The 41048-nt window shown below is 72.2% G+C and carries 41 protein-coding genes; 19 read left to right on the top strand and 22 right to left on the bottom strand.

Translation table 11 applies throughout. From position 1 onward, the window contains the following. The 9 genes from ABUW04_RS28945 to ABUW04_RS28905 form a co-directional block, all read left to right on the top strand. A partial coding sequence (locus ABUW04_RS28945; protein ID WP_380567330.1) for a transketolase family protein occupies positions 1-1435 on the top strand: 1435 nt, incomplete at its 5' end. A 54-nt stretch (positions 1436-1489) separates the two neighbouring features. Continuing rightward, positions 1490-2623: a transaldolase gene (gene tal / locus ABUW04_RS28940; RefSeq protein WP_380567329.1), complete on the top strand. Its 1134-nt coding sequence runs from the start codon at positions 1490-1492 to the stop codon at positions 2621-2623. Between the two features lie 41 nt (positions 2624-2664). Then, positions 2665-4191 carry a glucose-6-phosphate dehydrogenase gene (gene zwf / locus ABUW04_RS28935; RefSeq protein WP_380567340.1) on the top strand — a complete coding sequence of 509 codons (1527 nt, stop codon included), beginning with the start codon at positions 2665-2667 and terminating at the stop codon, positions 4189-4191. Continuing rightward, a complete protein-coding gene (gene opcA, locus ABUW04_RS28930) occupies positions 4188-5276 on the top strand; it encodes a glucose-6-phosphate dehydrogenase assembly protein OpcA (protein ID WP_380567326.1) in 1089 nt (362 codons plus the stop codon). The genes zwf and opcA overlap by 4 nt, the downstream gene beginning before the upstream one ends. Then, complete coding sequence (gene pgl, locus ABUW04_RS28925; RefSeq protein WP_030258683.1) at positions 5273-6055, top strand: 6-phosphogluconolactonase; 783 nt, start codon at positions 5273-5275, stop codon at positions 6053-6055. Before opcA ends, pgl begins: the two co-directional genes overlap by 4 nt. A 114-nt stretch (positions 6056-6169) precedes the next feature. Beyond that, complete coding sequence (locus ABUW04_RS28920; RefSeq protein ID WP_380567324.1) at positions 6170-6796, top strand: GNAT family N-acetyltransferase; 627 nt, start codon at positions 6170-6172, stop codon at positions 6794-6796. Positions 6797-6835: 39 nt separating this feature from the next. After that, a complete protein-coding gene (locus ABUW04_RS28915) occupies positions 6836-7108 on the top strand; it encodes a ribbon-helix-helix domain-containing protein (RefSeq protein ID WP_380567322.1) in 273 nt (90 codons plus the stop codon). Continuing rightward, entirely contained in the window at positions 7105-7542 is a 438-nt protein-coding gene (locus ABUW04_RS28910; protein WP_380567319.1) for a type II toxin-antitoxin system VapC family toxin, read from the top strand. Before ABUW04_RS28915 ends, ABUW04_RS28910 begins: the two co-directional genes overlap by 4 nt. 138 nt (positions 7543-7680) lie before the next feature. Then, the gene (locus ABUW04_RS28905) at positions 7681-8262 is read left to right on the top strand and encodes a TIGR03086 family metal-binding protein (protein ID WP_380567317.1); all 582 of its coding nucleotides are present in this window, start codon (positions 7681-7683) and stop codon (positions 8260-8262) included. A 10-nt stretch (positions 8263-8272) separates the two neighbouring features. Here ABUW04_RS28905 and ABUW04_RS28900 read toward each other — a convergent pair whose 3' ends face one another. Continuing rightward, positions 8273-9154, bottom strand: a complete 882-nt coding sequence (locus ABUW04_RS28900) for an SDR family oxidoreductase (protein WP_380567315.1) — start codon at positions 9152-9154, stop codon at positions 8273-8275. Positions 9155-9185: 31 nt separating this feature from the next. Continuing rightward, positions 9186-9962 (bottom strand): SDR family oxidoreductase, encoded by a 777-nt coding sequence (locus tag ABUW04_RS28895; RefSeq protein ID WP_380567313.1) that lies wholly within the window; start codon positions 9960-9962, stop codon positions 9186-9188. A gap of 87 nt (positions 9963-10049) precedes the next feature. Here ABUW04_RS28895 and ABUW04_RS28890 point away from each other — a divergent pair, with 87 nt between their 5' ends. From ABUW04_RS28890 to ABUW04_RS28875, 4 genes are read left to right on the top strand one after another with little or no spacing between them, the layout of a single operon-like run. Then, positions 10050-10814 (top strand): enoyl-CoA hydratase family protein, encoded by a 765-nt coding sequence (locus ABUW04_RS28890; protein ID WP_380567311.1) that lies wholly within the window; start codon positions 10050-10052, stop codon positions 10812-10814. A gap of 4 nt (positions 10815-10818) precedes the next feature. Next, entirely contained in the window at positions 10819-11685 is an 867-nt protein-coding gene (locus tag ABUW04_RS28885) for a CoA transferase subunit A (RefSeq protein ID WP_380567309.1), read from the top strand. Next, a complete protein-coding gene (locus ABUW04_RS28880; protein ID WP_380567307.1) occupies positions 11682-12455 on the top strand; it encodes a CoA-transferase subunit beta in 774 nt (257 codons plus the stop codon). The genes ABUW04_RS28885 and ABUW04_RS28880 overlap by 4 nt, the downstream gene beginning before the upstream one ends. Positions 12456-12475: 20 nt before the next feature. Further along, positions 12476-13528 carry an NAD(P)H-dependent flavin oxidoreductase gene (locus tag ABUW04_RS28875; protein ID WP_380567339.1) on the top strand — a complete coding sequence of 351 codons (1053 nt, stop codon included), beginning with the start codon at positions 12476-12478 and terminating at the stop codon, positions 13526-13528. A gap of 81 nt (positions 13529-13609) precedes the next feature. On the opposite strand, the gene ABUW04_RS28870 is transcribed toward ABUW04_RS28875, so the two are convergent. After that, positions 13610-14584 (bottom strand): helix-turn-helix domain-containing protein, encoded by a 975-nt coding sequence (locus ABUW04_RS28870; RefSeq protein ID WP_380567306.1) that lies wholly within the window; start codon positions 14582-14584, stop codon positions 13610-13612. Positions 14585-14643: 59 nt separating this feature from the next. Here ABUW04_RS28870 and ABUW04_RS28865 point away from each other — a divergent pair, with 59 nt between their 5' ends. Further along, positions 14644-15915: an MFS transporter gene (locus ABUW04_RS28865; protein WP_380567304.1), complete on the top strand. Its 1272-nt coding sequence runs from the start codon at positions 14644-14646 to the stop codon at positions 15913-15915. Here the strand turns inward: ABUW04_RS28865 and ABUW04_RS28860 are convergent. From ABUW04_RS28860 to ABUW04_RS28850, 3 genes are all read right to left on the bottom strand, one after another. Continuing rightward, positions 15899-17056: an acetyl-CoA C-acetyltransferase gene (locus tag ABUW04_RS28860; protein ID WP_030258720.1), complete on the bottom strand. Its 1158-nt coding sequence runs from the start codon at positions 17054-17056 to the stop codon at positions 15899-15901. The genes ABUW04_RS28865 and ABUW04_RS28860 overlap by 17 nt on opposite strands. Positions 17057-17100: 44 nt before the next feature. Further along, the gene (locus ABUW04_RS28855) at positions 17101-17703 is read right to left on the bottom strand and encodes a TetR/AcrR family transcriptional regulator (protein WP_030258723.1); all 603 of its coding nucleotides are present in this window, start codon (positions 17701-17703) and stop codon (positions 17101-17103) included. Between the two features lie 62 nt (positions 17704-17765). Then, on the bottom strand, positions 17766-18551 hold the full coding sequence (locus tag ABUW04_RS28850; RefSeq protein ID WP_380567302.1) for an SDR family oxidoreductase: 786 nt from the start codon (positions 18549-18551) through the stop codon (positions 17766-17768). 76 nt (positions 18552-18627) lie between these two features. On the opposite strand from ABUW04_RS28850, the gene ABUW04_RS28845 reads away from it, so the two are divergent. Genes ABUW04_RS28845 through ABUW04_RS28835 form a run of 3 tightly spaced genes read left to right on the top strand, consistent with a single transcriptional unit; the run spans position 18628 to position 21598 of the window. Next, positions 18628-19488, top strand: a complete 861-nt coding sequence (locus ABUW04_RS28845) for an enoyl-CoA hydratase (RefSeq protein ID WP_380567300.1) — start codon at positions 18628-18630, stop codon at positions 19486-19488. Next, positions 19488-20639: an acyl-CoA dehydrogenase family protein gene (locus ABUW04_RS28840; protein ID WP_380567298.1), complete on the top strand. Its 1152-nt coding sequence runs from the start codon at positions 19488-19490 to the stop codon at positions 20637-20639. The genes ABUW04_RS28845 and ABUW04_RS28840 overlap by 1 nt, the downstream gene beginning before the upstream one ends. After that, the gene (locus ABUW04_RS28835; protein ID WP_380567296.1) at positions 20636-21598 is read left to right on the top strand and encodes an acyl-CoA dehydrogenase family protein; all 963 of its coding nucleotides are present in this window, start codon (positions 20636-20638) and stop codon (positions 21596-21598) included. The genes ABUW04_RS28840 and ABUW04_RS28835 overlap by 4 nt, the downstream gene beginning before the upstream one ends. 104 nt (positions 21599-21702) lie before the next feature. Here ABUW04_RS28835 and ABUW04_RS28830 read toward each other — a convergent pair whose 3' ends face one another. The 10 genes from ABUW04_RS28830 to ABUW04_RS28785 all read right to left on the bottom strand — a co-directional run bounded on the left by ABUW04_RS28830 (position 21703) and on the right by ABUW04_RS28785 (position 31755). Continuing rightward, a complete protein-coding gene (locus tag ABUW04_RS28830) occupies positions 21703-22038 on the bottom strand; it encodes an RNA polymerase-binding protein RbpA (protein WP_084714863.1) in 336 nt (111 codons plus the stop codon). A gap of 248 nt (positions 22039-22286) precedes the next feature. Then, entirely contained in the window at positions 22287-22526 is a 240-nt protein-coding gene (secG, locus tag ABUW04_RS28825; RefSeq protein ID WP_030258736.1) for a preprotein translocase subunit SecG, read from the bottom strand. Positions 22527-22626: 100 nt separating this feature from the next. Next, positions 22627-23415 carry a triose-phosphate isomerase gene (gene tpiA / locus ABUW04_RS28820; protein WP_030258739.1) on the bottom strand — a complete coding sequence of 263 codons (789 nt, stop codon included), beginning with the start codon at positions 23413-23415 and terminating at the stop codon, positions 22627-22629. 5 nt (positions 23416-23420) lie between these two features. After that, positions 23421-24626, bottom strand: coding sequence for a phosphoglycerate kinase (locus ABUW04_RS28815; protein ID WP_380567294.1), 1206 nt, complete (start codon positions 24624-24626; stop codon positions 23421-23423). 116 nt (positions 24627-24742) lie between these two features. After that, positions 24743-25747: a type I glyceraldehyde-3-phosphate dehydrogenase gene (gene gap / locus ABUW04_RS28810; RefSeq protein WP_030258751.1), complete on the bottom strand. Its 1005-nt coding sequence runs from the start codon at positions 25745-25747 to the stop codon at positions 24743-24745. A gap of 249 nt (positions 25748-25996) precedes the next feature. Continuing rightward, a complete protein-coding gene (gene whiA, locus ABUW04_RS28805; protein ID WP_232242418.1) occupies positions 25997-27058 on the bottom strand; it encodes a DNA-binding protein WhiA in 1062 nt (353 codons plus the stop codon). After that, the gene (locus tag ABUW04_RS28800; protein WP_030258755.1) at positions 27049-28059 is read right to left on the bottom strand and encodes a gluconeogenesis factor YvcK family protein; all 1011 of its coding nucleotides are present in this window, start codon (positions 28057-28059) and stop codon (positions 27049-27051) included. The genes whiA and ABUW04_RS28800 overlap by 10 nt, the downstream gene beginning before the upstream one ends. A gap of 23 nt (positions 28060-28082) precedes the next feature. Then, positions 28083-28913 (bottom strand): RNase adapter RapZ, encoded by an 831-nt coding sequence (gene rapZ, locus ABUW04_RS28795; RefSeq protein ID WP_084717915.1) that lies wholly within the window; start codon positions 28911-28913, stop codon positions 28083-28085. Between the two features lie 47 nt (positions 28914-28960). Then, entirely contained in the window at positions 28961-30991 is a 2031-nt protein-coding gene (gene uvrC / locus ABUW04_RS28790) for an excinuclease ABC subunit UvrC (RefSeq protein ID WP_380567292.1), read from the bottom strand. Positions 30992-31149: 158 nt separating this feature from the next. Next, on the bottom strand, positions 31150-31755 hold the full coding sequence (locus ABUW04_RS28785) for a TetR/AcrR family transcriptional regulator (RefSeq protein ID WP_380567290.1): 606 nt from the start codon (positions 31753-31755) through the stop codon (positions 31150-31152). Positions 31756-31898: 143 nt separating this feature from the next. Between ABUW04_RS28785 and ABUW04_RS28780 the strand changes: the two genes are divergently transcribed. After that, entirely contained in the window at positions 31899-33413 is a 1515-nt protein-coding gene (locus ABUW04_RS28780) for an MFS transporter (RefSeq protein WP_380567288.1), read from the top strand. Between the two features lie 13 nt (positions 33414-33426). Here the strand turns inward: ABUW04_RS28780 and ABUW04_RS28775 are convergent, their stop codons facing one another. From ABUW04_RS28775 to ABUW04_RS28750, 6 genes are read right to left on the bottom strand one after another with little or no spacing between them, the layout of a single operon-like run. Continuing rightward, complete coding sequence (locus ABUW04_RS28775; RefSeq protein ID WP_380567286.1) at positions 33427-34431, bottom strand: LysR family transcriptional regulator; 1005 nt, start codon at positions 34429-34431, stop codon at positions 33427-33429. After that, positions 34428-35501 (bottom strand): (Fe-S)-binding protein, encoded by a 1074-nt coding sequence (locus ABUW04_RS28770; protein ID WP_380567284.1) that lies wholly within the window; start codon positions 35499-35501, stop codon positions 34428-34430. The genes ABUW04_RS28775 and ABUW04_RS28770 overlap by 4 nt, the downstream gene beginning before the upstream one ends. Next, positions 35498-36892 (bottom strand): FAD-binding oxidoreductase, encoded by a 1395-nt coding sequence (locus ABUW04_RS28765; protein WP_380567282.1) that lies wholly within the window; start codon positions 36890-36892, stop codon positions 35498-35500. Before ABUW04_RS28765 ends, ABUW04_RS28770 begins: the two co-directional genes overlap by 4 nt. Next, positions 36889-37641, bottom strand: a complete 753-nt coding sequence (locus ABUW04_RS28760) for an SDR family NAD(P)-dependent oxidoreductase (RefSeq protein ID WP_380567280.1) — start codon at positions 37639-37641, stop codon at positions 36889-36891. Before ABUW04_RS28760 ends, ABUW04_RS28765 begins: the two co-directional genes overlap by 4 nt. Beyond that, entirely contained in the window at positions 37638-38399 is a 762-nt protein-coding gene (locus ABUW04_RS28755; protein WP_380567278.1) for an SDR family NAD(P)-dependent oxidoreductase, read from the bottom strand. Before ABUW04_RS28755 ends, ABUW04_RS28760 begins: the two co-directional genes overlap by 4 nt. A gap of 59 nt (positions 38400-38458) precedes the next feature. Further along, positions 38459-39991 carry a UxaA family hydrolase gene (locus tag ABUW04_RS28750; protein WP_380567276.1) on the bottom strand — a complete coding sequence of 511 codons (1533 nt, stop codon included), beginning with the start codon at positions 39989-39991 and terminating at the stop codon, positions 38459-38461. 186 nt (positions 39992-40177) lie between these two features. Between ABUW04_RS28750 and ABUW04_RS28745 the strand changes: the two genes are divergently transcribed. After that, positions 40178-41014: a fumarylacetoacetate hydrolase family protein gene (locus tag ABUW04_RS28745; protein WP_380567274.1), complete on the top strand. Its 837-nt coding sequence runs from the start codon at positions 40178-40180 to the stop codon at positions 41012-41014. The last annotated feature ends 34 nt before the right edge of the window (positions 41015-41048 follow it).

The following is a 41048-nucleotide window of genomic DNA, read 5'->3' as shown; positions in this document are numbered from 1 at the left end:
GGGGCGCTACGAGGCGTACGGCTGGCACATCCAGCGGGTGGCCCCGGCCGAAAGCGGCGACATCGACCCCAAGGCCCTGCACGACGCCATGGTCATCGCCCAGGCCGAGACCGAGCGCCCCTCCATCATCGCCATGCGCACCGTCATCGCCTGGCCGGCCCCCAACGCCAAGGGCACCGAGGAGTCGCACGGCTCCGCCCTGGGCGCCGCCGAGGTCGCTGCGACCAAGCGGGTGTTGGGCTTCGACCCGGAGCAGTCCTTCGAGGTCGCCGACACGGTGCTGGCCCACGCCCGCGAGGTCGGCGACCGCGGCCGCGAGGCCCACGCCGCCTGGTCCAAGCGGTTCGAGGACTGGCGCACCGCCAACCCTCAGCGCGCCGCCGAATTCGACCGGATCACCGCGGGCCGCCTGCCCGACGGCTGGGAGCAGGCCATCCCGACCTTCGAGCCCGGCAAGGAGGTGGCCACCCGTAAGGCGTCGGGCGAGTTCCTCAAGGCCGTCGGCAAGGTCGTGCCGGAGCTGTGGGGCGGGTCGGCGGACCTGGCCGGCTCCAACCTGACCACCATCGACGCCAACTCCTCGTTCCTGCCCGAGGGCAACCCGCTGGCGTCGGCCAGTCCGTACGGGCGCACGATCCACTTCGGGATCCGCGAGCACGCCATGGGCTCGGCCATGAACGGCATCGCCCTGCACGGCAACACCCGCATCTACGGCGGCACGTTCCTGACCTTCTCGGACTACATGCGCGGCGCGGTCCGCCTGGCCGCGCTGATGAAGCTGCCGGTCACCTACGTGTGGACGCACGACTCCATCGGCCTGGGCGAGGACGGCCCCACCCACCAGCCGGTCGAACACATGGCGGCGCTGCGCGCCATCCCGGGCCTGAACATGGTCCGCCCGGCGGACGCCAACGAGACCGCGATCACCTGGGCCGAGGTGTTCCGCCGTCACGACGCGAACCCGGCTCCGCACGGCCTGGCGCTGACCCGCCAGGGCGTGCCGACCTACCCGGCCAACCCGGACGCGGCCAAGGGCGGCTATGTGCTGTTCGAGGCCGAGGGCGGCGCCGCGCAGGTGATCCTGATCGGCACCGGCTCCGAGGTCCAGATCGCCGTCGCCGCCCGCGAGCGGCTGCAGGCCGAGGGCATCCCCACCCGCGTGGTCTCCATGCCCTGCGTGGAGTGGTTCCAGGAGCAGGACCTGGCCTACCGCGACACCGTGCTGCCCCCGGCCGTCCGCGCCCGCGTCGCCGTCGAGGCCGGCATCGCGCTGACCTGGTACCGCTACGTCGGCGACGCCGGACGGGTCGTCAGCCTGGAGCACTTCGGCGCCTCCGCCGACTACAAGGTGCTCTACAAGGAGTTCGGTCTCACCGACGACGCCGTGGTCACCGCCGCCCACGAGTCGCTGGCCGACCTGGCCGCAGGCCGCTGAGCAGTCCAGCCATCGAACAGCCAGTACGAACCAGAGAAAGAAGTGACGAGGATCATGACTGACGCTCTGAAGCGCCTCAGCGACGAAGGCGTGGCGATCTGGCTGGACGACCTCAGCCGCACCCGCCTGACCTCCGGCAACCTGGCCGAGCTGGTCCGCGACAAGCACGTGGTCGGGGTCACCACCAACCCGACCATCTTCCAGAAGGCCATCGGCGGCAGCTCCGACGCCTACGACGCCCAGCTGCGCGACCTCGCGGTCCGCGGCGTCACCGTCGACGAGGCCGTCCGCATGATGACCGCCGCCGACGTCCGCGAGGCCGCTGACGTGCTGCGCCCGGTCTACGACGCCAGCAACGGCCGCGACGGCCGGGTCTCCATTGAGGTCGACCCCCGCCTGGCGCACAACACCCCGGCGACCATCGCCGAGGCCAAGCAGCTGGCCTGGCTGGTGGACCGCCCCAACACCCTGATCAAGATCCCGGCCACCAAGGCCGGCCTGCCCGCCATCGCCGAGGTCATCGGCGAGGGAATCAGCGTCAACGTCACGCTGATCTTCTCGCTGGAGCGCTACCGCGGCGTCATGGACGCCTTCCTGACCGGCCTGGAGACCGCCAAGGCCAACGGCCACGACCTGTCCCAGATCGAGTCCGTCGCCTCCTTCTTCGTCTCCCGCGTGGACACCGAGATCGACAAGCGCCTCGACAAGCTGGCCACCCCCGAGGCCAAGGCCGCCAAGAGCAAGGCCGCCGTGGCCAACGCCCAACTGGCCTACCAGGCCTACGAAGAGGTCTTCAGCTCGGACCGCTGGAAGGCTCTGGCCGAGGCCGGTGCCAAGCCGCAGCGTCCGCTGTGGGCCTCCACCGGCGTCAAGGACCCGTCCCTGGACGACACCCTGTACGTGGTCGAGCTGGTCGCACCGGGCACCGTCAACACCATGCCCGAGGCGACGCTGAACGCGGTCGCCGACCACGGCGTGATCCGCGGCGACAGCATCATCACCGGCAACTACGCCGCCGCGCAGGCCGTCATCGACGAGCTGGCCACCTTCGGCATCTCCTACGACGACGTGGTCCAGGTCCTCGAGGACGAGGGCGTGGAGAAGTTCGAGGCGTCCTGGAAGGAACTGCTGGACACCGTCACCGCCTCGCTCGCGAAGTTCGCCCCGAAGGGGGGCACCGAGAAGTGAGTGAAGAAGCCTCAGCAGTACTAGAGGAGGAGACCGGCGTCATCGACGCCTGGATCAATCCGTTGCGTGATCCGGCGGATCGTCGGTTGCCGCGGATCGCGGGTCCGTCGGGTCTGGTGATCTTCGGGGTCACCGGTGACCTGTCCCGCAAGAAGCTGATGCCGGCCGTCTACGACCTGGCCAACCGCGGACTGCTGCCGCCGGGCTTCTCCCTGATCGGCTTCGCCCGCCGTGACTGGGAGGACGAGGACTTCGCCCAGGTGGTGCACGACTCCGTCAAGGAGCACGCGCGCACCCCCTTCCGCGAGGAGGTCTGGCAGCAGCTGGCCAAGGGCATGCGCTTCGTCCAGGGCGAGTTCGTGGACAACGACGCCTTCGAGAAGCTGCGCGCCACCATCGAGGAGCTCGACAAGGCCCAGGGCACGGGCGGGAACTTCGCGTTCTACCTGTCGGTGCCGCCGAAGTTCTTCCCGCAGGTGGTCCAGCAGCTCAAGGCGCACGGCCTGGCCGACCCGCCCAAGGGCTCCTGGCGCCGGGCGGTGATCGAGAAGCCCTTCGGACACGACCTGAAGAGCGCCCAGGAACTCAACCAGGTCGTGCACTCGGTCTTCCCGCGCGACGAGGTCTTCCGCATCGACCACTACCTGGGCAAGGAGACCGTCCAGAACATCCTGGCCCTGCGGTTCGCCAACTCGATGTTCGAACCGATCTGGAACCGCTCCTATGTGGACCACGTACAGATCACCATGGCCGAGGACATCGGCATCGGCGGCCGCGCCGGCTACTACGACGGCATCGGCTCGGCCCGCGACGTCATCCAGAACCACCTGCTGCAACTCCTGGCGCTGACCGCGATCGAGGAACCGGCCTCCTTCCACCCCAAGGCCCTGGTCGCCGAGAAGCTCAAGGTCCTCTCAGCGGTGCGGATCCCCAAGGACCTGGGCCGGCACACCGTGCGCGGCCAGTACACCCACGGCTGGCAGGGCGGCGAGGAGGTGCTGGGGTACCTGGAGGAGGAGGGCATCGACCCCAAGTCCACCACCGACACCTACGCCGCGGTGAAACTGGAGATCAACAACCGGCGCTGGGCCGGGGTCCCGTTCTACCTGCGCACCGGCAAGCGGCTGGGGCGGCGGGTGACCGAGATCGCGGTGGTCTTCCAACGCGCCCCCTACCTGCCCTTCGACTCCTCGGCGACCGAGGAGCTGGGACAGAACGCCCTGGTCATCCGGGTCCAGCCGGACGAGGGGGTGACCATGCGGTTCGGCTCCAAGGTCCCCGGGACCTCGATGGAGGTCCGCGACGTGAGCATGGACTTCGCCTACGGCGAGTCGTTCACCGAGTCCAGCCCCGAGGCCTACGAACGGCTGATCCTGGACGTGCTGCTGGGCGACGCCAACCTGTTCCCGCGCCACCAGGAGGTCGAGGAGTCCTGGCGGATCCTGGACCCGATCGAGGCCTACTGGGACAAGCACGGCCGCCCCGCCGGGTACGAGTCGGGTACCTGGGGCCCGGCCGAGGCGGACGAGATGCTCGCACGAGACGGTAGGAGCTGGCGCCGGCCATGAAAATCGACCTCACGGACACCACCTCCAGCAAAATCAACTCCGGACTCGTCGAAGCCCGCAGAGCCATCGGCACCGGTGCCATCGGCATGGTGCTGACCCTGGTCATCGTCACCGACGAGGGCAGCGCCTACGACGCCCTCAAGGCGGCCGGCGAGGCCTCCCGCGAGCACCCCTCGCGGATCCTCGCGGTCATCCGCCGGCCCGGGCGTTCGCCCCGGGCCCGGGCGGAGGCCCGGCTGGACGCCGAGATCCGGGTCGGCTCGGACGCCGGCACCGGCGAGACCGTCCTGCTCCGCCTGCACGGCGAACTCGCCTCCCAGGCCCAGTCGGTGGTCCTGCCACTGCTGCTGCCCGACGCCCCCGTGGTCGTCTGGTGGCCCGAGAACGCCCCCGAGAACGCCGCCAAGGACCCCCTCGGCGCACTCGCCCAGCGGCGGATCACCGACGCGGTGTCGGCCGAGTCCCCGGTCGAGCAGCTCGGCGTCCGCGCCGCCTCCTACACCCCCGGCGACACCGACCTCGCCTGGACCCGGATCACCCCCTGGCGCTCCATGCTGGCGGCGGCCCTGGACCAGCGACGGGTCAAGGTCGCCTCGGCGGTGGTCGAGGGCGAGTCCTACAACCCCAGTGCGGAACTGCTGGCGCTGTGGCTCGCCGACCGGCTGAACATCAAGGTGGACCGGGTCGTCTCCGAGGGCCCGGGCCTGACCGCCGTACGCCTGCACACCGCGGGCGGCGACGTCACCCTGGAGCGTTCGGACGGCCTGCTGGCCAAGCTCTCCATGCCCGACCAGCCGGACCGGATGGTGGCGCTCAAGCGCCGCGAGACGGCCGAACTGATCGCCGAGGAGCTGCGTCGGCTCGACCCGGACGACATCTACGCGGCCGCTGTGCGCTACGGCGTGGAGAAGCTGCACCAGGACGGTCCGCCGGCCGGGCACGAGGTCGTCGACGCCAGGACCGCGGCCGGGCAGGCCCGGTCGGAGGCGGCGGAGGAGGAGGCGGCCGGTAAGGCCGCCACCAAGTCCGCGGCCAAGGCCCCGGCGAAGAAGTCCGCCGCCTCGGCCAACCGGACCCAGCGGTGACCGCGCCGCAACTCGTGGTCCACCGCGACAAGGAGCTGATGGCCCTTGCCGCGGCGGCCCGGCTGATCACCCGGATCGTCGACGCCCAGTCCGCCCGCGGCACCGCCTCGGTGGTGCTGACGGGCGGGCGCAACGGCAACGCGCTGCTCGCCGCGCTGGCGTCCTCGCCGGCCCGGGACGCGGTGGACTGGTCCAGGCTCGACCTGTGGTGGGGCGACGAACGCTTCCTGCCGGAGGGCGACCCGGAGCGCAATGTCACCCAGGCCCGCGACGAGCTGCTGGACGCCGTACCGCTCGACCCGGCGCGGGTGCACGCCATGCCCGCCTCGGACGGGGTGGACGGCGACAACGCGGAGGCGGCGGCGGAACGCTACGCCGCCGAGCTCGCCAAGGCCGCGGGGCCCGGCGACCACGCCGGCGTGCCCAGCTTCGACGTGCTGCTGCTGGGGGTCGGCCCCGACACCCACGTGGCCTCGCTGTTCCCCGAGCTCCCCGGCGTGCGGGAGACCTCCCGCACCGTCGTGGGGGTCAGGGGCGCGCCGAAGCCGCCGCCGGTCCGGGTCTCGCTGACCCTCCCGGCGATCCGGGCGGCGCGCGAGGTCTGGCTGCTCGCCGCGGGCGAGGACAAGGCCGAGGCGGTCGCCCTGGCCCTGAGCGGCCCGGGTGAGATCCAGGCGCCGGCCTCCGGCGCGTACGGGCAGCAGCGCACGCTCTGGCTGCTGGACCGCGCGGCGGCGTCCAAGATCCCGCCGGAGATGTACCCCCCGTCGTCGTCCTGACCGACGCGACGACCGCGACGGCCCCGGGCCCGCTGCCTCCCGCAGCGGGCCCGGGGCCGTCGGCGTTGATCTGACCCGTCGACAGTTCCCGCGCACCGCGCCTACGATCGGCCCATGGGGGCTACAGGTATCACCGTCCGGCCGGCCACCGACGCGGACGTCGACGAGACCGCAGGCACGCTCGCGCTGGCCTTCCACGACGACCCGCAGTGGCTCTGGTCGCTGCCGGTCGAGCGGACCAGGCCGAAGCGGCTGCGGGGGATCTTCACCACGATGCTGCGGCACGAGGTGCTGCGGCACGGCGGCGTGGAAGTGGCCTGCGACGAGGAGGGCCGGATCGTCGGCGCCGCGCTCTGGCTGCCGCCGGGCAGGGCCAGGCCGACCCTGCGCGAACAGGCCGCCGCCGGCCCCGGCTACCTGCGCGCCTACGGGCGCCGGATCGGGTACGGCAACACCCTGCAGAGCGCCTGCTTCAAGGCCCACCCGAGCAGCGAACCGCACTGGTACCTCTTCATCCTCGGCGTCGACCCCGACCTGCACGGCCAGGGCGTCGGCGCCGCACTGCTGCGCTCCCGGCTGGACCGGGTGGACGCCGAGGGCCTGGCCGCCTACCTGGAGTCCAGCAACCCGACGAACGTCCCGCTCTACGAACACTTCGGCTTCGAGGTCACCGGCGCCCTCAAACTGCCGAAGCACGCCCCCCGCATGGACACCATGTGGCGGCCCCGGCACCGTCCCTGACCGGAGCAGCGGCACATATGCGTGCGGTACCATACACATATGTCCCTGAAGCGCACCACGGTCTACGCCGACGCGGAGGACCTCGCCATCATCAAGGAGGCGGCTGCACGCGAGGGGATCGCCGAGGCGGAGATAATCCGCGAGGCAATCCACCTGGCCGCCCTGGCCAAACGAGCCTGGGCCGAACCGCTCGGCTGGCCGTCCTTCGCGAGCGGCAGCCCGCAACCCGGCGAGGACGTCGATCAGGCTCTCGACCAGATGTGGGACGAGAAGGCGGCGGCCTACGAGGCGGGCAAGCGCCGAACGCCATGATCCTCGTCGTTGCGGACACCTCCGCCCTCCTGGCAGCCGCAGACAGCGACCACCCCGAGCAGGCAGCCAGCCTCAAGGCGCTGGAGAACGCCGGCCTGGTCGTCATCTCCCCGCTGATCATCGCCGAAGCCGACCATCTGATGCGCCGAATCGGTGGCCCGGTCCTGCGCGATGCCCTGCTCGACGGCATCATCGAGCAGGGACGACGCGGCCGCTTCCTCGTGCCCGACGTCACCGTCGATCTGCTGGCCACCGCCCGCACCGTCATGCGCCGCTACGCTTCGCTCGACCTGGACCTCGCTGACGCGGTCAACGTCGCTCTCGCCGCCGAGTACCGAACCGACGCGGTACTGACGTTGGACCGCCGCGACTTCCGAGCCATGCGCCCCCTGACCGCCCACACCTGCTTCCGCCTGCTGCCCGACGATGCCTAGAGCGAGAGTCGGTGCCCTCGCTGCTGGGGGTGAGCGGGCATCTGCTGACCGTTGGTACGGTCAACTGATGGGCAATCAACTGTCCAGCCCGGCAAGCAAGATCACCCATATCTGGAGTGTCTGGGATACGATCCGGGCATGACTACGACGTGGGACCTCCTCACCGAGGCGCACCAGGCACTGCGTACCGCTGTCATGGGCATCCCGGCCGACGGCTGGGGGCGGCCCACCCCGGCCGAGGCGTGGAACGTCACCCAGGTGCTGCAGCACGCGGCCGGTGACCAGCGGGCCTACGCCTCGGCGCTGACCGGTGGGCCGAAGCCGACCGAGGATCCCTTCGCCCCCTCCGGGGAGCTCGGGGCCACCCCGGCCGAGGTGCTGGAACCCGCGCTGGCCGCCACCGTCGCAGCCTTCGGCACGGTGGACTCCCCCGACACCGAGGTGGCCGTACCGCTGCCGCCGTTCAAGCTGCCCGCCGGGGTCGCCGTGGCCGCGGCCGCGCTGGACGCGGCGGTGCACGCCTGGGACATCGCCGTCGCCACCGGCCAGCTGTCACCGCTCAGCCCGGGACTCGCCCTGGCCCTGCGGCCGGCCGCCGACGCCCTGGTGGAGCCCCTGCGCGGGTTCGCCTTCGGCCCGGCCATCGAGCCCGCCATCGACGCCGACGAGGCCGACTCGCTGCTCAACTTCCTCGGCCGCAGGGCGGACTGGAAGGCCTGAGGCCGCGCGGTCAGCGCGCCCCGTAGACCGGCAGCGGCGGTTCGGCCTGCGCGAGCAGCTTCCGGGCCGCCTCCCCGGCCTCGGCCGGGCTCCAGCGGGTGGCGCTGTGCGCGGCGGGGCCCGGACGCCAGCCCTCCATCACGGTGATCCTGCCCCCCTCCGCCTCGAACACCCGCCCGGTGACCCCCGCGCTGGCGTCGCTGCCGAGCCACACCACCAGCGGGGAGACGTCCTCGGGCTCGGGCAGCGCGGCCGCGATCGCCCCCTCGGTCATCCTGGTCCGGGCCGACGGTGCGATCGCGTTGACCTGCACGCCGTAGGACGCGAACTCCGCCGCCGCGACGAAGGTCAGGCCGAGGATCCCGGCCTTGGCCGCCGAGTAGTTGCCCTGCCCGACGCTGCCCAGCAGGCCGGCCCCGGAACTGGTGTTGACGATCCGTCCGGCCACCGGCCGCCCCGCCTTGGCCTCGGCCCGCCAGTGCGCGGCGGCCTGACGCAGCGGAAGGAAGTGCCCGCGCAGATGGACCCGCATCACCGCGTCCCAGTCGTCCGCGTCCAGGTTCACCAGCATCCGGTCGCGCAGGAATCCGGCGTTGTTGACCAGGGTGTCCAGCCGGCCGTAACTGTCCAGGGCGAGCGCGACCAGGTCGGCCGCGCCCTCCTCGGTGGTGATGTCGCCGAGGTGGGCGACGGCCCGTCCGCCGAGTGCCAGGATCTCGGCGACCACGGCGGCGGCCGGACTGTCGGCGGCGGGCCGCCCGTCCCGGCCGACCCCGAGGTCGTTGACGACGACGGCCGCGCCCTCGGCGGCGAAGGCGAGGGCATGGGCGCGGCCGAGCCCGCGCCCGGCGCCGGTGACGATGACGGTGCGGCCTTCGGCCAGTCCTGACATGGTCGTTGCTCCTTCAGCGGCCCAGTGGGGCTCAGCGGTTGGCGGTGGCGGCGTCGAGGAAGGCGGGGCGCTCCCCGCCCCCGTGCAGCAGCAGTGAGGCGCCGCTGATGTAGCCGGCCCGGGGCGATGCCAGGAAGACCACGGCCGCGCCGACCTCCTCCGGCTCGGCGAGGCGGCCGAGCGGGACGGTGCGGCCGACGGCCGCGACCCCCTCCTCGTCCCCGTAGTGCAGCGCGGACGCCTCGGTCCGCACCATGCCGAGGACCAGGGTGTTCACCCGCACCCTCGGCGCCCACTCCACCGCGAGGCTGCGGGCCAGGTGGTCCAGGCCCGCCTTGGCCGCGCCGTAGGCGGCGCTGCCGGGCGAGGGCCGCGAACCGCTGACGCTGCCGATCATGACGATCGACCCGCCGTCGGGCTGCTCCCGCATCACCGCGTGTGCGGCCCGGGACAGCAGCAGCGGCGCGACCAGGTTCAACTCCAGGATCCGGCGGTGCCGTTCGGCATCGCCCTCGGCCAGCGGCAGGTACGGCGTCCCGCCCGCGTTGTTGACCAGCAGGTCCAACCGGCCGTGGTCGGCGGCGACCTGAGCCAGCAGGGCGGCTCCGGCCTCCGGGTCGCGTACGTCCACGGCGCGGAACTCCGCCTTCCCGCCCGCGGATTGGACGGGTTCGGCGGGAGGTCTGCGCGCCGCCGCGACCACCACCGCGCCGGCCGCGAGCAGCGCCCGGACGATCCCGGAACCCACCCCCCGGGTCCCCCCGGTGACCACCGCGACGCGGCCGGACAGTTCTTGACGGTGTGTCATCCGAGGCTCCCCTGCGGCTGGTTGCACTGCTACCGTCGACCCTGACGTACCTAACTAACGTTTGGTGGAAAGGTAGCCGAGAATCCCATGGGTGTCTCCACCTCGATCGCCGCCGACGAAGGAACGGACGCCGGCATTGCCGTCGTCACCGTCGCCTATCCACCCGTCAACGCCCTGCCGGTGGCGGGCTGGTACGAGCTCGCCCAAGCGCTGCGGGAGGTCGGGCAGGACCCCCGGGTCCGGGTGGTGGTGCTGGCGGCCCCCGGCCGCGGCTTCAACGCGGGCGTCGACATCAAGGAGATCCAGCGCGACCCCGGGCCGCAGTCGCTGATCGGCGCCAACCGGGGCTGCGCCGAGGCCTTCGCCGCCGTCTACGAGTGCCAGGTGCCGGTCATCGCCGCGGTACAGGGCTTCTGCCTGGGCGGCGGCATCGGCCTGGTCGGCAACGCCGACGCGATCGTCGCCGCCGACGACGCCGTCTTCGGCCTGCCCGAGCTGGACCGGGGCGCGCTGGGTGCGGCGACCCACCTGGCCCGGCTGGTGCCCCCGCATCTGATGCGTCCGCTCTACTACACCGGACGGACCGTCTCCGCGGCCGAGCTGCAACGCTTCGGGACGGTCTGGGAGGTCGTCCCGCGCGAGCGGCTCACCGAGGCCGCGATGGCGCTGGCCCGGCAGATCGCGGCCAAGGACGGCTATCTGCTGCGGCTGGCCAAGGAGGCCATCAACGGCATCGACCCGGTCGACGTCCGGCGCAGCTACCGCTTCGAGCAGGGCTTCACCTTCGAGGCCAACCTCGCCGGGGCCTCCGACGCCCACCGTGAGGCCTTCATCGCGACAGGGGGCAAGTAGAGCCATGGACAAGGCAATGAGCGCCGACGAGGTGGTCGGCCGGCTGTCCGACGGGATGACCCTGGGGATCGGCGGCTGGGGGTCGAGGCGCAAGCCGATGGCGCTGGTCAGGGCCATCCTGCGGTCCGGCCTGCGGGATCTGACCGTGGTCTCCTACGGGGGCCCGGACATCGGGCTGCTGGCCGCGGCCGGGCGGATCCGGCACCTGGTCACCGCCTTCGTCACGCTGGACTCGATCCCGCTGGAACCGCACTTCCGGGCGGCCCGGGAGAGCGGCACGCTGGAGCGGCTGACCGAGTACGACGAGGGCATGCTGCTGCTGGGACTGACCGCCGCCGCCCACCGCCTGCCCTTCCTGCCGACCCGGGCCGGCCTCGGCTCGGACGTGCTGCGGGTCAATCCGGAGCTGCGGACCGTGGTCTCCCCCTACCCCGACGGCGAGGAACTGGTCGCGGTGCCGGCCCTGCGGCTGGACGCCGCCCTGGTCCACCTCAACCGCGCGGACCGACAGGGCAACGGGCAGTACCTGGGCCCCGACCCCTACATGGACGACCTGTTCTGCGCCGCCGCCGACGCCGCGTACCTCAGCTGTGAGCGCCTGGTCGACACCGCCGACCTGCAGAAGGAGGGCTCCCCCGGCTCGGTGCTGGTCCCCCGCTGGTCCGTCACCGGCGTGGTGGAGGCCCCCGGCGGCGCCCACTTCACCTCCTGCGTCCCCGACTACGACCGCGACGAGCCGTTCCAGCGCGCCTACGCCCAGGCCGCGGCGGACCCCTCGGCCTGGCCCGCCTTCGAGCAGCGCTTCCTCTCGGGCGACGAGCAGGACTACCGGGCCGCGGTGGCGGACCTCCGGGCGGAGGCGACCCGATGACCACGACCACCACCGGTGCGGACCTGGCCGTCTCCAGGGCGGAGTACTGCGTGATCGCCTGCGCGGAGGCCTGGCGCGGGGACGGCGAGGTGCTGGCCGCCGCGATGGGGACCGTCCCGACCCTGGGGGCGCGGCTGGCCAAGCTCACCTTCGAACCCGACCTGCTGATCACCGACGGCGAGGCACGGCTCGCCGCCGACGTCCCCGCCCTGGGCGCGGCCCCCGCGGCGGTCGAGGGCGCGCTGCCGTACCGGAAGCACCTGGAGCTGGTGGCCATGGGCCACCGCCATGTGATGATGGGCGCCAGCCAGCTGGACCGGCACGGCAACCAGAACATCTCCGCCATCGGCGAGTGGTCCCGACCTTCCCGCCAGCTGCTCGGGATGCGCGGAGCGCCCGGCAACACCGTCAACAACCCCACCAGCTACTGGATCCCGCGCCACAGCACCCGGGTCTTCGTCCCCGGGCAGGTCGACGTCGTCAGCGGCGTCGGGTACGGACGGCTGCACGGCCCGGCCGGGCGGTTCCACGATCTCCGACGGATCGTCACCGACCTCGCGGTGCTGGACTTCGGCGGTGAAGGACACGCCGTCCGGCTGCTCTCGGTGCATCCCGGCGTGACGGTCGACCAGGTGGTCGCCGCCACCGGCTTCCCTCTGGTGCTGCCCGGCGACATCGCCTCCACCCGGGACCCGTCCGCCGAGGAACTGCGCCTGATCCGGGAGGTCCTGGACCCGCGTGGCGCCCGCGATCGCGAGGTGCGCGGATGACGACCGCCGCCCCGGTGCGGCTGGACACCGCGCTCACCCGCCTGGTCGGCGTCCGCCACCCCATCGTCCAGACCGGCATGGGCTGGGTCGCCGGCCCCCGTCTGGTCACCGCGACGGCCCGGGCCGGCGGCCTCGGCATCCTCGCCTCGGCGACCATGACGCCCACTCAACTACTGGCTGCTATACGCGAGGTGAAGGAGCGCACGGACGCGCCCTTCGGGGTGAACCTGCGCGCGGACGCCGGGGATGCGGCCGAACGCGCCGAGATCATCGCCAAGGAGGGCGTCCGGGTCGCCTCCTTCGCGCTGGCCCCCTCGCGCGAGCTGATCGCCAGGCTCAAGGACGCCGGCGTGGTCGTCATCCCCAGCATCGGCGCGCGGCGGCACGCGGAGAAGGTCGCCACCTGGGGCGCGGACGCCGTCCTGGTCCAGGGCGGCGAGGGCGGCGGACACACCGGCGCGGTGGCGACCACCGTACTGCTCCCCCAGGTTGTGGACGCCGTGGACATCCCGGTCATCGCCGCCGGCGGCTTCCGCGACGGCCGGGGCCTGGTCGCCGCGCTGGCCTTCGGGGCGGCCGGCATCGCCATGGGCACCCGCTTCCTGCTCAGCTCCGACAGCACCGTTCCGGACGCGGTCAAGGCCCGCTACCTCGCCGCCGGGGTGAACGACATCACCGTCACCACCAAGGTCGACGGCCTGCCGCACCGGATGCTCCGCAGTGAGCTGGTCGCCACCCTCGAACAGGCGGGACGCACCCGCTCGCTGGTCCGGGCGCTGCGTCACGCGGCCGCCTTCCGCTCCGTCTCCGGGCTCTCCTGGCCCACGATGATCCGCGACGGCCTGGCCATGAAGCACGGCCAGGACCTGACCTGGAGCCAGGTGCTGCTGGCCGCCAACACCCCGATGCTGCTGAAGGCCGCGATGGTGGACGGCCGCACCGACCTCGGGGTGATGGCCTCCGGCCAGGTCGCCGGACTGATCGAGGACCTGCCCTCGGTGCGGGAGCTGATCGACCGGATCATGGCTGAGGCGGGGGTGGCGTTGGCGGGGGTGGCGGGGGCGGTGGTGTAGGCCTTCGGGTGCGGGTTGTGCATGGTTTGTCGCGCAGTTCCCCGCGCCCCTGGGGGCGTAGGGGCGCGGGGAACTGCGCGATCAACCCCCCACCAGCGAATCCCCAACCTCCGTACGCCGGTACACCACCCGCCGTCCCACCCTGGTCCCCGCGACGAGTTCCGCCTCGCGCAGCACCGCCAGGTGCCCGCCGATCGTGCCGAGGGACTGCCCGAGGTGCGCGGCGAGCTCGCTGCTGGTGGCCGGACGGTCCAGCTCCCGCAGGATCGCCGCGCGGCCGGTGCCGATTAGCCGGTCCAGGGCCCGCCGGGGGCGTCCCTCCGCGGGGCCCGAGGCCGCCCCGCGGGCCGGGTAGACCAGGGCGTAGCGGTCCCCCGGGCCCTCGCAGAGCCAGGTGCCCCGGGACAGGGCGCTCACCGGGACGAACAGCATGCCGTCGTCGCCGATCCGCCGGTCCGGGAAGTCCTGGTCGCTGAAGCGGATCGCGTCCGCGCCGACCCAGGCGCTGCGGCGGCTCATCCGCTCCAGCGCACGGGGCCAGCCGTAGGCGGCCAGCAGTCCGGCCCGGTAGGTGACGTCCCGTTCCAGCAGTGCTCGGCGTCGCGGCCAGTCCGGTTCCACGGAGCCGGTCCAGACCGAGCGGAACAGCTCGACGGTGCGCGCGAACCAGTCCCGGCCGGTGAGCCAGGACAGGTCGTGCTGCTCCCAGCTGTGCTGCACCGACAGCTCCAGTTCGGCGCGCACCTCCTGGTCGGAGAACGGCCGGAGGGCCGCCAGCTCCTCGGTGAGGGTGGTGCGCATCCCGCCCGGCGGCGGTGCGGTGACGAACAGCGGCAGCCACTTGGTCGAGCTGATCAGCCGGACCAGTCCCGCGGCGAAGGGGTCGGCGTCGAGGACCGCCCGGAACGCGCCGTGGTGCCGGGCGTACCAGGACTCCATCCAGGGGTCGCAGTGGTCCGCCTGCAGCACCTTGATCGACCCCAGCGTCTCGGCCAGCGGGGACAGCGCGAACCGGGACCGCGACAGGGCCAGCGGGGTGAGCCGCAGCAGGGTCATCTTTCGCCTCCTGCCGAAAGAATAGTGCGCGTCCCACCGGGGCCCGCAGACTGCCGCCCATGCCCTCCCTCTCGCTCCAGCGCTTCGCCCTGCTCGGGCTGCCGAACTTCCGCTGGTTCTTCACCGGCCAGCTGGTGTCCCTGCTGGGCTCGTCGATGGCCCCGGTGGCGCTCGCGTTCGCGGTGCTCAACGCCTCCGGGAGCACCGGCGACCTCGGCATCGTGGTCACCGCGCGGATGGTGCCGCTGCTGGGCTTCCTGCTGCTGGGCGGCGCCGTCGCGGACCGGTTCCCGCGCCGGACGGTGCTGCTGCTGGCCAACCTCGGTTCGGGGGTCACCCAGGGCGGGGTGGCCGCGCTGCTGCTGACGGGGAGCTACTCGCTGGGGCCGATCGCCGCGCTGAGCCTGCTCAACGGCGTCCTGGACGCCTTCACCACCCCGGCGCTGCGCGGCGTGCTGCCGCAGCTCGTGGACCGGGAGCGGCTGCGGCAGGCCAATGCGCTGCTGGGCTCGATGCGCAATGCCACCAAGATCCTCGGCCCCAGCCTGTCCGGCGTCCTGGTGGTGGCCTTCGGCGGCGGGCCCGCCATCGCCTTCGACGCGCTCACCTTCCTGCTGGCGGCGCTGTGCCTGGCCCGGCTCAGCCTCACCGACCGGATGCCGGCCGCGCGGGGCACCGGCATGCTGACCTCCCTGCGCGAGGGCTGGACCGAGTTCCGCCGCATCCGCTGGGTCTGGACGGTGGCGCTGTCCTTCTGCGTGATCAACCTGGTGCAGGTCGGCACCTGGCAGATCCTCGGCCCCTCGCTCACCAAGCAGGTCAGCGGTGAGGCCGCCTGGGGCTTCGTGCTCAGCGCCCGGGGCGTCGGGCTGCTGCTGACCAGTGCGCTGATGTACCGGGTGACGGTCCGTCACCTGTTGCGGCTGGGACAGTCGGTGACGGCTCTCGGGGCGCTGCCGCTGCTGGCGCTGGGCGCCGGACTGCACGCCCCCTGGCTGATCGCGGCCGCCTTCGTCGCGGGTCTGGGCTCCTCGGTGGTGGGCATCGGCTGGGACACCTCGCTGCAGGAGCACGTCCCGGCCGGGGTGCTGTCCCGGGTCTCCTCCTTCGACGACCTGCTGTCCTACCTGGCCATCCCGATCGGCCAGTTGAGCGTGGGACCGCTGGCGCACGCCTTCGGCGGCTTCCGGGTGGCCACCACCGCCGGCGTGGTCTACGCGGTCGCGGCGGTGGCCCCGCTGGCCTCCGCCGCCGTGCGGCGGCTACCGCACGGCGACCCGGAGCCGGACGGGGCGACGCCGGCGGCCTCCGTCGCTACAGGCGCTCGATGATGGTCACATTGGCCTGGCCGCCGCCCTCGCACATGGTCTGCAGGCCGTAGCGGCCGCCGGTGCGCTCCAGCTCGTGCAGCAGGGTCGTCATCAGCCGCACGCCGGTCGCGCCCAGCGGGTGGCCGAGGGCGATGGCGCCGCCGTTGACGTTCACCCGGGCCGGGTCGGCGCCGGTCTCCTTGAGCCAGGCGAGGACGACCGGTGCGAAGGCCTCGTTGATCTCCACCAGGTCCATGTCGTCGATGCTCATCCCGGTCTTCTTCAGCGCGTAAGCGGTGGCCGGGATGGGGGCGGAGAGCATCCGGATCGGGTCCTCGCCGCGCACCGAGAGGTGGTGCACCCGGGCGCGCGGGGTCAGCCCGTACTCGGCGACGGCGCGCTCGGAGGCGATCAGCATCGCCGACGCACCGTCGGAGACCTGGGAGGAGACCGCGGCGGTCAGCCGGCCGCCCTCGGTCAGCGGCTTCAGCTGGGCCATCTTCTCCAGGGTGGTGTCCCGGCGCGGGCCCTCGTCCTGCCGCACCTCCCCGTACGGGGCGATCTCACGGTCGAAGCGGCCCTCGTCGATGGCGCGGGCCGCCCGCTGGTGTGACTGGAGGGCGAAGCGCTCCATGTCCTCCCGGGAGACGCCCCACTTCTCGGCGATCAGCTCGGCGCCGTGGAACTGGTTCACCGGCTGGTCGCCGTAGCGCTCGCGCCAGCCGATGGAACCGGCGTACGGGCCCTCGGTGAGGCCCAGCGGCAGCGCCGCCTCGCGCGAGGAGTAGGCGATCGGGATCTGCGACATGCTCTGGGTTCCGCCGGCCACCACCAGGTCGCTGGTGCCGGACATCACCGCCTGCGCCGCGAAGTGGACCGCCTGCTGCGAGGAGCCGCACTGGCGGTCGATGGTGACGCCGGGCACCTCCTCGGGCAGCCCGGCCGCCAGCCAGCTGGTGCGGGCGATGTCCCCGGCCTGCGGGCCGACGGTGTCCAGGCAGCCGAAGACCACGTCCTCGACCAGTGCCGGGTCCACCCCGGACCGCTCGACCAGCGCCTTCAGCACATGGGCGCCCAGGTCGGCGGGGTGGGCGGTGGCCAGGCCGCCGCGGCGACGGCCGACGGGAGTGCGGACGGCTTCGACGATGTAGGCCTCGGGCATGGTGGTCGTTCCTCCTGCGGGAGTGGGGTGGCTGATCGGTGGGGTCACTGATGGGTGGTGGAGATGCCGTCGAGCAGCATGCTGAGGTACTGGCGGGCGATCTCGCCCGCGTCGTGCCGGCCGCCGGGCCGGTACCAGGAGGCGGCGACCCAGACCGTGTCGCGGACGAAGCGGTACGCCAGCCGCAGGTCCAGGTCGGCGCGGAAGGCGCCCTCGGCGACGCCGCGTTCCAGCGTCCCCTGCCAGGCGGCCTCGAAGCGGTTCATCGAGTCGGTGAGGTAGCCGAACCTGGGCTGCCCGGCGAGATGGCGCTCGCGCTGGTAGATGGCGACGGCGTCGCGGTGCCGGTCGATCTCCCGGAACGACTCGACGACCAGTGCCTCCAGGGTCTCCCGGGGGCCGAGGCCGGCGGCGAGCACGGCGTCGTAGCCGGTCCAGAGCTCGTTCAGGAAGCCGGAGAGGATCTCGTCCAGCATCGACTCCTTGGAGTCGAAGTGGTAGTAGAGGCTGCCGGCCAGAATGCCCGCGGCGTCGGCGATCTCCCGCACGGTGGTGGCGTCGTAGCCCTGCCGGGCGAACACCTGGGCGGCTGTGGCCAGCAGCTCGTCCCGTCGGGTGGCCGCCGCCGTTCTCGGCTGGGACGTCATCGCTGCTCGGCTCCTCGTCGCTGCGCTGGGGGTCAGTGGTGCTGTGGTCAGTGGTGCTGTGGTCACGGATGCTGGCTGCTGACCGAGAGGACCTCACCGGTCAGATAGGACGAGTATCCGCTCGCCAGGAACACGATGACATTCGCCACCTCCCAGGGCTCGGCCCAGCGCCCGAACGCCTCCCGGGCCGTCAGCTGCTCCAGCAGCTCCGGCGTGGTGACCTTGACCAGGTGCGGGTGCATGGCCAGGCTCGGCGAGACCGCGTTCACCCGGACCCCCAGGTCGGCGGCCTCCAGGGCGGCGCAGCGGGTCAGCGCCATCACCCCGGCCTTGGCCGCCGCGTAGTGGGACTGCCCGGCCTGGGCCCGCCAGCCCACCACCGATGCGTTGTTGACGATCACCCCGCCGCCGCCGGACGCCCGGAACCGCCGCAGCGCCGCCCGGGTGCAGCGCATGGTGCCGGTGAGGGTGACGTCGAGGACCCGGTCCCACTGCTCGTCGGTCATCTCCTCCAGCGTCGCCGTCCCGCCCAGCCCGGCGTTGTTGACCAGGATGTCCAGCCGTCCGTGCCGGGTCTCGGCGAGCTCCAGCAGCGCGGCGACCTGCTGCTCCTCGGTGACGTCGCAGGCGGTGCCGGCCACCCGGTCCGCGCCGAACTCCCCGGCCAGCGCCTCGACGGTCTCCTTGAGCCGGCGGGCGTGGGCGTCGCCGAGCACCACCGCGGCCCCCTCCTCCAGGAACCGCCGGGCGGTCGCACCGCCGATCCCGGCCCCGGCCGCCGCCGTGACCACGGCGCTGCGGCCGTCCAGCAGCCCGTGTGCTGACGGATAGTCAGGTGCGGTGCTCATGACCGGGTCCACCTCTCGACGGCCGACTCCCCGCACGTTAACCTACCAAACACTTGTTAGGGAAGGAGAGGCCGAGATGCCCGACGAGACGGACGTCGTCCTCTACGAGCGCCAGGACGCCACCGCCCTGGTCACCCTGAACCGCCCCGAGTACCGCAACGCCCAGAACTCGGCGATGACCTACGCCCTGGACCGGGCCTTCTACCGGGCCGCCGACGACCCCGAGGTCAAGGTGGTGGTGCTGCGTGGCGCCGGACCGCACTTCTCGGCGGGCCACGACATCGGCACCCCCGGGCGCGACGCCCACCTCCCCTTCGAGCGCAGGGCCTCGCTGTGGTGGGACCACTCGGAGCGGCAGGGCGCCGAGAGCCGCTACGCCCGCGAGTCCGAGGTCTACCTGGGGATGTGCCGGCGCTGGCGGGAGCTGCCCAAGCCGGTCATCGCCTCGGTCCACGGCGCCTGCGTGGCGGGCGGGTTGATGCTGGCCTGGGTCTGCGACCTGATCGTGGCCGCCGACGACGCCTTCTTCGCCGACCCGGTGGTGCGGATGGGCATCCCCGGTGTCGAGTACTTCGCCCACCCCTGGGTGCTGCCGCCGCGGATCGCCAAGGAGTTCCTCTACACCGGCGAACGGATGACCGCGCAGCGGGCCTACCAGCTCGCCATGGTCAACCGGCTGGTCCCGCGCGCCGACCTGCACCGGGAGACGATGGCGCTGGCGGCCCGGATCGCCGAGATGCCCACCATGGGCCTCGCCCTCACCAAGCGGGCCGTCAACCTGGCCGAGGACCTGCAGGGCCTGCACAGCGGCCTGGACTCGGTGTTCGGCCTGCACCACCTCGCCCACGCCCACAACGCGGAGACCGCGAAGGACTCGCTGGGCGGCATGGACGCCCGCTCCATGAAGGCCGCGGCCCAGGGGCAGGACAACAGTTGATGGATCTTCAGATCAGCACTGAGGACCAGGAGTTCCGCGTCGAGGCGCGCGACTGGCTGCGCCGGAACGTCCCGGCGCGACGGCTGCCCTCGCTGGAGACCGCGGTCGGCTTCGCCGCCCATCGCGCCTGGGAGCAGCAACTCCACGCGGACCGCTGGTCGGTGGTCTCCTGGCCGCGGCAGTACGGCGGCCGGGACGCCACGCTGCTGCGCTGGCTGCTCTTCGAGGAGGAGTACTACGCCGCCGGGGCGCCGGGCCGGGTCAGCCAGAACGGCATCAACCTGCTCGCCCCGACCCTGTTCGAACACGGCACCGAGGAGCAACGGGCCCGCATCCTCCCGGACATGGCGAGCGGCACCACCGTCTGGGCCCAGGCCTGGTCCGAGCCCGGGGCCGGCAGCGACCTGGCCGCCCTGCGCTCCACCGCGACCAGCACCGAGGGCGGCTGGCTGCTGGACGGCGCCAAGACCTGGTCCTCCAGGGCCGCCTTCGCCGACCGCGCCTTCGGCCTGTTCCGCTCCGCCCCGGTGGAGCAGTCCGGGGCCCGGCACCGCGGCCTCACCTATCTGATGTTCCCGCTGGACGCACCGGGGGTGACGGTCCGTCCGATCGGCCGGCTGGACGGGAAGCCGGCCTTCGCCGAGATCTTCCTGGACGGCGTGCTGGTCCCGGACCGGGACGTGATCGGCGAGGCGGGGCAGGGCTGGCGGGCCGCGATGAGCACGGCCGGCAACGAGCGCGGGCTGACCCTGCGCAGCCCCGGGCGCTTCCTTGCCGCCGCCGACCGGCTGGTGGAGCTGTGGCGCCGGCTCGGGGACCCCGGCGACACCGCGATGGCCGAGCGGGTCGCCGACGCGGTGATCGGCGCACGGGCGTACCAGCTGTCCGCCTTCGCGGCAGCCTCCGGCGAGGGCGGGCCGACCGGGGCGGCGTCCAGCCTCAACAAGCTGCACTGGTCCGAACTGGATCTGACGCTCCATGAGACGGCGCTGGACCTGCTGGGCCCCGAGGGCGAGTTGGCCGACGTCGAGGAGTGGTCCGAGGGCTATGTCTTCGCCCTGGCCGGACCGGTCTACGGCGGCACCAACGAGATCCAGCGGGACATCGTCGCCGAGCGGCTGCTCGGCCTGCCGAAGGGGCGGCGCGGATGAGGTTCCTCCTCGACACCGAGCAGCGCGACTTCGCGGCCAGCCTGGCCGCGCTGCTGTCCGCCGCCGACGTCCCGGCGGTGGCCCGGGCCCGCGCGGCCGGGGACGACGCGCCGCTGCGGGCGCTGTGGCGGCGGCTCGGCGACGCCGGGGCGTTCGCCCTGGCGGTGCCCGAGGAGTTCGGCGGCACCGGACTGCTGCCGGTCGAACTGGCGCTCTGCTGCGTCGAGCTGGGGCGCCACGGCCTGCCAGGACCGGCGGCCGAGACCTTCGCGGCGAGCACCCTGCTGGCCGGTACGGAGCAGCAGGCACTGCTCCCCGGCGTGGCCTCGGGACAGCTGATCCTCTCGCTGGCCGCGGACGGCGGCTACGCCGCGGACCCCGACCTGGCCGACGCGGTGCTCTGCCTCGGCGACGAACGGAAGGCACCGCTGCGGCAGTCGCTGGACCCGGCGCGCCGGGTGGGCGTCCCCGAGGACGCCATCGCGGTCGCCCCCGGTCCCGGCAGCGAGCGGGCCACCGGGCTGGCAGCCCTCTGCACCGCGGCGTTGGCCCTGGGCACCGGCCGGCATCTGCTCGCCGCCACCGTCGGGTACACCAGGACCCGCACCCAGTTCGGTGTGCCGATCGGCTCGTTCCAGGCGGTCAAGCACCGGCTGGCCGATGTGCTGCTCCAACTCGACTTCGCCGAACCGCTGTTGTACGGCGCCGCGGTGGCCGTCCAGGACTCCGCGGCGGGCGCGGCCGTCGACATCGCGGCGGCCAAGGCCGCCTGCGGCGAGGCCGGCTACTCCGCCGCGCGGGCCGCGCTGCAGCTGCACGGCGCGATCGGCTACACCGACGAGTTCGACCTCTCGCTGTGGATCCGCCGCGCCCGGGTGCTGCGCAACGCCTGGGGCAGCCCGTCCGCCTGCCGCCGCACGGTCCTGGAACGCCGGCCCGCAGCTGAGGTCCGCAACTGAGGTCCGTGGCTGAACGCAGCAGGGGCACCGCCCGGACCGCCTGGTGAGGTAGGTGTCCGGAGGCGATGCCCCTGTGAACGTGCTGTCCACTGCCTGCGCGCTGCTCAGATCTCCCCGCGCAGCTTGGCCAGCGCCTCAGCGAGGATCGCCTCGCCGTCGGCGTCGCTGCGGCGCTCGCGGACGTACGCGAGGTGGGTCTTGTACGGCTCGGTACGCGGCGGGGCAGGCGGGTTCTCCTCGTCCTGTCCGGCCGGGAATCCACAGCGCGGGCAGTCCCAGGTGTCCGGGATCTGTGCGTCGGAGGCGAACGACGGGCGGGTCTCATGCCCGTTGGCACACCAGAAGGAGATACGGAGCCGAGGAGCGGACTCGCCGCGCTCGGCCTCCCCCATGGGGCCTGCCCCGACCCTGCTGCCACGGATGGCGTTGCCACTTGCCACGGTCTGACTCCCTGCGTGCTGGTGCGTTGCGATAGTCACGTGAGAGGAATCCGCGCCCCCGAGGCCCGGCCTCCACAGTGTCCCGTCGCCCCCCTTCTCCGACGGAGTCGTCCCAGTGTACGGACCGCATAAGTGCCGCCCGACACCGCCACCGGTGACAACTGTCACTCATGATAGGCGGCCGGGCGACACTCCGTCAGCTTTCGCGGCAGGGGTGCTCTGCACAGGTTCTACCCGCGGCGGGCCGGTCAGCCGTTCTTGGCCTTCAGCAGCAGCGACAGGATGATGATGCAGGCGAACCAGCCGACACCCATGAAGATGGTGATGCGGTCGAGGTTGCGCTCAGCGACGGCGGAGCCACCGCCGGTGGAGGACATACCGCCACCGAACATGTCGGAAAGACCGCCGCCCTTGCCCTTGTGCAGCAGGACGAGGACGACCATCATCACGCTGAAGAAGATCAGCGCGATCGAGAAGCCGAGGATCACGGCGGGACCAATCTCTCGTAATCGATGTGTGGAGCTGAGACGCAGGGCCGGGTCGACGGGCCATCCCGTCCGTCCCGACCCTGCATACTCTAGACCGCCGTCAGCCTACCGCCTGGTCCCGGTAGCGAACGATCTTCACGAACTCCTCCGGGTCCAGCGCCGCGCCGCCGATCAGGGCGCCGTCGACGTCCGGCTTGGCCATGATCCCGGCCGCGTTCGAGGACTTCACCGAGCCGCCGTAGAGCACCCGGACCTTGTCGGCCAGCTCCTGGCTGTAGAGCTCGGCCAGCCTGACCCGGATCGCGCCGCAGACCTCCTGGGCGTCCTCGGGGGTGGCCACCTCGCCGGTGCCGATGGCCCACACCGGCTCGTAGGCCACCACGATGGCCTCGGCGTCCTCGGCCGGCACGCCCTCCAGCGCGCCGTCCAGCTGCGCCAGGGTGTAGGAGACCTGGTCACCGGCCTTGCGGATGTCCAGACCCTCGCCGACGCAGAGGATCGGCACGATGCCGTTCCGGAACGCGGCCTTGACCTTGGCGTTGACGACCGGCTCGGTCTCGCCGTGGTACTGGCGCCGCTCCGAGTGGCCGATGGCCACGTAGGTGCACTTCAGCTTGGACAGCATCGGCCCGGAGATCTCACCGGTGTAGGCGCCGGAGTCATGGGCGGAGATGTCCTGTGCGCCGTACTTGATCTTCATCTTGTCGCCGTCGACCAGGGTCTGCACCGAGCGCAGATCCGTGAACGGCGGCAGGACGGCGACCTCGACGGCCGCGTAGTCCTTGTCGTTGAGCGCGAAGAAGAGCTTCTGGGTGTGGGCGATGGCCTCGAGGTGGTTGAGGTTCATCTTCCAGTTGCCCGCCATCAGCGGGGTGCGTGCAGCAGTCATGTGGATCAGTTCTCCAGTGCGGCCAGGCCGGGGAGGGTCTTGCCCTCCAGGTATTCGAGGCTGGCGCCGCCACCCGTCGAGATGTGTCCGAACTTCTTCTCGTCGAAGCCCAGGATGCGGACGGCCGCGGCCGAGTCGCCGCCGCCGACCACCGAGAAGGCGTCGCCGTCGGCCAGCGCGGCGGCGACGGCCTTGGTGCCCTCGGCGAAGTCGGGGTGCTCGAAGACGCCCATCGGGCCGTTCCAGAACACCGTCTCGGCGTCGGCGAGCTTCTCAGCGAACAGCTTGCCGGTGGCCGGACCGAGGTCCAGGCCCATCTTGCCGGCCGGCATCGCGTCGGCGGCGACGACCTCGAAGTCGGCGACCGGGGCCTTGGTCTTCAGGTCCGGGAAGGTCGCGGAGACCGCGACGTCGACCGGCAGGACGAACTCCACGCCGTTCTGCTTCGCCCGCTCCAGGTACTCCAGGACCACCGGGATCTGGTCCTCCTGCAGCAGGCTGCTGCCGACGTCGTGGCCCTGCGCCTTGAGGAAGGTGAAGGCCATGCCGCCGCCGATGAGGATCCGGTCGGCCTTGCCCAGCAGGTTATCGATCACGCCGAGTTTGTCGGAGACCTTGGAGCCGCCGAGGACGACCACGTAGGGGCGCTCGACCTGCTCGGTCAGCCGCTTGAGCACACCGACCTCGGTGGCGATCAGCAGGCCGACCGCGTGCGGCAGCCGGGCCGGGAGGTCGTAGACCGAGGCGTGCTTGCGGTGCACCGCGCCGAAGCCGTCGCCCACGTAGACGTCGGCGAGAGCGGCCAGCTGGTCCGCGAAGGCGCCGCGCTCGGCGTCGTCCTTGCTGGTCTCGCCGGCGTTGAAGCGCAGGTTCTCCAGCAGCGCGACCTGGCCGTCGGCCAGGCCGGCCACGACCGCGGCGGCGCTGTCGCCGACGGTGTCGGTGGCGAAGGCGACGTCCTGGCCCAGGATCTGGCCGAGCCGCACGGCCACCGGGGCCAGGCTGAACTGGGGGTCGGGCGCGCCCTTGGGACGGCCCAGGTGGGAGGCGACGATCACCTTGGCGCCGGCCGCGACCAGCTTGGCGATGGTCGGCGCGACGGCGCGGATCCGGCCGTCGTCGGTGATGTCGGTGCCGGACAGCGGCACATTGAGGTCGGCACGGACGAATACCCGCTTGCCCGCGACGTCGAGGTCGTCGATGGTCTGCACGTCAGTTCGCTCCTGTGGGAGGTGGGGGACAACAGGGGGGACGGCCCGACGCGAGCAGGACCCGGACCATTCGGCGTCCGGGTCCTGCTCGCATCAGTCGCTTACCGCGCCGCTCGTCAGAGCTGGCCACCGACGAGGGTGGTCAGGTTGACGAGGCGGTTGGAGTAGCCCCACTCGTTGTCGTACCAGCCGAAGATCTTCACCTGGTTGCCCTGGACCATGGTCAGCGGGGCGTCGAAGATGCAGGAGAACGGCGAGTTGACGATGTCACGGGAGACGATCGGGTCCTCGTTGTAGTACAGGTAGCCCTTGAGCGAGCCCTCGGACGCCTTCTGGAAGGCGGCGTTGACCTCGTCCTTGGTGACCTCGCGCTCCAGGTCCACCACCAGGTCGGTGATGGAGCCGGTGGGGACCGGGACGCGCAGCGAGGTGCCGTCCAGCTTGCCCTTGAGCTCCGGCAGCACCAGCGCGGTGGCCTTGGCGGCACCGGTGGAGGTCGGGATGATGCTCAGGGCCGCCGCGCGGGCGCGACGCAGGTCCTTGTGCGGGAAGTCCAGGGTGACCTGGTCGTTGGTGTAGGCGTGCACCGTCGTCATCATGCCCTTGACGATGCCGAAGGCCTCGTGGATGACCTTGGCCATCGGCGCCACGCAGTTGGTGGTGCAGGAGGCGTTGGAGATGATGGTGTGCTTGGCGACGTCGAGCTTGTCGTCGTTGACGCCCATGACGACGGTGATGTCCTCGTCGCTGGCCGGAGCCGAGATCAGGACCTTTTTCGCGCCACCGACCAGGTGCTTCTTGGCCTGCTCGGCCTTGGTGAAGAAGCCGGTCGACTCGATCACGATGTCGGCGCCCAGCTCGCCCCACTTGAGGGCGGCGGGGTCGCGCTCGGCGGTGACCTTGAAGCTCTTGCCGTCGACGGTGATGCTGTCGTCGCTGTGGGACACCTCGGCGTGCAGGGTGCCCAGGGTCGAGTCGTACTTGAGCAGGTGCGCCAGGGTCTTGGTGTCGGTCAGGTCGTTGACACCGACGATCTCGATGTCCGCGCCCTGGGCGATAACCGCACGGAAGAAGTTACGACCAATGCGGCCGAACCCGTTGATGCCTACCCGGATCGTCACGAACCGATCTCCTCGCTGGTACGTCGGCGCTGTACGCCGACGAGCTGGAATGGGATGTCCCCGACCGCTTAAAACCCTACCCCGCGCCAGTGGCGGAGAGCACATCAGACCTGCCGGACACACCAATGCCGCCCCCGGACAACGAGTCCGGAGGCGGCATTCACCCCGGTTTCACGGGGATTTCACCGGTATTTCCGTGGATTGCAGCGGCTCACCACGCGCGAACGGGTGTACGCAGCGGCGGGGCGGTCAGTGCGAGGCCAGCTCCTGGGCGCCGTACGACTCCCCGCGGTAGGACTCGCCGCCGTAGGAGTCCGTGCCGTACGACTCGCCGCCGTAGGAGTCGCCCTCGGACAGGCTGTGCTCGGTGCTGGGCAGTCCCAGCTCCGACGCCCGCTTGTCGGCCATCGCCAGCAGCCGCCGGATCCGCCCGGCCACCGCGTCCTTGGTCAGCGGCGGGTCCGCCAGCGAGCCCAGCTCCTCCAGCGAGGCCTGCTTGTGCTCCATCCGCAGCCGTCCAGCAGCGGCCAGGTGCTCCGGGACCTCCTCGCCGAGGATCTCCAGCGCCCGCTGCACCCGCGCTCCGGCGGCCACCGCGGCCCGCGCCGAGCGGCGCAGGTTGGCGTCGTCGAAGTTGGCCAGCCGGTTGGCCGTCGCCCGGACCTCGCGGCGCATCCGCCGCTCCTCCCAGGCCAGCACCGACTCGTGCGCGCCGAGCCGGGTCAGCAGCGCGCCGATGGCGTCGCCGTCCCTGATCACCACCCGGTCCACTCCGCGCACCTCACGGGCCTTGGCCGGGATGCCCAGCCGCCGGGCCGCGCCGACCAGGGCCAGCGCCGCCTCCGACCCCGGGCAGGTGATCTCCAGCGAGGAGGACCTGCCGGGCTCGGTGAGCGAGCCGTGCGCCAGGAAGGCCCCGCGCCAGGCCGCCTCGGCGTCGCACGTCGCGCCGGAGACCACCGCCGGGGGCAGACCCCGGATCGGCCGTCCGCGCCCGTCCACCAGCCCGGTCTGCCGGGCCAGCAGGTCGCCGTCCTTCACCACCCGCACCACGTACCGGCTGCCGCGTCGCAGACCGCCGGGGGCCATCACCACCAGGTCCGAGGAGTGTCCGAAGATCTCCAACAGGTCCTTGCGCAACCGCCGTGCCGCCACGCCGGTGTCCAGCTCCGCCTCGATCACGATGCGTCCGCTCACCAGGTGCAGCCCACCCGCGAACCGCAGGATCGCCGACACCTCCGCCTTGCGGCAGCATGCCCGGGTGACGGGGAGCCGGCTGATTTCGTCCTTCACCGCTGCCGTCATCGCCATGGCGCGATCCTTCCATGCATCCTGAAGATCCGGTCGTACGCTGCGGCCAGAAGCTCCGGGTCGTGTCGCCCGGAAGAGCCGTCCGGGGCTGCGACGTTGTCGAGTACCAGTTCGGCGCCGAGACGCTTGGCCGCACTGCGCAGGGCCTCGGGATCGGCCACCGTACCCGCGTTGGCGAGCACGAAGTCCACAGTGAGCTCCGGGGCGTGGGCCCCGAGCACCTCCAGGTGCCGCTGCGGCGAGAAGCCCTCGGTCTCCCCCGGCTGCGCCACCAGGTTGAGCGCCAGCACCTTGCGGGACCGGGTCTGCACCAGGGCGTCGCGCAGGTCGGGGACCAGCAGGTGCGGCAGCACACTGGTGAACCAGGAGCCGGGGCCGAGCACCACCCAGTCCGCCTCGCGCACGGCGGCGACCGCCTCCGGCACCGCCGGCGGATCGTGCGGCAGCAGCCGCACCGACTCCACCTCGCCCGGGGTGACCGCGACTTCGGCCTGACCGCGGACGGTGGAGAGCAGCTCCGGGTCCTCCGGGTCGAGGCCGCGCACGGTGGCCTCGATGTCCAGCGGCACCGCGGACATCGGCAGCACCCGGCCGTGCGCGCCGAGCAGTCTGCCGACGTACTCCAGCGCCTCGACCGGGTCCCCGAGCTTCTCCCACAGCGCCACGATCAGCAGGTTCCCCACCGCGTGGCCGTGCAGTTCGCCGTCGCTCTGGAAGCGGTGCTGGATCACCTCGGACCAGGTCCGGCCCCAGTCGTCGTCACCGCACAGCGCGGCCAGCGCCTTGCGCAGGTCACCGGGTGGCAGCACACCCAACTCGGCGCGCAGCCGCCCGCTGGAGCCGCCGTCGTCGGCGACGGTGACCACCGCGGTGAGGTCCCCGGTGAGCCGCCGCAGGGCGCGCAGCGAGGCCGACAGGCCCTGCCCGCCGCCCAGCGCGGTGATCCTCGGAGCGCCCCGGCGTCGCGCCTGCTGCCGTCCAGCAACGATGTGTGACGCCACCCGTGCCCCTGTCCCGTCCGCCGCTACTCGCGCCCCATGTCCCGGTGCACCAGCACCGTCTCCAGACCGTCGGCGATCAACCGCTTCGCCAGCCGTTCCGACATCGCCACGCTGCGGTGCTTCCCTCCGGTGCAGCCTACGGCAAGTGTCATGTAGCGCTTGCCTTCCCGGCGGTAGCCCTCGGTGACGATCCTGAGGAGATCGGCGTACTGGTCCAGGAACTCCTTGGCGCCCGGCTGGTCGAAGACGTAGCGGGCCACCTCCTCGTCCGTGCCGGTGCGCGGGCGCAGCTCCGGGACCCAGTGCGGATTGGGCAGGAAGCGGCAGTCCACCACCAGGTCGGCGTCGACCGGCAGGCCGTACTTGAAGCCGAAGGACATCACCGTGGCCCGGAGCTGCGGCTCCTGGTCGTCGGAGAACTGGGCGTCCATCTTGGCGCGCAGCTCGTGGACGTTGAGGCTGGAGGTGTCGATCACCAGGTCGGCCTCGCCGCGCAGGTCGCGCAGCAGGGTGCGCTCCTGTTCGATGCCGTCCACGATGCGTCCGTCGCCCTGCAGCGGGTGCGGGCGGCGCACGCTCTCGAACCGGCGCACCAGGGCGTCGTCGGAGGCCTCCAGGAACAGCACCCGCAGCCGGACGCCGCGCCGCTCCAGGTCCTCCAGCGAGGCCAGCAGGTCGTCGAAGAAGCTGCGCCCGCGCACGTCCACGACAGCGCCTATACGCGCCACCGCGCCCTGCGAGCGCGCGCCGAGGTCGACCATGGTCGGTATCAGCGACGGCGGCAGGTTGTCCACGACGAACCAGCCGAGGTCCTCCAGGCATTTCGCGGCCGTACTGCGGCCGGCCCCGGACATACCGGAGATGATCACCAGCTCGGGTACGTTCTCACCGCCGGACTTACTCACGTGGGCTCCCCTGTTTCGGACATCTCGTCCATCTCGTCACTGATGTCAACGCCCGGCGTCGGCTGCGGCTTCCCGCTTTCACTCGCACGAGTGACCTGGTCACTGGGCTCTTCGAGGATCTCACCGGTCGCCGTGTTGACCGCGGGGGCCGTGGGACGCCTCTCGGCCAGGGCCGCGACCACGGCCTCGGCCGTCCGCCGGCCGACCCCGGGAACCTCGCAGATCTCCTCCACTGTCGCCGCCCTGAGCCGCTTCAGCGAGCCGAAGTGCTTGAGCAGCGCCTGCCGCCGGCTCTCGCCGAGGCCCGGCACCGAGTCCAGGGCGCCCGCGGTGAGCCGCTTGGCGCGCTTCTGGCGCTGGTAGGCGATGGCGAAGCGGTGCGCCTCGTCGCGCACCCGCTGCAGCAGGTAGAGGCCCTCGCTGCTGCGCGGCAGCACCACCGGGTCGTCCTCGTCCGGCAGCCAGACCTCCTCCAGCCGCTTGGCCAGGCCGCACAGGGCCACATCGGTGACCCCCAGCTCGGTCAGCGCCCGCTGCGCCGCCGCGACCTGCGGCTCGCCGCCGTCGACCACGATCAGCTGCGGCGGGTAGGCGAAGCGGCGCGGCTTGCCGGTCTCCTCGTCCCGCTCGCTCGGCTGCTCCTGGTGCCGGAACCGGCGGGTGATCACCTCGTGCATCGAGCGGACGTCGTCCTGGCCCTCGAAACCCTTGATCGCGAAGCGGCGGTACTCGCTCTTGCGGGCCAGGCCGTCCTCGAACACCACCATCGATGCGACCACGTCCTGCCCCTGGAGGTGGGAGATGTCGTAGCACTCGATCCGCAGCGGCGCGGTCTCCAGACCGAGGGCGTCGGCGATCTCCTGGAGCGCGACGCTGCGGGTGGTCAGGTCGGCGGCGCGCTTGGTCTTGTGCAGCGCCAGCGCCTGGGCGGCGTTGCGCTCCACGGTGACCATCAGCTCGCGCTTGTCGCCGCGCTGCGGCACCCGCAGGTCCACCGCGCTGCCGCGGCGCTCGCCGAGCCACACCGCCACCGGCTGCACCGGCTGCGGCAGCGCCGGGACCAGCACCTCGCGCGGGACGGCCTCGCCGGTCTCCTCCCCGTACAGCTGCAGCAGGGCGTGCTCGACCAGCCCCGCGGTGTCGACGTTCTCGACCTTGTCGGTGACCCAGCCGCGCTGGCCCCTGACCCGGCCGCCGCGGACGTGGAAGATCTGGACCGCGGCCTCCAACTCGTCCTCGGCGATGGCCAGCAGGTCGGCGTCGGTGCCGTCGGCGAGCACGACGGCGTTCTTCTCCATCGCGCGGTTCAGCGCCTCGATGTCGTCGCGCAGCCGCCCGGCCCGCTCGTACTCCATCTCGGCGGCGGCCTCCTTCATCTCGCGTTCGAGACGGCGGAGGTAGGTTCCGGTCCGGCCGGCCATGAAGTCGCAGAACTCCTCGGCGAGTTCGCGGTGCTGCTCCGGGGTGACCCGGCCGACGCAGGGGGCCGAGCACTTGCCGATGTAGCCCAGCAGGCAGGGCCGGCCGACCTGCTCGGCGCGCTTGAACACCCCGGCGGAGCAGGTCCGCACCGGGAACACCCGGAGCAGCAGGTCCACCGTCTCCCGGATCGCCCAGGCGTGCCCGTAGGGGCCGAAGTAGCGCACCCCGCGCTTCTTCGGGCCGCGCATCACCTGCACCCGGGGGAACTCCTCGTTCAGCGTCACCGCGAGCGAGGGATAGCTCTTGTCGTCGCGGTACTTGACGTTGAAGCGCGGGTCGAACTCCTTGATCCAGCTGTACTCCAGCTGCAGCGCCTCGACCTCGGTCCCGACCACGGTCCACTCCACCGAGGCGGCCGTGGTCACCATCTGCCGGGTGCGCGGATGGAGGTTGGCCAGGTCCTGGAAGTAGGAGGACAGCCGGGGGCGCAGGCTCTTCGCCTTGCCGACGTAGATCACCCGGGAGTTGGCGTCGCGGAACTTGTAGACCCCGGGGGACGTCGGGATCTGCCCGGGTGCCGGACGGTACGTGGACGGGTCAGCCATCAGGATCCCCCAACCAGGTGCACCGGGGCTGACCGGTGCACACCAGGCAGTGACATTGCGAGTACTCCCCTGCGAACGGCTCAGCTGCGGACGGATCAGCCAGGACACTCAAGACCCTAGCGCCCTGGACCGACAGGGCATCGAACTGTCCGGAGCCGTCACACGTCGTCGAGGGGGCCGGTGAGGTAGCGCTGGAGGGTCGGCGCGACGGCGGCGGCGAGCTGTTCGCGGCCCGTCCCCGGCAGCGGGTCGATGCCGACGATGTGCCGGGCCATGACCAGGCCGACGACCTGCGATCCGGTGAGTGCGGCGCGCAGCGGCGCGTCCGGGGATCCGAGCCCGGCCGCCAGCGGGACCAGGAGTTCGCGGTTGATGCGTTCGCGGATCAGCTGGGCCGCCCCCTCCTCCGAGGCCGCCGCGCGGATCAGCGCGATCAGCCGCCCCCGGCTCGCGGGGGCCTCGATCAGGTCGAGCACCTGGTCCGCCAGGCGTCGCCCGATCTGCTCGCGCGGGCCGGCCAGCAGCCGGGACAGGACCACGGCCGGGTCGTAGGGAAGCGCCGCGGCCTCCGCGAACAGCCGCTGCTTCCCCGAGAAGAAGTGCGAGACCAGGGCGACGTCGACCTCGGCGGCAGTCGCGATACCGCGCAGCGTGGTGCGGTCGTAACCCAGTTCGGCGAAGTGCCGGCGGGCTGTGTCGAGGATGAGCTGCCGGGTCTGGCTCGTCCCCGGACGCCGTCCGGCCCGGCGGGGTGTGGCGGTCACGGTTCCTCCTCGTACGGCTGGTGATTGACAGCCGAAATTCAACAGGCGCAGAATAATGCTACCCAATTCAATGGGTGTTGAATTCTTGCCGGCGCCCGCCGGGCCCCCGGCCCACCGCCAGCTACTACGAGAAGGGTCGGACCATGACCTCGAACCCCTCCCCCAGTTCGCCCCCGGAAGCCGTCGTCCCGCGGGCGGAACAGGCCGCGCAGGCTGCGGCGCAGACGCCCCACCGCTGGTGGATCCTGGCCGTGGTCGGCCTGGCCCAGCTGATGGTGGTGCTCGACGGCACCATCGTGAACATCGCGCTGCCCTCGGCCCAGCGCGACCTGGGCTTCTCCAACGGCAACCGGCAGTGGGTGGTCACCGCCTACGCGCTGGCCTTCGGCAGCCTGCTGCTGCTCGGCGGGCGGCTGGCCGACCTGATCGGCCGCAAGCTCGTCTTCCTGATCGGCGTGGCGGGCTTTGCCGGGGCCTCCGCCCTGGCCGGAGCCGCCACCGGCTTCGACATGCTGATCACCGCCAGGGCCCTGCAGGGCGCCTTCGGCGCACTGCTGGCGCCGGCCGCACTCGCGCTGCTGAACACGACCTTCGCCGCCGGACGGGACCGGGCCAAGGCCTTCGGGGTCTACGGCGCCATCGCCGGCACCGGCGGCGCCGTCGGGCTGCTGCTCGGCGGATTGCTGACCGAGCACCTCAGCTGGCGCTGGACCCTCTACGTCAACCTGGTCTTCGCCGCCCTCGCCTTCGCCGGCGGTCTGGCCCTGCTGCGCAACAGCCGGCGGGACGGCGCCAAGCTCGACATCCCCGGCACCCTGCTGGTCTCCTCCGGCCTGTTCTCGCTGGTCTACGGCCTCTCCAACGCCGACACCCACGGCTGGTCCGCGCCGATGACCTGGGGCTGGCTGGTCGCCGGAGTGCTGCTGATCGCCCTGTTCGGCCGCTGGCAGACCCGGGCCGCCCACCCGCTGCTTCCGCTGCGGATCGTCCTGGACCGCGACCGCGGAGCCTCCCTGTCCGCAGTGATCATCGCTGCGTCCGGCATGTTCGGCCTGTTCCTGTTCCTCACCTACTACCTGCAGGTCACGCTGCGCTACAGCCCGGTGACCACCGGGCTGGCCTTCCTGCCCATGGTCGGGGGCCTGATGGTCTCCGCCCAGCTGGCCACCAATGTGACCGCGCCCAGGTTCGGCGCCAGGACCACCGTCCCGCTGGGCATGGCACTGGCCGCCGGCGCCATGGTCTGGCTCACCCGCATCGGCCTGACCGACACCTACGCCTCGCAGGTCCTGCCGGCGCTGATCGTGCTCGGCCTGGGCCTGGGGCAGGTGATGCCGACGGCCATGAACCAGGCCACCGCCCGCGTCGCCCCCGACGAGGTCGGCGCCGCCTCGGCAAGCGTCAACACCATGCAGCAGATCGGCGGCTCCATCGGCACCGCGCTGCTCAACAGCCTGGCCACCAGCGCCGCCACCGCCTACCTGGTCGGCCGCAGGCCCACCCCCGACACCCTGGCCCGGGCCCAACTGCACAGCTACACAACCGCGTTCTGGTGGTCGGCGAGCATCTTCGCCCTCGGCGCGCTGGTCACCGCACTGCTCTACCGCAGCAGCACCGGCCGCGCCGAAGCCTCCAACCACGAGGTCGTGTCCGGGTGAGCCGCGGCGGCCTTCAGCGGTCGCTGATCGGCTGCACCCCCGGGGGCAGCCGGGCCTCTTCCTGGGCGGCCAGGAAGGCCTTGACGACGGCGCTGTCCGAGCGGCGCCTGGCCCAGAACAGGGCGACCTCCCGGTGCGCGGTCGGGGAGTCGATGGTGCGGGTGGTGAGGCCCTCGGTGCTGGTGGTCTCCAGCGCCAGGCGGTTCACCACGCCGATGCCGAAGGCCGAACGGACCAGGGCGACGAGCGTGGCCGGCTGGTCGGTGAGGTAGGCGATGTCGGCCCGTGCCGCATCCTCGCCCAGGGAGTTGCGGAGGTCGAAGCCACCGCCCTCCTCCTCGCTCCCGGCCGGGTTGCCGATCAGCGGCCGCTCCAGGATGTCGGCGACGCCGAGCGAGGCCTTCCTGGTGAAGGGGTCCTGCTCGCGCAGCACGGCGACGATGTCCTCGCGCCAGATGGTCCGGTGGCAGAGCGTGGTCTCGTGCATCTTCGGGAGCAGCGGACGGAACGCCAGGTCGACGGCCCCGCTGACGACCATCTCCTCCAAGGTGGAGGCAGTTCCCTCATGGAGCTCGATGGTGATGCCGGGGTGCTTCGAGGTCAGCGCCAGCAGCACGGAGGGCAGATAGGTCGAGCTGACGCTCGGATAGCTGCCGATCCTGATGTGGGCGACGCAGTTGTCCAGCGTGCTGCGGGCCGCCTCGACGCCTCGCTGCAACTGCAGCAGGGCGTTGAGGGCGTGGCCGCGGAACAGCTCACCCGCCTCGGTGGTGCAGATGGGCCGCGCCTTGCGGTCGAACAGGGTCACCCCGAGGCTGTGCTCCAGGGCCGCTATGTGCGCGCTGACCCGGGACTGCGACAGGTGCAGCGCGAAGGTGGCCGCGCCGAACCCGCCCTTGTCGGCCACCGCGAGGAAACTGCGCAGCCAGGCGGTCTGCAGCGACATGGCGTCCCGGGGATCGCGCGGAGCGGCGTCGACGATCTCCTCGGCCGGCTGGTCAACCGATGCGTCGCTCATGACGATCCCTTCTGGGCCAGCTCGACGAGTTCGGCCAGGTGCAGCACCCGGGTGCGCAGACCCGCCCGTCGCACCGCCGTGATCAGCTGACGCTGGCACCCCGGATTGACCACGACCAGGAAATCTAGTTCAAGCCTGACCAGTTCCGCCATCTTCGGGGCCAGAACCTGCTCGCTGTCGTGCGGTCTGAGCAGGGAATAGCTGCCTGCCGCGCCGCAGCAGTCGGCCGCACCCGGCACCTCGACGTACTCCCCGAGGGCACGGACCACCCGCCGGGGCGGCTCGCTGACGCCCAGTCCGTTGCGCAGGTGGCAGGAGTCCTGCAGGCCGATCCGGGCGGGTCGGCCGTGCACGAGGACCGGGGCCGGCAACGGCCCGGCCTGGAGCAGCGCCTCGGAGTAGTCCAGCACCCGGTCCCGGCCGACCACGGCGGCGAGGTGGGCGCTGCAGCCGCCCGCGGTGGAGACGATCCGGCCGGGGCGTTCGGCGAGCCGTCGGGCCATCCGCTCACCGAGCTCCCGTTCGCCGTTGTGGGCGTGCAGCGCTCCGCAGCAGCCCTGGTCCGACGGCACCGCGACGTCCGGGAGGGTCCTCGCCGCGGCCCGGCTGACACCCGGGAACAGCACCCGCTCGAAGCAGCCGAGCATCAGGGTGGTCCCCGTCCCCGAGCCGGCAGCCCCGGAGGCAGTGAACCCGGCGTGCCGTCGGAGCCGGCCCGCCAGCCGGACCAGCCAGGGCCTCACCGCGAAGGCGAGCAGCGGCCGGATCCGCAGCGGGCGTCTGCGCCCGCGCCACTGGGCGTCACGCAGGTCCTCCAGCAGGCTTCCGTAGGGGACGCCGGCCGGGCACACCGGCTCGCAGGCACGGCAGCCGAGGCAGAACGAGCCCTGTTCCAGGACGGCCGGATCGAACAGGTCGATCTGCCCGTCCTCGACGGCACGCATCAGGGCGATGCGCCCGCGCGGCGAGGACGCCTCGTCGCCGGTCAGCCGGTAGGTCGGGCAGGAGGGCAGGCAGAAGCCGCACGCTATGCAGCTGGAGAGGTCATCGGTGTCAAAGACATGGGTCATGCGGTGACGGCCTTCCCCGGGTTGAGGATCCCGGCCGGGTCGAAGGCCCGCTTGATCCGTGCCTGCAGCGCGGTCTGGGCGGCTCCGAGCTGCGCCGGGAGGTGGGCGAGCTTCGCTGCGCCGACACCGTGCTCGCCGGTGATGGTGCCGTCGAGGTCGATCGCGGCCCGGAACACCTCGGCGAAGGCCGCGTGCACCCGTTCGCGTTCGGCGCGGTCGGCCGGGTCGAAGCAGGCGGTCGGATGGGTGTTGCCGTCCCCGGCGTGGCCGAAGGTCGCGATGGTCACCCGATGGGCCTCGGCGACGGCGTCGATCCGGCGGACCAGTTCGGGCAGGCGGGAGCGTGGCACTCCGACGTCCTCCAGCATGGTCGCCCCGCCCTGCCGGGCCAGCGCCGGTAGCGCGCACCGCCGCGCGGCCAGCAGTGCCTCGGACTCGGCGGCCGCGGTGGCCAGTTGTACCGAGGTGGCCCCGTGCTCGGGCATGACCGCCGCCATCTCCCGCAGCGTGCGGTCCACCTCCTGCGGGCTGCCGTCGTCGCCGAACAGCAGCAGGGCTCCCGCCGTGACGTCCAGGCCGAGCCGGGCGTACTCCTCGACGGCGCGGATGCACCGCCGGTCCAGGAACTCCAGGGTCGCCGGCAGGATCCCGGCCGCGATCACCCCCCGTACCGCGTCGCTCGCCGACTCCAGGTCGGGGAAGTAGGCCAGCCCGGTGGCGCTCGCCGCGGGTGCGGGCCGCAGCGCGAGCGTCAGCTCGGTCAGGACCGCGAGGGTCCCCTCCGATCCGGTGAGCAGGCGGACCAGGTCGTAGCCGGCGACGTCCTTGAGCAGGCGGCCGCCCGCCCGGATGGTCTCCCCGTCCGGGAGCACCGCCTGGACGCCCAGTACGTAGCCGCCGGTGTTGCCGTACTTGAGGCCGTGCAGCCCCCCGGCGTTGGTGGCCACGTTCCCGCCGAGGGTGGACACCCGCCGGCTGCCGGGGTCGGGAGGGTAGTGCAGTCCGTGCTCCTGCACCGCCGCCGCCAGGTCGGAGGTGCTGACTCCCGGTTCCACCACGGCGATCAGGTCGACCGGGTCGACGGCCAGGATGCGGTTCATCCGGGTCAGCGCCAGCACGATCCCGCCCCGGACCGGTACGGCGCCCGCGGCGAGGCTGCTCCCGGCGCCGCGCGGGACGACCGGGACGGAGTGCGCGCTCGCCCAGGCCAGGATCTGCGACACCTCCCGTGTCGAACCCGGCCTGACGACGGCGGTGGGGAGGCCGCTGAAGCCGAAGGTGGCGTCGGTCCGGTAGGGCACCAGGGCCGCCGGACGGACCTCCACATGGCCCGGGCCCACGATCCTGCCGAGATCGGCGGCCAGCGCCCGGTCGCCGGTGAGGGTTCTCATACCGCCGTCATCCCGCCGTCGACGACCAGTGCGGCCCCGTTGACGAAGCGGCCCTCGGGTCCGGCCAGGAAGGCGACCAGGGCCGCGACCTCCTGCGGGGTCCCCATCCGCCCGTCGAGTTGCCGTGCCGCCATCGCCGCACGGGCCGCGGCCGGATCGGGCGAGTTCGCCAGGATCTTCCCGATCCACTCGGTCTCCACGGTTCCGGGGCAGACCGCGACGCAGCGGATCCCCGCACCGGCGTGGTCCACCGCGACCGCCCGGGTGAGGCCGACCAGCCCGGCCTTGGACGCGCAGTAGGCCGCGCGGCCGGCGATCCCGACCTGGCCGCCGACCGAGGCGATGTTGACGATGACGCCGCTGCCGCGGTCGAGCATCAGCGGCAGGGTCGCCCGGATGGTGAGGAACGGCCCGGTCAGGTTGACTGCCAGGACGCGGTTCCAGTCGGCGTCGCTGGTCTCCAGCACCGTCGCGGCCAGACCGATCCCGGCGACGTTCACCAGCACCTGCGGGGCACCGACGGTGACCGCGATCTCCCGGGTGACCGAGCCGACGGCCAGCGGGTCGCACAGGTCGACCACGAAGGGACGGGCCAGGCCGCCGGCCGCCTCGATCAGCACGCCGGTCTCGGCCAGCCCCGCGGGGTCGAGGTCCATCATCGCGATCTCGAAGCCCTCCCCGGCCAGGCGCAGGGCGGTGGCCCGGCCGATGCCGGAGGCCGCGCCGGTCACCACCGCGACCGCGCTCATGCGTACACCGCCCCGGGCAGCGATCCGTCCATGGCGTATCCGCCGTCGACGTCCAGGCAGGCCCCGGTGGTGTAGCAGGCGTCGTCGGAGGCGAGGTAGGCGATGGCGGAGGCCACCCACTCGGGCGGCGCGATCCTTCCCAACGGGATCCTGGCCCGCAGCGATCCGACTACTTCGGGGGTGTAGATCGGCTCGCTCATCGAGGTCCGGGTGGCGCCGGGCCGGACGCAGTTCGCGGTGATGCCGTGCGGCGCCAGTTCGGAGGCGATGGTGCGGGTCATGGCTTCGATACCGCCCTTGGTCGCGGTGTACGGCGCGGCGTTCGGTTCGGAGACGACCGCGTGGACCGAGGAGACGTTGACGATGCGTCCCGGGGTGGCGTGGTCGACCATGATCCGGGCGACCGCCTGGCAGAGGAAGAAGACGCCGGTCAGGTTCACCGCGACGACGCGGTCCCAGTCGGCCCGGGTCACCTCGGTGAAGGGCGCGATGTGCAGGATCCCGGCCACGTTGGCCAGCACGTCGACCGTGTCGAACCGCCCTCGCAGGTACTCCTCGATCCGCTCGCCGGCGTCCGGTTCGGCGACGTCCAGGGCGAGTCGGTGCAGCCGGTCGTCCGCCGACCCGTCCCAGGGCCGGGTGTGCCGGACGTCGACCGCCACCACGGTGGCGCCCTCGTCCAGCAGCCGGACCGCGGTCGCGCGGCCGATGCCGGAGTCGGCGCCGGTGACGACGGCGACCTTGTCGCTGAATCTCATACGGTGACCTCTCGGACGGGACGGAACAGGGCCGGATGGAACAGGGCTGTGCGGCGGCCTCATACGACGGCCCCCATCCGCCACGGCACGATCTCCTCGGCGCCGAACCCGAGCGCCTCGGACTTGCTGGGCGTGCCCGAGGCCAGGTCCACCAGCGCCTCGAAGAGTCGGATCCCGTGCCGGATCTGCTCGTCCCGGGACATCGCCGGGCCGGCGTCGAAGTCCATGTCGGCGCGCATGTGGTCGAACAGCCGGGTGGTGGTGCTGATCTTGAGGCAGGGCGTGGGGCGGGATCCGAAGACCGATCCCCGGCCGGTGGTGAACGCCAGCAGGTTGGCGCCGCCGGCGACCATGCCTGTCGCCGAGACCGGGTCGTAGCCGGGGGTGTCCATGAAGGTCAGCCCGGCGGCGGTGACCGGGTCGGCGTAGCCGACGACGTCGTTCAGCGGGCTGGTGCCGCCCTTGAGCACGGCGCCCAGCGACTTCTCCCAGATGGTGGTGATGCCGCCGTCCCGGTTGCCCTTGGACGGGTTGTTGTCCAGGTCCGCGTCGTTGCGCGCGGTGTAGGCCTGCCACCAGGCGATCAGGTCGTCGATCCGGCGGCCGACCTCGGGTGCGGCGGCCCTGGCGCGCAGCATGTGCTCGGCGCCGTAGATCTCGGGGGTCTCGCCGAGGACGACCTTGCCGCCCGCGGCCACCAGCAGGTCGGCGGCGACGCCGAGCGTCGGATTGGCCGTCAGACCGGAGTAGGCGTCACTGCCGCCGCACTGCAGCCCCAGCGTCAACTCGCCGACGGGGATGGGTTCGCGCCGCAGCCCGGCCAGGCCCGCCGCCATGGTCCTGAGCGTGTCGAGCGCAGCGTTGACGGTGGCGGCCGTTCCGCCGAGGTCCTGGATGGAGAGGGTCTCCACGGCCGGTCCCGCGCCCAGGACGTGGTCCGGCTGGTTGACCTCGCAGCCGAGGCTGACCACCACCACCCCGGCCAGGTTGGCGTGCTGGGCGTAGCCGCGCAGGGTGCGGCGCAGGATGTCGTCCCCCCGGGTGCCCTCGGCCATGCCGCAGCCCAGATCGTGGGTGAGGGCGATGACGCCGTCCAGGCCCTCCGCGTTGATCTGTGCGCCGGCGGCCTGGGCGATCATCCGGGCGACCGTCGAGGAGCAGTTCACCGTCGGCAGCACCGCGAGGTAGTTGCGGGTCGCGGCCCTGCCGTCGGGCCTGCGGTAGCCGAGGAAGTGGTCCCGGGTCGGGGCGGCCGGCGGACTCCACACGGCCGGTCCGGCGGCCGGCGCCAGCCCGAGGCTCTGCGGGCCGACTCCGAGGTTGTGCAGGTGCACGTGGGAACCGGGCGCGATGTCGTGCAGTGCGATGCCGATGACCTCGCCGTACTTGCGCACCGGGCCGCCGCGGGCGACGGCGCGTACCGCGACCTTGTGACCCGCCGGGACGTCGTCGAGTGCGGTGACGACGCCGGTTTCGACCTGCACGGGCGTCCCGGCCCCGATGTGCTCCCGGGCGAGCCCCACGTCGTCCACGCCTTCCAACGGCACCAAAGGGACGGCGATTCCAGGGGGCGGAAATTCAGAGGTGGTCACGGACGCCACCCTAGGTCGGCCGGCCGTTCCTGATGAAGCGCGATTTACGAAACGGCGCCATCCGTCCTGCGAATGGTTGCTGGTCAGCCCGTGAATCGAATACCGCACAGAGAATACAGGTCGTCGGGGGACGAATTCCTGCGGCTAGTGTGGCGGGACCACAGCGACTATGAGAATGGCGAGCGCATGAAATTCGCACGGCACGGCCGGCCCGGCGCGGAGAAACCGATCGTCTGCGGCGCCGACGGACAGTGGCGCGAACTCGCGCCGGTGGTCCGGGACGTGACGGCGGATCTGCTGTCGAGGTCCGAGGCCGAGCTGGGCCTGGAGTCGCTGCCGGTCGTCACGCACCTGGAGCGGTTCGGGCCGCCGCTGGCGCAGGTGGGGAAGATCGTGTGCATCGGGCTCAACTACCGGGACCACGCCCAGGAGACCGGGGCCACCCCGCCGACCGAGCCGATCGTCTTCCTCAAGGCGCCCGACACCGTCGTCGGCCCCGACGACGAGGTGCTGATCCCGGGCGGATCGCAGCGGACCGACTGGGAGGTGGAACTCGCCGTCGTGATCGGGTCCAGGGCCCGCTACCTGGACGGCCCCGAGTCCGCCCTGGCCCATGTCGCCGGGTACACCATCAGCAACGACGTCAGCGAGCGCGAGTTCCAGCTGGAGCGCGGCGGCCAGTGGGACAAGGGCAAGAACTGCGAGACTTTCAACCCGCTCGGCCCGTGGATCCTCACCGCCGACGAGGTCCCCGACCCGCAGCGGCTGGGCCTGCGGCTGCGGGTCAACGGACGGCTGTGCCAGGACGGCACGACCGCGGACATGATCTTCGACGTGGCCCACCTGGTCTGGTACCTCAGCCAGTTCATGGTGCTCAACCCCGGCGACGTCATCAACACCGGCACCCCCGCGGGCGTCGCGCTGGGCAGCCCCGAGCTGCCGTACCTGCGGCCCGGCGACGTCGTCGAGCTCGAGATCGACGGCCTGGGACGCCAGCGCCAGACCTTCGCGGCCGCTCACTGAGCCTGCGGGCCCGCGGGCGTACGGGGGTCGGCCG

Source organism: Streptacidiphilus jeojiensis, assembly GCF_042510965.1.
Taxonomy (GTDB): domain Bacteria; phylum Actinomycetota; class Actinomycetes; order Streptomycetales; family Streptomycetaceae; genus Streptacidiphilus; species Streptacidiphilus jeojiensis.
This window is presented reverse-complemented; position numbering and strand designations above follow the sequence as displayed.

Excerpts from the sequence above, each read along its gene's own strand:
- tal (WP_380567329.1), top strand. The coding sequence starts at position 1,490 with ATGACTGACGCTCTGAAGCGCCTCAGCGACGAAGGCGTGGCGATCTGG.
- opcA (WP_380567326.1), top strand. The coding sequence starts at position 4,188 with ATGAAAATCGACCTCACGGACACCACCTCCAGCAAAATCAACTCCGGA.
- ABUW04_RS28920 (WP_380567324.1), top strand. The coding sequence starts at position 6,170 with ATGGGGGCTACAGGTATCACCGTCCGGCCGGCCACCGACGCGGACGTC.
- ABUW04_RS28915 (WP_380567322.1), top strand. The coding sequence starts at position 6,836 with ATGTCCCTGAAGCGCACCACGGTCTACGCCGACGCGGAGGACCTCGCC.
- ABUW04_RS28910 (WP_380567319.1), top strand. The coding sequence starts at position 7,105 with ATGATCCTCGTCGTTGCGGACACCTCCGCCCTCCTGGCAGCCGCAGAC.
- ABUW04_RS28905 (WP_380567317.1), top strand. The coding sequence starts at position 7,681 with ATGACTACGACGTGGGACCTCCTCACCGAGGCGCACCAGGCACTGCGT.
- ABUW04_RS28900 (WP_380567315.1), bottom strand. The coding sequence starts at position 9,154 with ATGTCAGGACTGGCCGAAGGCCGCACCGTCATCGTCACCGGCGCCGGG.
- ABUW04_RS28895 (WP_380567313.1), bottom strand. The coding sequence starts at position 9,962 with ATGACACACCGTCAAGAACTGTCCGGCCGCGTCGCGGTGGTCACCGGG.
- ABUW04_RS28890 (WP_380567311.1), top strand. The coding sequence starts at position 10,050 with ATGGGTGTCTCCACCTCGATCGCCGCCGACGAAGGAACGGACGCCGGC.
- ABUW04_RS28885 (WP_380567309.1), top strand. The coding sequence starts at position 10,819 with ATGGACAAGGCAATGAGCGCCGACGAGGTGGTCGGCCGGCTGTCCGAC.
- ABUW04_RS28880 (WP_380567307.1), top strand. The coding sequence starts at position 11,682 with ATGACCACGACCACCACCGGTGCGGACCTGGCCGTCTCCAGGGCGGAG.
- ABUW04_RS28870 (WP_380567306.1), bottom strand. The coding sequence starts at position 14,584 with ATGACCCTGCTGCGGCTCACCCCGCTGGCCCTGTCGCGGTCCCGGTTC.
- ABUW04_RS28865 (WP_380567304.1), top strand. The coding sequence starts at position 14,644 with ATGCCCTCCCTCTCGCTCCAGCGCTTCGCCCTGCTCGGGCTGCCGAAC.
- ABUW04_RS28860 (WP_030258720.1), bottom strand. The coding sequence starts at position 17,056 with ATGCCCGAGGCCTACATCGTCGAAGCCGTCCGCACTCCCGTCGGCCGT.
- ABUW04_RS28855 (WP_030258723.1), bottom strand. The coding sequence starts at position 17,703 with ATGACGTCCCAGCCGAGAACGGCGGCGGCCACCCGACGGGACGAGCTG.
- ABUW04_RS28850 (WP_380567302.1), bottom strand. The coding sequence starts at position 18,551 with ATGAGCACCGCACCTGACTATCCGTCAGCACACGGGCTGCTGGACGGC.
- ABUW04_RS28845 (WP_380567300.1), top strand. The coding sequence starts at position 18,628 with ATGCCCGACGAGACGGACGTCGTCCTCTACGAGCGCCAGGACGCCACC.
- ABUW04_RS28840 (WP_380567298.1), top strand. The coding sequence starts at position 19,488 with ATGGATCTTCAGATCAGCACTGAGGACCAGGAGTTCCGCGTCGAGGCG.
- ABUW04_RS28835 (WP_380567296.1), top strand. The coding sequence starts at position 20,636 with ATGAGGTTCCTCCTCGACACCGAGCAGCGCGACTTCGCGGCCAGCCTG.
- tpiA (WP_030258739.1), bottom strand. The coding sequence starts at position 23,415 with ATGACTGCTGCACGCACCCCGCTGATGGCGGGCAACTGGAAGATGAAC.
- whiA (WP_232242418.1), bottom strand. The coding sequence starts at position 27,058 with ATGGCGATGACGGCAGCGGTGAAGGACGAAATCAGCCGGCTCCCCGTC.
- rapZ (WP_084717915.1), bottom strand. The coding sequence starts at position 28,913 with ATGTCCGGGGCCGGCCGCAGTACGGCCGCGAAATGCCTGGAGGACCTC.
- uvrC (WP_380567292.1), bottom strand. The coding sequence starts at position 30,991 with ATGGCTGACCCGTCCACGTACCGTCCGGCACCCGGGCAGATCCCGACG.
- ABUW04_RS28780 (WP_380567288.1), top strand. The coding sequence starts at position 31,899 with ATGACCTCGAACCCCTCCCCCAGTTCGCCCCCGGAAGCCGTCGTCCCG.
- ABUW04_RS28775 (WP_380567286.1), bottom strand. The coding sequence starts at position 34,431 with ATGAGCGACGCATCGGTTGACCAGCCGGCCGAGGAGATCGTCGACGCC.
- ABUW04_RS28770 (WP_380567284.1), bottom strand. The coding sequence starts at position 35,501 with ATGACCCATGTCTTTGACACCGATGACCTCTCCAGCTGCATAGCGTGC.
- ABUW04_RS28765 (WP_380567282.1), bottom strand. The coding sequence starts at position 36,892 with ATGAGAACCCTCACCGGCGACCGGGCGCTGGCCGCCGATCTCGGCAGG.
- ABUW04_RS28760 (WP_380567280.1), bottom strand. The coding sequence starts at position 37,641 with ATGAGCGCGGTCGCGGTGGTGACCGGCGCGGCCTCCGGCATCGGCCGG.
- ABUW04_RS28755 (WP_380567278.1), bottom strand. The coding sequence starts at position 38,399 with ATGAGATTCAGCGACAAGGTCGCCGTCGTCACCGGCGCCGACTCCGGC.
- ABUW04_RS28745 (WP_380567274.1), top strand. The coding sequence starts at position 40,178 with ATGAAATTCGCACGGCACGGCCGGCCCGGCGCGGAGAAACCGATCGTC.